Source organism: Asticcacaulis biprosthecium C19, from assembly GCF_000204015.1.
In the GTDB taxonomy this organism is placed as follows: Bacteria; Pseudomonadota; Alphaproteobacteria; order Caulobacterales; family Caulobacteraceae; genus Asticcacaulis; species Asticcacaulis biprosthecius.
Genome location: NZ_GL883080.1, coordinates 636,054 through 685,281 on the forward strand (window position 1 = coordinate 636,054; position 49,228 = coordinate 685,281).

40 protein-coding genes and 1 pseudogene (1 of these 41 running past the window's edge) are annotated in these 49,228 nt (G+C 59.7%); 30 read left to right on the plus strand and 11 right to left on the minus strand.

Going from position 1 to position 49,228, the window contains the following annotated elements:
- From ABI_RS21380 to ABI_RS25800, 3 genes are all read right to left on the minus strand, one after another.
- Nucleotides 1-382 carry the start of an MFS transporter gene (locus ABI_RS21380; protein WP_245531417.1) on the minus strand. The gene continues 776 nt to the left of window position 1, outside the view, so only the first 382 of its 1,158 coding nucleotides appear in the window; the start codon lies at nucleotides 380-382; the stop codon falls past the left edge of the window.
- Between the two features lie 250 nt (nucleotides 383-632).
- Nucleotides 633-2,915, minus strand: a complete 2,283-nt coding sequence (locus tag ABI_RS21385; protein WP_006275160.1) for a TonB-dependent receptor — start codon at nucleotides 2,913-2,915, stop codon at nucleotides 633-635.
- Nucleotides 2,908-3,156 (minus strand): hypothetical protein, encoded by a 249-nt coding sequence (locus ABI_RS25800; protein WP_169313750.1) that lies wholly within the window; start codon nucleotides 3,154-3,156, stop codon nucleotides 2,908-2,910. The genes ABI_RS21385 and ABI_RS25800 overlap by 8 nt, the downstream gene beginning before the upstream one ends.
- 29 nt (nucleotides 3,157-3,185) lie before the next feature.
- Between ABI_RS25800 and ABI_RS21390 the strand changes: the two genes are divergently transcribed.
- The 11 genes and pseudogenes from ABI_RS21390 (at nucleotide 3,186) to ABI_RS21445 (ending at nucleotide 16,836) form a co-directional block, all read left to right on the plus strand.
- A complete protein-coding gene (locus tag ABI_RS21390; protein ID WP_006275162.1) occupies nucleotides 3,186-4,103 on the plus strand; it encodes a LysR family transcriptional regulator in 918 nt (305 codons plus the stop codon).
- Nucleotides 4,104-4,212: 109 nt separating this feature from the next.
- Nucleotides 4,213-5,328: an FAD-dependent oxidoreductase gene (locus ABI_RS21395; RefSeq protein WP_006275163.1), complete on the plus strand. Its 1,116-nt coding sequence runs from the start codon at nucleotides 4,213-4,215 to the stop codon at nucleotides 5,326-5,328.
- Between the two features lie 28 nt (nucleotides 5,329-5,356).
- Entirely contained in the window at nucleotides 5,357-6,517 is a 1,161-nt protein-coding gene (locus ABI_RS21400) for an alpha/beta hydrolase family protein (protein ID WP_006275164.1), read from the plus strand.
- Nucleotides 6,514-7,482, plus strand: coding sequence for a fumarylacetoacetate hydrolase family protein (locus tag ABI_RS21405; RefSeq protein ID WP_006275165.1), 969 nt, complete (start codon nucleotides 6,514-6,516; stop codon nucleotides 7,480-7,482). Before ABI_RS21400 ends, ABI_RS21405 begins: the two co-directional genes overlap by 4 nt.
- A complete protein-coding gene (locus tag ABI_RS21410; protein ID WP_006275166.1) occupies nucleotides 7,479-8,015 on the plus strand; it encodes a cupin domain-containing protein in 537 nt (178 codons plus the stop codon). The genes ABI_RS21405 and ABI_RS21410 overlap by 4 nt, the downstream gene beginning before the upstream one ends.
- 10 nt (nucleotides 8,016-8,025) lie before the next feature.
- The gene (locus tag ABI_RS21415; protein WP_006275167.1) at nucleotides 8,026-8,958 is read left to right on the plus strand and encodes a VOC family protein; all 933 of its coding nucleotides are present in this window, start codon (nucleotides 8,026-8,028) and stop codon (nucleotides 8,956-8,958) included.
- Entirely contained in the window at nucleotides 8,951-10,012 is a 1,062-nt protein-coding gene (locus ABI_RS23985; RefSeq protein WP_050808384.1) for a Rieske 2Fe-2S domain-containing protein, read from the plus strand. Before ABI_RS21415 ends, ABI_RS23985 begins: the two co-directional genes overlap by 8 nt.
- A gap of 50 nt (nucleotides 10,013-10,062) precedes the next feature.
- Entirely contained in the window at nucleotides 10,063-11,358 is a 1,296-nt protein-coding gene (locus tag ABI_RS21425) for a glycoside hydrolase family 1 protein (RefSeq protein WP_245531418.1), read from the plus strand.
- A 232-nt stretch (nucleotides 11,359-11,590) separates the two neighbouring features.
- A complete protein-coding gene (locus ABI_RS21430) occupies nucleotides 11,591-13,912 on the plus strand; it encodes a TonB-dependent receptor (RefSeq protein WP_040309825.1) in 2,322 nt (773 codons plus the stop codon).
- Nucleotides 13,913-14,253: 341 nt separating this feature from the next.
- A pseudogene (locus ABI_RS26355) lies at nucleotides 14,254-14,784 on the plus strand (DUF3237 domain-containing protein).
- A 336-nt stretch (nucleotides 14,785-15,120) separates the two neighbouring features.
- Nucleotides 15,121-16,836, plus strand: coding sequence for a tannase/feruloyl esterase family alpha/beta hydrolase (locus ABI_RS21445; protein WP_006275173.1), 1,716 nt, complete (start codon nucleotides 15,121-15,123; stop codon nucleotides 16,834-16,836).
- A gap of 209 nt (nucleotides 16,837-17,045) precedes the next feature.
- On the opposite strand, the gene ABI_RS21450 is transcribed toward ABI_RS21445, so the two are convergent.
- Nucleotides 17,046-17,693 (minus strand): OmpW/AlkL family protein, encoded by a 648-nt coding sequence (locus ABI_RS21450; protein WP_006275174.1) that lies wholly within the window; start codon nucleotides 17,691-17,693, stop codon nucleotides 17,046-17,048.
- Between the two features lie 471 nt (nucleotides 17,694-18,164).
- Between ABI_RS21450 and hemN the strand changes: the two genes are divergently transcribed.
- The 14 genes from hemN (at nucleotide 18,165) to ABI_RS21520 (ending at nucleotide 34,256) form a co-directional block, all read left to right on the plus strand.
- On the plus strand, nucleotides 18,165-19,541 hold the full coding sequence (hemN, locus tag ABI_RS21455) for an oxygen-independent coproporphyrinogen III oxidase (protein ID WP_006275175.1): 1,377 nt from the start codon (nucleotides 18,165-18,167) through the stop codon (nucleotides 19,539-19,541).
- A 60-nt stretch (nucleotides 19,542-19,601) separates the two neighbouring features.
- Nucleotides 19,602-22,244: a PAS domain S-box protein gene (locus ABI_RS21460; protein WP_157139044.1), complete on the plus strand. Its 2,643-nt coding sequence runs from the start codon at nucleotides 19,602-19,604 to the stop codon at nucleotides 22,242-22,244.
- Nucleotides 22,245-22,272: 28 nt separating this feature from the next.
- A complete protein-coding gene (locus ABI_RS21465; protein WP_006275177.1) occupies nucleotides 22,273-23,178 on the plus strand; it encodes an ATP-binding response regulator in 906 nt (301 codons plus the stop codon).
- Nucleotides 23,179-23,395: 217 nt separating this feature from the next.
- Nucleotides 23,396-23,590, plus strand: a complete 195-nt coding sequence (locus ABI_RS21470) for an STAS domain-containing protein (protein ID WP_006275178.1) — start codon at nucleotides 23,396-23,398, stop codon at nucleotides 23,588-23,590.
- A 96-nt stretch (nucleotides 23,591-23,686) separates the two neighbouring features.
- Entirely contained in the window at nucleotides 23,687-24,052 is a 366-nt protein-coding gene (locus tag ABI_RS21475) for a response regulator (protein WP_040309826.1), read from the plus strand.
- 6 nt (nucleotides 24,053-24,058) lie between these two features.
- Entirely contained in the window at nucleotides 24,059-26,053 is a 1,995-nt protein-coding gene (locus tag ABI_RS21480) for a chemotaxis protein CheA (RefSeq protein WP_006275180.1), read from the plus strand.
- On the plus strand, nucleotides 26,050-26,571 hold the full coding sequence (locus ABI_RS21485) for a chemotaxis protein CheW (protein WP_006275181.1): 522 nt from the start codon (nucleotides 26,050-26,052) through the stop codon (nucleotides 26,569-26,571). The genes ABI_RS21480 and ABI_RS21485 overlap by 4 nt, the downstream gene beginning before the upstream one ends.
- A gap of 24 nt (nucleotides 26,572-26,595) precedes the next feature.
- Nucleotides 26,596-29,283, plus strand: coding sequence for a methyl-accepting chemotaxis protein (locus tag ABI_RS21490; RefSeq protein ID WP_050808385.1), 2,688 nt, complete (start codon nucleotides 26,596-26,598; stop codon nucleotides 29,281-29,283).
- Nucleotides 29,284-29,360: 77 nt separating this feature from the next.
- Complete coding sequence (locus tag ABI_RS21495) at nucleotides 29,361-30,218, plus strand: CheR family methyltransferase (protein ID WP_006275182.1); 858 nt, start codon at nucleotides 29,361-29,363, stop codon at nucleotides 30,216-30,218.
- Between the two features lies 1 nt (nucleotide 30,219).
- Nucleotides 30,220-30,828 carry a chemoreceptor glutamine deamidase CheD gene (locus ABI_RS21500; protein ID WP_157139045.1) on the plus strand — a complete coding sequence of 203 codons (609 nt, stop codon included), beginning with the start codon at nucleotides 30,220-30,222 and terminating at the stop codon, nucleotides 30,826-30,828.
- A gap of 8 nt (nucleotides 30,829-30,836) precedes the next feature.
- The gene (locus ABI_RS21505) at nucleotides 30,837-31,883 is read left to right on the plus strand and encodes a protein-glutamate methylesterase/protein-glutamine glutaminase (RefSeq protein WP_006275185.1); all 1,047 of its coding nucleotides are present in this window, start codon (nucleotides 30,837-30,839) and stop codon (nucleotides 31,881-31,883) included.
- Between the two features lie 4 nt (nucleotides 31,884-31,887).
- Entirely contained in the window at nucleotides 31,888-33,021 is a 1,134-nt protein-coding gene (locus ABI_RS21510) for a methyl-accepting chemotaxis protein (RefSeq protein ID WP_157139046.1), read from the plus strand.
- A gap of 129 nt (nucleotides 33,022-33,150) precedes the next feature.
- On the plus strand, nucleotides 33,151-33,453 hold the full coding sequence (locus ABI_RS21515; protein WP_006275187.1) for an STAS domain-containing protein: 303 nt from the start codon (nucleotides 33,151-33,153) through the stop codon (nucleotides 33,451-33,453).
- Nucleotides 33,454-33,455: 2 nt separating this feature from the next.
- A complete protein-coding gene (locus ABI_RS21520) occupies nucleotides 33,456-34,256 on the plus strand; it encodes a PP2C family protein-serine/threonine phosphatase (RefSeq protein ID WP_083811596.1) in 801 nt (266 codons plus the stop codon).
- Between the two features lie 186 nt (nucleotides 34,257-34,442).
- Here the strand turns inward: ABI_RS21520 and ABI_RS21525 are convergent, their stop codons facing one another.
- From ABI_RS21525 to ABI_RS21540, 4 genes are all read right to left on the minus strand, one after another.
- On the minus strand, nucleotides 34,443-34,790 hold the full coding sequence (locus ABI_RS21525) for a hypothetical protein (protein WP_006275188.1): 348 nt from the start codon (nucleotides 34,788-34,790) through the stop codon (nucleotides 34,443-34,445).
- A 92-nt stretch (nucleotides 34,791-34,882) separates the two neighbouring features.
- Nucleotides 34,883-35,425, minus strand: coding sequence for a hemerythrin domain-containing protein (locus tag ABI_RS23995; RefSeq protein WP_050808386.1), 543 nt, complete (start codon nucleotides 35,423-35,425; stop codon nucleotides 34,883-34,885).
- Nucleotides 35,426-35,765: 340 nt separating this feature from the next.
- Nucleotides 35,766-36,599, minus strand: coding sequence for a cyclic nucleotide-binding domain-containing protein (locus tag ABI_RS21535; protein ID WP_245531426.1), 834 nt, complete (start codon nucleotides 36,597-36,599; stop codon nucleotides 35,766-35,768).
- A gap of 227 nt (nucleotides 36,600-36,826) precedes the next feature.
- Nucleotides 36,827-37,120, minus strand: a complete 294-nt coding sequence (locus ABI_RS21540; RefSeq protein ID WP_040309828.1) for a hypothetical protein — start codon at nucleotides 37,118-37,120, stop codon at nucleotides 36,827-36,829.
- A 302-nt stretch (nucleotides 37,121-37,422) separates the two neighbouring features.
- Here ABI_RS21540 and ABI_RS21545 point away from each other — a divergent pair, with 302 nt between their 5' ends.
- The gene (locus ABI_RS21545) at nucleotides 37,423-38,004 is read left to right on the plus strand and encodes an NAD(P)H-dependent oxidoreductase (RefSeq protein ID WP_006275192.1); all 582 of its coding nucleotides are present in this window, start codon (nucleotides 37,423-37,425) and stop codon (nucleotides 38,002-38,004) included.
- A 267-nt stretch (nucleotides 38,005-38,271) separates the two neighbouring features.
- Here ABI_RS21545 and ABI_RS21550 read toward each other — a convergent pair whose 3' ends face one another.
- On the minus strand, nucleotides 38,272-39,843 hold the full coding sequence (locus ABI_RS21550; protein WP_006275194.1) for an ATP-binding cassette domain-containing protein: 1,572 nt from the start codon (nucleotides 39,841-39,843) through the stop codon (nucleotides 38,272-38,274).
- Nucleotides 39,840-41,426 carry a thiol reductant ABC exporter subunit CydD gene (gene cydD, locus ABI_RS21555; protein WP_006275195.1) on the minus strand — a complete coding sequence of 529 codons (1,587 nt, stop codon included), beginning with the start codon at nucleotides 41,424-41,426 and terminating at the stop codon, nucleotides 39,840-39,842. The genes ABI_RS21550 and cydD overlap by 4 nt, the downstream gene beginning before the upstream one ends.
- A 230-nt stretch (nucleotides 41,427-41,656) precedes the next feature.
- On the opposite strand from cydD, the gene ABI_RS21560 reads away from it, so the two are divergent.
- The 4 genes from ABI_RS21560 to ABI_RS21575 all read left to right on the plus strand — a co-directional run bounded on the left by ABI_RS21560 (nucleotide 41,657) and on the right by ABI_RS21575 (nucleotide 47,213).
- On the plus strand, nucleotides 41,657-43,228 hold the full coding sequence (locus ABI_RS21560) for a cytochrome ubiquinol oxidase subunit I (protein ID WP_006275196.1): 1,572 nt from the start codon (nucleotides 41,657-41,659) through the stop codon (nucleotides 43,226-43,228).
- A 19-nt stretch (nucleotides 43,229-43,247) separates the two neighbouring features.
- The gene (cydB, locus tag ABI_RS21565; RefSeq protein ID WP_006275197.1) at nucleotides 43,248-44,408 is read left to right on the plus strand and encodes a cytochrome d ubiquinol oxidase subunit II; all 1,161 of its coding nucleotides are present in this window, start codon (nucleotides 43,248-43,250) and stop codon (nucleotides 44,406-44,408) included.
- An 11-nt stretch (nucleotides 44,409-44,419) separates the two neighbouring features.
- Nucleotides 44,420-44,548, plus strand: a complete 129-nt coding sequence (cydX, locus tag ABI_RS21570; RefSeq protein WP_006275198.1) for a cytochrome bd-I oxidase subunit CydX — start codon at nucleotides 44,420-44,422, stop codon at nucleotides 44,546-44,548.
- Nucleotides 44,549-44,846: 298 nt separating this feature from the next.
- Complete coding sequence (locus ABI_RS21575) at nucleotides 44,847-47,213, plus strand: TonB-dependent receptor (RefSeq protein WP_006275199.1); 2,367 nt, start codon at nucleotides 44,847-44,849, stop codon at nucleotides 47,211-47,213.
- Nucleotides 47,214-47,254: 41 nt separating this feature from the next.
- Here ABI_RS21575 and ABI_RS21580 read toward each other — a convergent pair whose 3' ends face one another.
- Nucleotides 47,255-49,192 (minus strand): NPCBM/NEW2 domain-containing protein, encoded by a 1,938-nt coding sequence (locus tag ABI_RS21580; protein WP_040309829.1) that lies wholly within the window; start codon nucleotides 49,190-49,192, stop codon nucleotides 47,255-47,257.
- Nucleotides 49,193-49,228 lie beyond the last annotated feature (36 nt).

Consider the following 49,228-nt stretch of genomic DNA (forward strand, 5'->3'; position numbering starts at 1 on the left):
CGAGCCAATGCTGACGCCTGGCGCCTTTGAAATAGTCGCCAATCAGGGTCGTCGACGCCGTCATGAAGCCGGATTCGGCGAGGCCGACGCCAACCCGTGTTGCGATGATGTGGTTGAGGTCATTAAGGAAAAATGGTGCGAGCCCGCAAACCAGATACAGCACGAGAGACAGGATCAACACGGTCTTTCGGCCGGTCGTCTCGACGATCCGGCCGGCGAACGGCGCGGTGACCGCGACCACCAGGGCGGGCACGCTCAGGGCCAGGATCACCTTGGTCGCAGCCTGCGGGTCATCCGGGAACGCAGCTATGATCATCGGCAAGATTGGCGAAATCAACAACGTCGCAGCGACTGACAAGGTTGAAAGCAGGCAAAGCAGCAAGCCTTGCGCCGCCGTGCCCGTTTTGGGATTTGACATGTGAGATCCAATCCAGATCGTTTGTGGATGACATCGGTGGGATTGCCTGGATCGCGTCCCGATTTAAGGCTGCCCGGTGGCGGCCGGCGCGGAGTTCGCGCCGGGGCAGAGGCTAGAGCGAGATGCGTTTTGGCAGAATCACAAGCCCGCTCTAGATCTTTGTTTTGACGCGCAAATTACCCGAAAAGTGCTGCACACTTTGTCGGATTGCGCTCTAGAATTCCCGGTTGAACCGGAAACCGTAGGTACGTGGCGGCGTGGTGACATTCTGAATCGCGTTTACCGACGCGTAGAACTGGGTCGACGTCACGATGCGTTTGTCTTCGAGATTACGCACCCAGGCGTTTACCGACCAGGTGCGATCGCTATCGCCGTAGCTGATCTGAAGGTTGGAGACCCAGTTGGCGGGGACGATCTCCGAATCGAGATACTCGAAGCCGACAAACCGTTCGCTTTTATATTGGGTGTCGACCGAGGCGACGACTTCGTGTTCGCCCATCGGAAACGTTTGCTGGGCGCCGAGGTTCAGCGTCCATTTGGGAGATTGGTAGGTTTGCTTTCCGGAACAATCGATAAGGAATTGCGCCGGGTTCGCGGGGTCCACAGTGTAGGGGCACCCTACGACCGGCGGCAGCCCGGCATTGGGTTGCGTAAAGGTGAAATCCTCATACGTCGCGTCCAGATACTGGACGCTGGCCGACAGGAGCGTATGCGTCGCCGGAAGGTACCGGGCATCGATCTCGATACCTTTGTTGGTTGAGCGGCCAAGGTTCTCCGTGAAAACCCCCTGATTTCCGTTGGCATCCAAACCGGTATGGTTGACCTGCTGGTCGCGGTATTTCCAGATGAAGCCCTCGAGATTGAGCTGCAGTTTGTTTCCAAACAGACGATTTTTGGAACCAACTGTATAGGCATCGATAAATTCGGGCAGGTATTGTTCATGCCCGGCGGACAGAGAGAAGCCGCCGGAACGATATCCCGTTTCGAAACTCGCATAAAACAAGGATCTGGGAGCGATGTCGTATTCGACACCCAGGCGATATGTGATCTTGTCGTTCTTCTGCTGTGCGTGAACGGGTGTGCTGGCGCGGATCAAAAGGCCACCCGTTGCGCCGATCGGCCGTGCCTGGTTTTCCGGTGGAATGATGAAGGGCGCTGGCAATTCATTGAAGCCGTAGGTAACCGGCAACAGAGGGACCAAAGGGCAGGAGGGAACGCCGAAGCCATTCCTGACAAGACAGCGGACGAGAAATACATCCGCCTGACCGTCGAAAGTCTTTTTGTCGTTTGTATAGCGGACTCCGCCGACGGCCCTGAATCTGTCCGTCAGGTTTAGCGTCGTGCGAGCGAAGACGGCGTAAGACTCGGTTTTCGACACCAGGTCTTGATAGGCACTCAAGGCCTGTTGAGAGAAGTTGTAGTGGCCGGAAACCGTCTCGTTAAAATAGTATGCGCCCAGGATATAGTCCAGCTTGCCGATGCGCTTCCCGTTGAAGCGGGCCTCCAGGCTGGTCTGCTTGTCCTTTTCATCGATCAGTCCGATAAAGCCCGGAACAGCGAAGCGATTGTCGAGATTGGATTCACGCGCCGCCGGTATGATGGTCAGGGTGCCGGCGCCGGTTGTCCACTCGACATGGGCGCTAATGCCTTTGAAGTCATTCTTTTGATAGACGTTGTCGTCCAACGGATTCAGCGTGCGGCCGGAAAGGCCTGCGAACAAGGTTTGGCGGTAGGCCTGCGCCTCGGGGCTGAGCAGACCGACGGCGTTGTCTATGCCGGACGGCACGAAGCCGTATTTGCCCGTCTGGAAATTGAGGGCATAGTGGCCGCCGTAGCTGGATCCGGGGCCGACGCCGCCGGTTTTGGAATAGTCGGCATTTAAACGGATACTGAAATCGGACGATGGCCGGTACAACCACTGAACCCGGGCCGCCGCCGTGTCTTCGTCGGATTGTCCATCCGACAAATATCCATCGTGTTTTACGTAGTTCCCGGCAACGCGAAGGGCCATGGTATTGCCGATCGGGAGATTGACGGCGCCTTGCATATTTACCGCGCCGAAATTGCCCAGACTGGCAACCAACTGTCCGGATTCCTGATGCAGTTTGGGTCGCGCCGGCAAGACATTGATGGCCCCCGCCGTGGCGTTGCGTCCGTACAACGTGCCCTGTGGCCCCTTGAGCACTTCAAGACGCTCCAAATCATAGAACATGCCGGAGGTCGAGGTGGGGCGGCCGAGATAGACATCGTCGTAGTTGAACGCGATCGCGGGGTCAGAATAGCCGTTGACCGTGAAGTTACCCACGCCGCGCAGAAAGAAGATCGTGTTGGCGCCACCGCCGGCCTGGACATTAAGGGCCGGTACCACGCTGCTGATATTGGCCGCGTTGGAGACATCATGCTTGACCAGGACAGCCGACGTAATGACGTCGACGGCAATTCCGGCCTTCTGCAGGCTTTCTGTTTTGCGTTGGGCGGTAATAACGATCTCACCCAAACCCGTTTCCGATGAAGTTTCGGTTTGGGGTGATTCCTGCGCGGATCCGCAGACGGGCCATACGAGAAGTGCGAGCGCCGAACTGGCGAGCCATAGCGTTTTCATGTTTCCATCCCTGCGTTTTGGCCTTTGTTTTGGCCTGTGTTTTGGCCGCCGCATGTTTTTTTCTGCGGTCATTTCCAGGAACAATGAAACACGGACCTTGCCAAAAGAAAAATCTATTATATTGATCAATATTCATATGAAAAATCTATACAACGGGAGGTGGCGATGCGGTTTAAAGGTCTCGATCTGAACCTGATCATGGCTCTGGACGTTCTGCTGGAGGAGGGGAGTGTGTCGAATTCCGCCCGCCGCCTCAACATGACCCAGCCGGCGATGAGCGCCGCCCTGAACCGGCTTCGTGAATATTTCAACGACGAGATTCTGATTTCAAACGGGCGTCGCATGATGGCGACGGCTTATGCCCAGAGTCTGGCGGGCAGGGTCAAAGCCATCCTGGCCGATGTCCAGCTTCTGATCTCGACCTCGTCGGTCTTTGACCCTAAGACGTCCGATCGTACATTTCGCATTGCAGCCTCTGATTACATAACAGCTGTGCTCATCACGCCGCTCGCCGAACGTTTGGCCTCCACGGCGCCCGGTGTTCGTCTCAACCTGCGCTTCCCCAGTGAACACTCGCAGGTCCAATTGGACAATGGCGACCTCGATCTCGTTATCACACCCGAAGAATATATCTCGGCGGACCATCCTTCGGAGCTCGTACTGGAAGAAGATCATGTTCTGGCGGGTTGGTCGGGCAATCCGTATTTTCAGGCTGCGATCGACGTCGAAACCTTCTTTGGACTTAGCCATGTCGCGGTATCGATCGGTAGCCGCCAGGAAGGTTCATTTGCGGAAAGACGAATGGAAGCCTTTAGTCGTAAACGCAATATCGAGATCACCGCGCCGTCCTTTACGACCGTTCCGTGGCTGCTGATCAACACCAACCGGGTCGCCATTATGCACAAACGCCTGGCAGACACGGTGAGGGATCATATGCCACTCAGTGTCGCTCCGTTGCCCTTTGCTTTCCCGGCCATGCGGGAGATGATGCAGTACCACCGGGCAACGGGTCTGGATGGTGGACTGATATGGCTTCGCCAGCAGATTGCCGCCATCGCCCATATAAATAGAATTGATGATTAGGCATAAAAACAATCATTTTTACAAATTTACGGGGCCGCTTTAATCTCTCTGTGAAATGGCCAGAAAACTGGCCCGCCGCGTGTTCGGCGCGTGAGACAGGGAGTGCGCGATGCAGACGGCATCCATCCTCATCATTGGTGGGGGTATCGGGGGGCTGACCACAGCCATCGCCCTGCGACGAAAGGGTTTTGACGTCGAGGTTGTCGAGAAGGACCCAAACTGGGCCGTCTATGGCGTCGGCATCATCCAGCAAGCCAATGTCATTCGCGCCATGAACGAGCTTGGAATTCTCGATGACTACATTCATGCGGGTTACGGCTTCGACTATGTCGATATTTTTATCCCCTCGGGTCAGCAAGTCGCTCATATCCCGACGCCCAAGCTGGTCGAAGGCTATCCCAGCAATGTCGGAATCGGCCGTCCAGCGCTTCATAAGGTGCTTGGCGACCGAACGAAGGCGTCAGGTGCGCGGGTCAAGCTTGGCGTTACGGCATCGCGCATGGAGGACGACGGCAGGGGCGTAACAGCCTGGTTCTCTGACGGCTCGAAAGGGCGCTATGACTTGGTTGTTGGCGCCGACGGCGTTAATTCGGCCGTGCGTCAGGTCCTGTTCCCGAAAGCCGCGATGCCGGAATTCACTGGCCAAGGCGTCTGGCGTTACAATTTTCCGCGCGACCCCTCGATCACCAATCTGACGGCCTATGAAGGCCCGACGGGCATTGGCTTTTGTCCCCTGTCGGAAACCCTTATGTACATGTACGTCACGACCCGTGAGCCGGGGAATCCCTTCTACGAGAAGCACACTTTGGCGGCGTCCATGCGCGCCAAATTGCAAAACGTGCCCCCCTTCATCGGCCGTCTGCGTGAGCAAATCACGGACAACGACTCCGTCGTCTATCGGCCGTTGCACTGGTTGTTCCTCGACGGCGACTGGCATGTTGGCAACATCTGCGTCCTGGGAGACGCGGCGCATGCCACCACGCCGCATCTTGGGCAGGGCGCCGGCATGGCCATCGAGGACGGAATTGTCCTGGCGGATGAACTGGTCCTGGCCCGTACGCCGCAGGAGGCGTTCAGGGCGATGCACAAGCGTCGCTTCAGTCGGTGCAAATATATCGTCGACCGCTCCAAGGCGATCGGCGACGGCCAGATCGGCAAGGGGCCGCTTCTCGATAACGCCCTGGAGTCCCGCAATATGCACGACGTCGTCGCTGCACCCCTCTGAGTTGCCCTTCTGGCATGAAAGTAGTCTGATGCTGTTTGAGTATTTCGACAAAAATTACGTCTGGAACCTGTCCCTGGCTATCGCCATGGCGTCGGGGGCGGAAATCGGCGAGTTGATGGACATGTGCGCGCCCCTTAAAGCGGCCGCGGCGAACGGGACGGATGCGGGTACGGCCGAATTTATGACCGAGTGGGTCAAGGTCGCTGACAAGTTGGCGGAACTGGCGCGTGAGGACGAAGCTTTGGGGCGACACTTTTCAGCTTCAAAGAAATGGCAGCGCAGCGCGCTTTACCTCCTGACGGCGGAGCGGATGCAGGGCCATGGTCATCCGGGACGAGAGGCCACATACACCAAGGCGTTGACCGCCTTTGACCAGGGGATGAAACTTGGCCGGGAAAATTGCCAGCGCTTCGAAATTCCTTACAAAGGCACCTTCATCCCGGCGCTCTATACGCAGGCCCAAGGGGTAGACGGCCCGGCGCCTTGCGTCGTTTACGTCAACGGCCTCGATAGCTGCAAAGAGCTGCTCTACTGGTCATGGCTGCCTGGCGCCCTGGCACGGCGTGGCGTTTCTACTCTGTGTGTCGATCAGCCGGGCACCGGCGAGACCATCCGACGCAACGGCCTGTTTGCCGATCCCCACAGCGAAAACTGGGCCACCCCGGTCTATGAGTGGCTGGCCGCGAGAACGGATATCGATCCAAGGCGGATCGGCATTACCGGGATTTCTTTAGGTGGCCACTATGCGCCGCGGGCCGTTGCGTTCGAACCGAGGTTTGCCGCCGGCGCGGTTTGGGGCGCCAACCATAATTGGGCGGAAGTCCAGCAGAAACGTCTGCGCCGCGAGGGCGAAAATCCCGTTCCCCACTATTGGGCGCACGTCATGTGGGTGTTCGGTGCCAGCGACATGGACGACTTCTTCGCCAAGGCAGCGGACATGAACCTGAACGGCATACTCGACCGGGTGAAGGTGCCGTTCCTGGTGACCCATGGCATCAAAGACCGTCAAATCGGTGTCGAATACTCCTATCAAACCTATGACCAGCTCGTGAACAGTCCCAAACGCGAGTTGAAGGTGTTTACAGACCGCGAAGGCGGTGTCGAGCATGTCGGCGCCGACAATATGAGCTTTGGCCGTGATTACATCGCGGATTGGTTCGCCGAAGTCCTGGGCGGTAAGACATCATGAAGCTCGCAACCTTGAAGAACGGTGGTCCGGACGGCAGGCTTCACGTCGTATCGCAGGATCTTAGGCGTGCGGTCCGCGCCGACGATATTGCCGCGACGCTGCAAGAGGCTCTTGATCATTGGGATCATATAGCTCCGAAGCTGCGGCACCTGTCGGATGCGCTGAATGCCGGCGCGGTCTCTGACAGTATTGCGTTTAACGAAGAAGCCGCGATGGCGCCGTTACCCCGCGCCTGGCAGTGGCTGGATGGTTCGGCCTTCGCAAATCATGGCCATCTGATGCAGAAGGCGTTCAATCTGCCGCCGATCGAAACCGCCATGCCGCTGATGTATCAGGGCATGTCGCATCGCTTCCTGGGGGCGGCTGAAGACGTCTGCCTCCCGAGTGTCGATGACGGGATAGATTTCGAAGGCGAGTTCGGCATCGTGACGGACTTCGTCCCGATGGGCACGAAGGCCGAAAACGCACTGCGCCACGTCAAACTCTGTCTTGTCATCAATGACTGGTCATTGCGCGCTATTGCGCCTGTCGAAATGAAAACAGGTTTTGGCTGGATTCAGGCCAAGCCGGCCTGTGCGCTTTCACCCGTCGCAGTCACCCCCGATGTGTTGGGAGAGGCCTGGCGCGATGGCCGTATCTTGACCTCGATGGTGGTCAATCTCAATGGAAAGCCGTTCGGCACTGTCCCTGCCAACGAAATGGGCTTCGGCTTCCACGAACTTATCGCGCACGCGGCCCGCTCTCGCGACCTGCCGGCAGGGACGATCATAGGGTCGGGCACGGTCTCCTCAAGCCGATATGCCGAAGTCGGGTCGGCCTGCATTGCCGAGCGACGCGCCATCGAAACGATCGCGGACGGAAAGCCCTCAACACCGTTCATGCGCCGCGGTGATCGCGTCTGCCTGCACGCCTTGGACCCAAAGATGTTCGGTCGTATCGACCAGAAGGTTTTGGTGCCGGCATGATTTTCAATCTGTTCTCCTCCAGAAAAAAGTCCTCGTCCATGATCAAGAAACACCGCCGTATTGTTACCGGGCATGACGCACGCGGCCGGGCGGTCGTTGAACGTGATGAGCTGATTGAAGGCTATGTCACGCCGACCAAGGATGCGGTGCTGACGTCGTTGTGGGCGACGGACAGCTTTCCCTGCGACAACACCGATCGTCGCGACGGCCGCGATCTTATTACCGGTCTCGTCTGTCCGTCAGGTTCCGTACTGCGTATCGTCGATATGCTGCCACATAGCCGCTCTCCCTTTCACCGCACCACGTCGCTGGACTACGCCATCGTTGTATCGGGCGAAGTCGATATGGAACTGGACGACGGTCTGATGGTGTCAATGAAGGCCGGCGACGTCGCCATGCAGCGCGGAACCATTCATGCCTGGGTCAATCGCAGCGAGGCCCCGTGTTCCATCGTCTTTGTTCTTTTGGGCGCGCACCCGGTGGTGATCGATGGTCAACCCCTCGAACCCACCCCCATGCACGGCATCACGTAGAAAGAGTTTCATGTTCAATATCGTTGGTCTTGAGGAATTGGTCTTTGGTGTCGAGGACATCAAGGGATGCACGCAGTATCTCGTCGACTATGGCCTGACCCCCGTCGTTCTAAGCGAAGTGGGGGGGCGCTTCGAGGCGGCAGATGGTACGGCGGTCATCATCTGGCGCTCGGACCACCCGATGCTGCCCGAACCGATGACGGGCCATCCATCCATCCGGGAAAGCGTCTATGGCGTCGATAACCTGGCGACGCTTGACGCCATAGCTGCCGAGGTCGGCAAGGACCGCGACGTCAGGCGCGGCGCCGATGGCTCTGTGCATTTCCGCGATGAGGAGGGCTTTGCGCTCGGTTTCAAGGTGACGCGCCGTCGGGCGATCGCATCCGCTGTCCGGGCCGCACCTTTGGATCAGGCGGGTGTCCTCCAGGGGATGGCGGTTGTTCCACAGACCCTGTCCCATGTGGTCTATTTCGTGCGCGACTACGCCCGCCAGGAAAGGTTCTACCAGGAACGTCTCGGCTTTATTACCACCGACACCTTTACCGGGGTCGGCCCCTTCATGCGTGCCGCCGGATCGGCGGATCACCATCAGGTCTTTTTCATACAAACCCCGCCCTTCCTCAACGGGGTCGAACACTTCACCTTCCATTTCCAGTCCGGCACGCATGTCATGTTGGCCGGCACGCATTTCGCCAACAAGGGATATCAGTCCTTCTGGGGACCCGGACGGCACATATTCGGCTCGAACTGGTTTTGGTATTTCAACAGCCCCTTCGGCTGCAAAGTCGAATTCGATGCCGAGATGGACCAGCATGACGACAACTGGGTGGCGCGCCACGCGCCAATGACCGCTGACAATGCGCAACTGTTCCTCTTCAGTCAGGCCGAAAAGTTCGTGCCGGGTGGCCCGCCGCCGGGGGGAGCCAAAGCGACCCATGTCTAAGGTGCCGAGCGTCCTTTGCCATCTGGAAGATCTGCCCGTGGGAACGACCCGCGGGTTCGATCCATTGAGGGCAGGGGTCGATACGGTTTTTGCCATTCGCGACGACGCGGGTGTGCGCGTATTCCGGAACATTTGCCCGCATGAGGGAACGCCGCTGGGATGGCGCAAGGATCAGTTTCTGACACCCGACGGAAGTACAATCATGTGCTTCGCTCATGCCGCCCGCTTTGACCGGGTGACCGGGGTTTGCTTTGCCGGCCCCTGTCTTGGAGACCGTCTGGAATTGCTCCCGACCGAAGTCGATGATCTTGGGCGCCTGCTTCTGGTCGACACGGCAACCGTCGTCGCTTCGCCGCGACCTGCGAAATCGAGCCCTTCGCGGCCCAAGCCTGATGCTGTCCATTCCGTTGTCGTCTCGCATATCTACCAGGAAACACCAACGATCCGCGCGCTGCGCATTGAACCACTTCGCGGCGAGAAACTCCCGAAGTTTACCGCCGGCGCCCATATCGATGTCTTTCTACCGGACAACTTAAAGCGCAGTTACTCCATTGCGAGCAGCCCGCTGGCAACAGATCATTACCTTCTGGGCGTAGGTCTGACGCCAGACTCCAATGGGGGATCTCGGGCTGTCCATGGCTTGGCCCGTGGCGATCGGCTGACAATCAGTGGACCTCGCAACGCCTTTCCCCTTGAGGCGCGCGCCAGGCGCTATGTGCTTGTTGCGGCCGGGATCGGGATCACCCCTCTGCTGAGCATGGCAGCGCAACTGCACGCGTCCGAGCAAACATTCGTACTTCACTACTGCACCCGGTCGCGGCGTGACACGGCGTTTATAAATCTCATCCATCAGTCCAGCTTTTGCGACAAGGTTGTCTTCCACTTCAGCGAAGACGGCCCCACTGGACGTCTGAAACCGGCAACTATCCTGGCGGGTTTCGCTCCGCGATCTCACCTTTATACCTGTGGGCCGAGGCCGTTCATGCAGGCGGTGCTGCGCACGGCTGATGAACTGGGGTGGCCGGCAGATAGTCTGCACTATGAATCGTTTTAGCCCTGCTTCACCTGAGGATATCCACAATGACATCTGTATCGCGCCGGAAAATGCTGGTCACAGCGTCCGTCGGCCTTGCGGCCGTATCGAGCCAGGCGCATTCCATGGGCCGAACCAGTACGTTCAAGTTTCCCAAGGATTTCTGGTGGGGTGCGGCGACGGCCGGCCATCAGGTCGAGGGCAACAACACAAACTCGGACAGTTGGTTCGTTGAACACCTTGAGCGTTCTCCGTACGCCGAGTCTTCCGGAGATGCCTGCGACTTCTACAACCGGTTTGAACAGGACATCGCCCTGCTGGCCAAACTCGGATTGAACACGTTCCGCTTTTCACTTGAATGGTCCCGCATTGAGCCGGCAAAAGGTGAGTTCTCCGAGGTGCAACTCAACCACTACCGGAAGGTCGCAGCGACCTGCCGCGAGCATGGTGTCCGGCCGATGGTGACCTTTAACCATTTTACCGCGCCCTTGTGGTTCGCCAAACTGGGTGGCTGGGAAAACCCCGACGCGCCCGTGCTATTTGAGCGCTATTGTGCCCGCGCCGTCAGAGCTGTCGGCGACCTGGCTGCCGCCGCTGCGACCTTTAACGAACCCAATATCAATGCGCTCCTGCGCTGGATCGGCTTGCCGCCCTTCGTGACGGACGGCATGCGACAAGGGCTGGAGGCAGCCGCCAAAGCCGCTAATGTGCCGGTATTCTCTTCAATACCCCTTGCTGAACCGGAGCGCATCGAAGCGCAAATGCTAAAAGCCCATGGACTGGCCTTTGCGGCGATCAAGGCCGGCGCGCCCAATCTGCCAGTCGGTGTTACCTTGGCGATTTCCGACGATCAGGCCGTCGGCGATTCCGTCCAGCGTGACCGCAAACGCGCGGCGCTCTATACATCCTGGCTGGAAGCCGCCAAACAGCACGGAGACTTTTTGGGCGTCCAGACCTATGGCCGCACGCGCTTGGATGCCAATGGCATCATGCCGGTTCCGGAAGGTGCGGAATTGACGCAAATGGGCGAGGAGTTCTATCCTCAGGCTCTGGAACAGACGATCCGTTATGCCTATGCAGCCACCGGCAAGCCCATCTATGTTACCGAAAATGGCGTGGCCACGGACGACGACAGCCGCCGCATTGCCTACATAGACATTGCCCTCGCGGGTGTCAGGAACTGCCTGCGAGACGGGATTCCGGTCAAGGGCTATATCCACTGGTCGCTACTGGACAATTTCGAGTGGACGTTCGGATACGCGAAGCATTTTGGCCTCGTAGCCGTCGATCGGGCGACTCAGGTTCGAACGGTTAAAGGTAGCGCTCTTCACTTTGCAAGGATTGCCCGGAGGAATGCGATTGGATGACAGTCCCTCAATTTGGTGAGTCGTTTTGCGTCCTTAATGCATTGAAAAGTATCAAAAAAAGTTAACGTTTTTACTCGGGCCTCTTTCGAGGGCATCCGGCAACGTATAACGGCTCTTGATGGAAAGATATAAAATATATCAATTTTGTGGATCGATATAGCCACGTTATGATGATTCCAGACACCCACTCCCGATCACAAGAGGGGAGGGGCCATCTCAGGGAAAACATGGCATGATATCTCGAATTTCCAGGTTAGCGTTGTTCACGTCGGCGCTCGCAATCTCGACCTCCGCCTTCGCTCAGGACGCACCGGCTCCGGCCCCGGAGCCAGAAATCGATGCAACGGAGATCATCGTGACGGCCCAGCGCCGTCCGGAACGGTTGCAAACTGTGCCTGTCAGCGTAACGCCCGTCAGCGGGAACTCACTGCGCGATAAGGCATTGAGCAACCTGACGCAGTTGCAACTGGCAGCCCCCAGTTTGGCCGCCGGCGGTGACGGCAACTTCTCGGTCCGCGGCGTGGGTACGCTTTCGTTCTCTCAGAGCCTGGAGTCGAGCGTCGCACTTGCCGTCGACGAGGTAAACCTTACCAATGCCGGCCTTGCGGTCGATTTTTACGACATTGCGCAGGTTGAAGTGCTCAACGGGCCGCAGGGGCTCCTGTTCGGCAAGAACGCTTCGGCGGGTCTTCTGAACGTCACGACGAATCGGCCGAAAATCGGCGTCTTCGGCGGCACGATCGAGGTCGAAGGCGACTATCGGCCCACGGCTGCGGATCGCAGCACAGGCGTCATCACGCGTGGCAGCCTGAATATTCCCTTGACCGGCACGTCGGCCTTGCGGATCAGCGGACTCTACAGCGATCAAGATCCGATCATGGACTATCAAGGTAGCCATGCCGGCACCGCGCAGTTGGGCGCACGTCGCGCCGCCTTGCGGGGCAGATACCTGTGGCAGGCCAGCGACAAGTTCTCGTTGAACGCCATCGTCGATTACAGCGAGGACCGTGGCGTCGGCGGCTTTTTCGACACCACCTTCCGCGAGCTTGGCGCGGGGACTACGCAGACCGGGGCCCTCGCAGGCGATGGCATCACGGCCGGCCCGGAAAACATTGAAATCGGAGGGGATGCACCCTACTACCGCAATGTACGCCGGACGGGCGCGCAGCTTAAGCTTAGCTACGTGCTAGAGAATGGCTTGGAGATCTCCGACATTATCGCCTTCAAAGGATTGAAGCGAAACCAGCAGTTGGACACGGACTACACGGGTCTCAATGGCGCGAACGTAAATCACAACACGACGTCGTACGGGCAGTATTCGAATGAACTGCGCGTGGCGCTGCCGAGCGGCGATCGCCTGAGCGGGCAGGCGGGTATCTACCTGTTCCACAGCGACTTGGCCACCGACGCGCAGATTGCCGGCAACAACTACCTGCCGCCCTTCGTTTACAGCGGATTCCCGTTTTGCGTCGGCGCGACCGCCGTCCCGGGCGCTTTCCCGCCGACCTGTTCCGTTTCGAACGAAGCCTTCCTCGGCAACGACCACAAGGTGGACCAGGTCGCCGACGCCTTGGCTGTGTTCGGTCAGTTTACGTACAAGGCGACAGAGAAGCTGCAGCTTATCGCCGGCGCCCGCTTTACCAATGACAAGATTGCCATCGATCTCGTGCAAAACCAGCACAAGTATTTCGTTACCCTGGGCATCCCTTACGCCGGATCGCAAAGCTACTCCGTTGACAATCTGAGCTGGAAGGTGGGGGCGCAATACAATTTCAACCGCCAGGCCATGACCTATCTAACGGTCGGTCAGGGCTACAAAGGCCCTGGTTTCAACGACAATGCCGTTTCCCCGACCGGGTCGTTGGTGGTTCGTCCGGAAATCAACGACACGGTTGAGGCCGGCGTTAAGTCGACCTGGTTTAACCGCAAGCTGACCTTCAACGCCTCGGTCTTCTCGCAAAAGTTTTCGGACTACCAGGTTCAGTCGCTTGACCTGACCACATCCTCGTTCATCACGCAGAACGCGGCGGTCGTCAAAAGCCAGGGCGCCGAGGTAACCCTGATCGGTAAGCCGATCGAAGGGCTGACCCTGAGCGCAAATCTCTCTTTCCTGGACGCCAAGTTCGAGGACTTCCCAGGAGCGCAGTGTTATCCGACGCAGGGCTGCCTTACCTTCAACGCCAAGGGTCTGACCCTGCCCGGATCGCCGAAATTCGCCAGTACGACCGAGGCCAGCTACACCTTTGCTCTGCGCGATGGTATTGACGCCTTTGTAGGGGCGTCGCTCTACCACCGGGACGCGGTCTATTATTCCATCTTCCAGGCGCCAGGAACCTATTATGGCGCGGTGGATATCGTGGGCCTGAACGCTGGCATTGATACGGCCAAAGGCTGGCGCCTTGCGATTTTCTGCAAGAACTGCACGGATGTCCGCATGCCGGTCGTGATCGCCGTCGACAACGCCGACGCGTTTGCAGGGGTCACGTCCTACACCCAGAACTTCGGCTACAACTCCTTCCGAACTGTCGGCGTGCAAATCAGCCGCGACTTCTAGTGCCCAAGGCGGTCTGCGACAGACCTTTAACGTCGCAGACCGCCCTTCACGCGAATTCGTATTCCGAAGGGTAAAATAATGCACAAGGTTCGCACGTCAAACCACGCCGTCTTCACCGGCTTGTCGGTGTCTCTGTTCGCCGCGCTCATGGCCTATACGCTCGCGTCGTCGCAATCCTCATTTGAAGCCCATGCTGCCACTCTGGGCATGGGGTGTACGCGGGTCATATACGACTTTCTCCCGATAGGCCCAATTCGGCCCTGAACGCCATGGAGATGGTCTTCCGTCGCGCTTGATCGAGCTTTGGTTTGCGCATCCCGAACCACATATAAGGAGTTCCTATGGTCCCTCTAACACGCATCGCACTGACGGTTCTTTGCGCGACATGCCTGACAACGGCACCACATTCGCGTGCCGAAACGCCACCCGCACCCGTTCTCTCACTCGTCTTTGAGGAAGTTGTCACATTGGGGGAGCCTGTGACACCCGGCAACACACCCCTGGGCGGACGCAACATGATACCCATCACAGGCGGAAGCTTCGAGGGGCCAGGCGACGGTACTGGTATCAAGGGCACCATTATCCCGGGAGGATGGGACTGGCAGTTGGCGCGCGCGGATGGCTGCCTCTCTATATAGGCCGACTACATGCTGAAAACGGACGATGGCGTCGTTATCAATGTGATCAACCAGGGCGTCGCATGCAGACCTTCAGATGGCGCGTCGACCGTGCCAATCTTTACGTCGCCGGTCTTCGAGGCACCCTTGGGAAAATATCAATGGCTTGGACAAGGCAGTTTCATTGGCACGCTTGAACCCGCGGATTCTGCCGCCGGTCCTGCCGTGCGCATCCGCTTTTACCGTGCCGGATAGAGGGGCTCGTGGCGCACGAACGCGTATCTTCTACCGCCAATGCCCGCGAAAATCGCCTCGCCCCAGGGTGACGTCCCATTGCGTAGGCGTAATCCGATTATCCAGGGAGCGGCGCGACAGCGACTTTCCATGTTCGGGAAGGTGAATCTGGTTCGCCCGCCGATCACTGACGTCGACAGGTCGACAATCGCGACGAACTTGAAAACCCTTCTTACAGCGCGTCGTGATGGGTGGGAGCGATCTCATTTGTGACCTGTAAGCTGGCTAGCACCGGGAATGCTCGTGACAGTCGCGAATAGGTATGCAACATATCAAAAAAAGAGGAGGCTTCAGGCCATGAAAACGTGGGTCGTCAGTATCTTTGCCATCACGACACTTCTGGCCGCGCCGGCCGCTTTGGCGAAGAGCCCGGACCTGGAAGCCCGATGCGGCGCCCTGGCCGGGGAGACTCTGAGCTTCAATGGCGACCAGGCACGCATCGTGTCTGCGACCCATAAGACCGAAGGCGCGCCCTTCACGATAAGCAGCTTTGCCGGCGAGGTGCGCATGAACCTGCCGGCGCATTGTGACGTCTTTGGGATCATGCACGAACGCACCGGTCAGTTCGGACAGACCTATGCTATTCGCTTTCATATGCGCCTGCCGATAAAGTGGAACAATCGCATGGTGTTTCAGGGCGGCGGCGGCAGCAACGGTGTCGTCGGCGATGCGCTCGGGCCTCTGGCGACCTCGGGGCCCACGGCCATCGAACGGGGCTTTGCTGTAATCAGCCAGGATTCCGGCCACGACAATGCGACCAATTCCGACCCGGCGCGCAACGGCGAACTGGCGTTCGGCTTCGATCCCCAGGCCCGGAACGATTACGGCCATACCTCGCTCAAGGCCTCGGCCGACGCCGCCAAGGCGCTGATCAAGACCTTCTACGGCAAAGGTCCGCGCTATAGCTATTTTGTCGGCTGTTCCAAGGGCGGACAGGAGGGCATGACCTTCGCCCAGTACTACCCCGAAATGTTCGACGGTATCGTCGCCTCGGCACCCGGTTTCTCGTTGCCCCGCGCTGCGGTCGCCGAAGCCTGGGACGTTGACGCCTTCGCCTCCCTCGTCGCCGACGAGGCTGGCCACGTCAACCTGCAGGATCTGCCCAAGGCGTTTTCGAATGCCGATTTCAAACTGGTACATGCTGCCATCGTCAAGGCCTGTGACGAAGGCGACGGCATTGCCGACGGCATGGTGCTGAATGTCCTGGCCTGTCGCGACGAAGATGTGGTCTCACAACTGAGCGCCGTTCAATGTGCGGGCGCCAAGACCGCCACCTGCCTTGCCGGGGCGCAGATCTCCGTGCTTCGGCGCGTCATGGGAGGTGCTAGCAACAGCAACGGCCGGCAGCTTTACGCTGGCTGGTTCTGGCCGTCGGGTGTCGCCAGCGACGCCTGGCGGATGTGGAAGATCGGCTCCGAAGACGGCCGTATTCCTGCACTCAACGTCCTTTTGGGCGGTGCTTCCCTGGCCTCGGTTTTCACGACACCGCCGACGGCGCTGGGCGACCCGCAAAGCCGCCTCGACTATATGCTGGCGTTCGATTTTGATCGCGATGCCGGCAGGATCTATACCGCCAGTCCTCCCTTCCAGCACTCCGCCTGGGCCAGCATCGCCTCGCGGTCGACCGACCTGTCGGCCTTCCGTGCCCGCGGCGGCCGGCTGATCGTGCCGCATGGCGATTCCGATCCCGTCTTTTCCCTGAAAGACACACTGGACTGGTTCGACGAAGTCGACGATCGCAATGGCGGCCGGGCGGGTGACTTCGTGCGGGTGTTTGCCATCCCCGGCATGTGCCACTGTGGCGGCGGCCCCGCCACTGATCAGTACGACATGTTCACCGCTTTGGTGGCCTGGGTCGAGAACGGCAAGGCGCCGGATTCGGTCGTCGCCACCGCCGGCCCCGGAACGCCTTGGCCGGGCCGCCAGCGCCCGTTGTGCGCCTATCCGCAAACCGCCCACTATCGTGGCGGTGATGTCGAAAAAGCTGACAGCTTCTCCTGTCAGGCCGGTTGACGGAAAAAGAAAAACCTCCTGCCAGAAGCGATTTTTTCGCTCCGGCAGGAGGGCCTGCAAACGGCGCCGCGCGCTGGCGCGGCGCCGTCCACACATTTCCAGTTTTTTAGAAGCGGGATGAGTTTTGATGGAATCAAAACCCCGCTCTAAGTTTTTGTTTTGTCGCGCAATTTATCCGAAAAGTGCTGCACACTTTATCGGATTGCGCTCTAGAAGCGGTAGCCCAGGCCGATCGAGACGACCGAGGGATCCAGCGTGACATCGGAGGACAGTGCGCCACTATTGATCTTGGCGTCCGTGCTGTAGAATACCTTCTTGTAGTCGATATTCAGCACCAGATTGTCCTTTAGCTTGACGTTGGCGCCGGCCTGAACCGCCGTGCCAAGGCTGCTCTTGAGGCGAACCTTGAAGCCGTTCAGGTCCTTGCCGCCGTACCAACTCATATAGTTGATGCCCGCGCCGAGATAGGGGCTCACCTTTCCACCGGTGTTAAAATGGTACTGCGCGGTGATCACCGGCGGCAGCACCCAGGTTTCATGGACTTCGACATTCGTGCCGGTACCGACCGCCTTGATGGTGTGCTTCGACGTCCCGAGAATAGCTTCGACGGCCACATGATCTGTGACGAAGTAGGTAAAGCCGAGGGTAGGGACGGTGCTGTCGCTGACCGCAACGTCCAGTCCGCTGTCCGCGCCGGCTGCCGTGACGATCGCGCCCGATGCGTCCGGTGCCACCGTTGTCGCCCGTGCCGTCACCTGCCAGGTCCCTTTCAGTCCCGCGTCCTGTGCTGTGGCGGCACCACAGACTCCCGCCAGAGCCATAATCCCTATAAACATTGTGGTTTTTTTGGCATCCATCATGGCTTTCTCCTTTGCAGCCGTTAACGGCCCCGCTGATAGACTCGCGTGGTTCGGGTTTCACCTGTACAACATGTCGCGCGTCAGGTTGACGCAGTCATTGCGAGTACATGGGTGTAAAAAATAAGTAAAAGTACGTATGATTGGTCGAGATGCTTTCGATTTTTGATGTTTTTATGCATCTTTTGGCGACATTTTTACAGACATTTGATCTGGATCAATTTGGTTCAGGTCTGAACCCGCCGCTAGTGATCGGAATCGGGTGTCGTTCTGCTGCCTTGTTGGGTAGTTGGCCGCGGCCGTTGCAGCATGTGCGATGCCACGGGAGTGACGGAAATATCGTGGTTTTGATCTAAGACAAGGCGGAGCACGATGGATTGCGTATGGCAGGAGCAGGGGTGGCCAGCCTCAATCACGCGTTTATCTGGCTGCCTATCGTGATTCCGTCCGAACCCGGAAAGGACAGCTGAGATGCCATCTACCGAACGATCCTGGCAGGACCATGACCATCTGCAATGGCTGAGCAAGGAGGCGCCACGTTACACGAGCTATCCTTCCGCTCATCATTTCGAGCGCGTCTCCCCCGCGACCTATTCCGGCTGGCTGCAGTCTCTCACACCGGATCAAAGCGTCGGCCTGTACGTTCATGTGCCGTTTTGCGAACAGATGTGCTGGTTCTGCGGTTGCAATACCCAGATCACCCGGCGTTATGATCCGGTCGAGGCCTATGTCGACAACCTGCTGACCGAAATCCGTCTCCTGGCCGGTGTCCTTGGGTTCCGGCCGCGCGTTCACGCCCTGCATTTCGGCGGTGGCTCGCCCGGCATGCTGACACCGGAAAGTCTCACACGGCTGATGACGGCCTTATTCGAAACCTTTGATATCCGTGATAACGCGGAGATATCGATCGAACTGGACCCGCGCCGCGTCACTCGGGAGAAGGTCCTGGCCTATGCGCTTTTGGGCTTCAACCGCGTCAGTCTGGGCGTGCAGGACACGCAGGCTCAGGTTCAGGCGGCGATCAACCGGATTCAGCCGATGGACCAAGTCAAAAAGACTTGCGATCTGCTGCGCGCCCACGATATCTCCGAAATCGGCATCGACCTGATCTATGGCTTGCCGCACCAGACGGCTAACAGTCTTGAACACACCCTGGAGGACGTGGCGAAACTGGCCCCTAACCGGATCAGTGCCTTTTCCTATGCCCATGTCCCGTGGGTGAAGAAGCACCAGCGCCTGATCGACGCGACGACCCTGCCCGACACGGGTGAGAAGGCGCTGCAATACCTCCAGATTGACACCCAGTTGCAGGCCATGGGGTATGCCGGCGTCGGCATCGACCACTTCGCACGTGCAGACGATGGTCTGGCCCGGGCGGTTCGCGACGGCACGCTGCGGCGCAATTTCATGGGTTATACGGATCTGCCCAACGATCGTCTCATTGGGCTGGGCGCGTCCTCCATCAGTAATCTAGACCAGGGTCTGGCGCAAAACATTGCCCAGGCCACCAGCTACCAGAGTTCGGTGACCACTGGCGTGCTGCCGACCGTCCGCGGCTGGACCTACCACGGTGACGATCGCGTTCGCGGTGAAATCATAAGCCAGCTGATGTGCTTTTTCCGCGCCGATGTGGGCGAAATACTCACCCGCCATGGTTATCCCTTTGGCCATCTCGATGAGGAAATCGAAGCCTTGGGCGAGTATGTCGAGGCCGGACTTGTTTCGGTCGACAAACGTGTCGTCACCTTCGACAATCCGTTGAAAATGCTCGTTCGTCCAGTGGCCTGTACCTTCGACCGTTACGCCCGGCGTGAGAATGGGCCACAGCGCTACTCAAGAGTGGCATGACCGGTCATGAAATCTTAAGCTGCCCCTGCAATCCTTTGCAGAATTAAACGGGGGTTACCTGTGAAGTGGCGCTTTAAGGATGTGAAATCGTGGCTGGACCCCCTCGCCATTGGCGTCGGCGCAACCATCTTTGCAGGTTCCGTCGTTGCGGGCGGATTTATCTATCAACGCACGGTCGAGCAACTCGATAGCATCGTTGACGGGCGTTTACGCAATCTGGCGGTCATGGCAGCGGACATGACCAATGCCGAACAGCACGCGACCATGGTCCGTCCCGAACAAAAGACCGGCCCGGAATATCAACACCTGATCGCCCCCTACCTGAGCATTCTTCGGGCAAATGACGACCTCATCTATGTTTATACCGTCGTCCCGTGCAGTGGTGGGGCCTGCATCGTTCTCGATGCTGCATTGCCGCGTCAGGGCGAGGCGGTCGTGCCATCGGACGTCATGCAGGTGTACGAACAACCCTCCCCAGCTCTGGTCAAGGCGCTACGATCCGGGCAGGCCGTTGTCGAGAGTGAGCCCTATACCGATGAATACGGCACCTTCCTGAGCGCCTACGCGCCGATGTATCGCAACGGCGCCCAGATCGGCATTGTCGGTGTCGATATGAGTATTCGCCAATATCAGGCAAAGGTCGCGCAAATCCGCGGCGCCCTCGGAGTGGGCTTGCTTCTTGCCGCGGCGTTCGCACTGGGCTTCGCGGCGCTCATCACCGCTCTGCGGCGTCGAAACGCCGACCTCCAGGGAAAATACCGTTCGATCATCACGCACATATCCGTCGTGATTTTCGAATGCCGCCTGGACGATAACCTGACCGTCCAGTTCATCAACAGCTATATCGAAACCCTGACGGGTTATCCGTCATCGGATTTTGTCAGGGGCAAGGTCCGGCACTTCGCCGATCTTATCCCGGAAACGGAACGGCCTGCGGTGCTGCAGGGCGTCAGGCGCCAACTCGACACAGCGGATCGTTTTGAAATCGAATTCCGTCTTCAGCCGCGAACCGTGGCTGGTGGTGGTTCTCGGCGGCCTGTCTGGGTTCGCGTCAACGGTCACGTCAAAGCTAGAGAAACCGATGGTGCCATCACCATCGAGGGTTTCATGCAGGACATTACCCTGCGCAAGGCCACGGAGGCCAAGGTAGCGGAAAGTGAAAAGCAGTTCCGCGCTCTTGCCGACAGCACGCCGAACCTGTTGTGGATTACTGATCTCGACGGCGATTGTGTCTTCTTCAACCGCACCTGGCTGGATTTTCGCGGCCAGGCGTTGAACGATGAAACGGATGCGGGGTGGCTGGCCCATGTCCATCATGAAGATGTCGCCGCCTGTACCGAAAAGTTCTCAGAGGGCGTCGCGCAGCAAGCGGCGTTTCAGTGCTGGTTCCGCCTGAGACGCGCCGATGGCGATTACCGCTGGATGCTGGCCAACGCCACGCCGCGCCTGAACAGTGCCGGACGCTGTGAAGGCTTCATCCTGGCGGCCACCGACATCACGGATCGCAAGGCGTTCGAGACACGTCTGAAGCGGACAGCCCAGCATTTAGAACTCTTCTTCCGCCATACGCCGGCGGCCATTGCGGTTTTCAACATCGAACTGCGCCACCTGATGGTTTCGGAGCGCTGGCGCAGTGATTTTGGCCTGTACGATAGTGATCCGATCGGGCGCACCCTGTATCAGGTAGCGCCGGCCCAGGCAGAATACTGGCATGATGAGCATCGCCGCTGTCTCTCGGGTGAGATCGTCACCAATTCCGGCGCTTTGGTGCCCATGCCGGGCGGGGGCGAGGAGTGGATCAGCTACGCCTTTCACCCCTGGTACGAGGACGACATGGTGATGGGGATCATCATGTTTACCGAGGTCATCACCGAGCGTAAGCGGCTTGAGGGGGAATTGACACAGCATCGCGACAACCTTCAGTCGCTTGTTGAGGCCCAAACCTCGGACCTGCGCCAGGCCAAGGAACAGGCAGAAGCCTCGGTTCGGGCCAAGTCGGAATTCCTCTCGAACATGTCGCATGAGTTGCGCACGCCGATGCACGCTATCCTGAACTATGCCGCCATGGGGGAGAAGCGCCTGACGGGTCTGCCGTCGGGCGATGGTGTCGACAAGCTGACCAAGTACCTGGGCAATATCCGGACGGCCGGCACGCGACTTTTGGGACTTCTCAACAACTTGCTGGATCTGGCCAAGCTGGAATCCGGCAAGATGACCTTCGACCTGGCCCCGACGGATTTGCGCGGGGTCGTGGAACAAAGCTGCATGGAACTCGATTCCCTGGTCAAGGCGCGGCAACTCCATCTGGACGTCGAATGGAACGCGGCTGACACCGTTATCACAGTTGATCGGGGCCGCTTGATCCAGGTCATGGTCAATCTTCTGTCCAATGCGATCAAGTTTTCCCCAGAAGGCGGAAATGTCTCCGTCGCCGTTGAGGAGGACCGCTATGGGCTCATCTGCACCGTGAGCGACGATGGTCCGGGCGTTCCTGAAGGTGAACTGGAACACATTTTCGAAACCTTCGTGCAGTCGAGCGAGACCCGATCGGGTGCCGGCGGTACCGGACTGGGCCTGTCGATCTGTCGTCAGATCGTCGGTGCGCACGGCGGCAGAATCTGGGCCGAAAATCTTCATCCCAAAGGCGCGCGCCTGGCCTTTACCCTGCCCAGAGAAAGGACCGCGATCGCCCTGGCTGGATAGCGGGGTGGCAACGCGGAGTCAGAACGACATGAATGATCAAACTCGTCCCAAAATTCTGGCCGTGGATGATGAAGACTTCAATCTGGATATTCTGGGAGAAATCCTGGACGAAGCCGGATATCAGCCCGTCCTGGCCGTTGACGGGCGCGAGGCCCTTGCCCTGTTGGAACTTCATCCCGACATTGAGGTCATCGTCCTTGACCGAATGATGCCAAACATGGACGGCATGGCCTGCCTGGCGGCCTTGAAGTCTGATGCCCGCTGGCGCGACCTGCCCGTTATTATGCAGACGGCTGCGGCTTCGCACGATCAGGTCCGGCAGGGTATCGAGGCGGGGGTGTTCTACTATCTCACCAAGCCCTACGCAGCGGACATTCTCCTCAGCCTCGTGCGCTCCGCCCTCGACGATGCTCGTCGCCGCGCCGACCTCCTGGGCGATGTCCGCCGGCAGCGCACAGTCCTCGGACTGATGCAGCACGGCATTTTTCGCTTTCGCACCCTGGAAGAGGCCCGCAATCTCTCGGTATTCATCGCCAACTGTTTCCCCGACCCCGAACGTGTCGTTTACGGCCTCAGCGAGTTGATGATCAATGCCGTCGAACACGGAAATCTTGGCATCACCTATGCCGAAAAGACCCGGCTCCTGCTGGAAGGGGACTGGGAAAACGAGGTGGTGCGCCGATTGAACGCTCCAGATAAAATCGATTGCTACGCCTGGTTGACGCTCGACGCGGGGCCCGGCGCCATCAGCGTGACACTTCAGGATTCAGGCGCAGGCTTTGCCTATCAATCCTATCTCGAACTCAGCCCAGAGCGTGCAACGGATCCGCACGGACGTGGCATTGCTACGGCCAGGTTGATGTCGTTCGACGAACTGACCTACGAAGGTAACGGCAATAGGGTGCGGTGTATCGTTGGCCTGACAAACCACTGACGGCCGCCTTAAGGTTAACGAGAGTAAATTGAATAGAAAAAGTACGCAAAAACAAGCCTAAAATTGATATATGTCAATTACGAAGTCGATTTGTGGCAATTTTGGCTAATAATTTTAACGATAAATAACGTGACTCATTAAACCGACGGAAACCAATCTTCTATACTAATGAAATGGATTGCAGCGCTGAAGTAATCGGCGCGACGGAGTTCGTTTCATGTTCGTTGTCTCCCTGCCGGGTGTCGTGGACACCGCCGCCGTCGACAGTCTGAAAGACTGCCTGATCGCGCAGCTACAAAGCAAAGCCTCGTGCCGCCTTGACGGCGGCTCTGTCGAGCGTATCGGCACGGCGGGACTGCAACTCCTGTGGTCAGCGAAGCAAAGTTTTTGGCGATGGTGGACTGGAATTTGACCTGTCGCCGCGCTCCCCGGCTCTTTGTCAGGCCCTGGCTGTTGCCGGCCTCGACGGACCCAGTCATTTCAACATCACCCCGGAAGCTCAATAACAATGGCAAGACGCGTACTGGCTGTCGACGATTCCAAGACTATGCGGGACATGGTCAATTTTACTCTGCGCAATGCGGGCTTTGAGGTTTTTGAAGCTGAGGACGGAGTCAAGGCTCTCGCCCTCGCAAAGACCCAGTCCGTCGATGTCGTGCTGACGGATATCAATATGCCGAACATGGACGGGGTTACCCTGGTCAAGGAGCTGCGCGCCCTGCCGCAATTTCGTTCGACACCCATTCTGGTCCTGACGACCGAAGGCAATGAAGACAAGAAGATGGCCGGTCGCGCCGCCGGGGCGACGGGTTGGATTGTCAAGCCCTTTGCTCCCGACAAGCTGATTGCCGTTGTGAACAAGGTTTGCCCGTAAAACCGTATGTCGACCGAAGCCCGCAACGATTACGCTCAGTTTCGCCAGACCTTCTTCGCCGAGAGCGCGGAGATGCTGGCAGATATGGACGAACGCCTGGAAGCCCTGAAGACGGGTCGCCTCGACCGTGAGGAACTGGACGCTGTTTTTCGCGCCGTTCATTCGATCAAGGCCGGCGCGGGCATGTTCGACTACCGCAGCCTGGTCGACTTTGCCCATGGCTTCGAAGCCCTGCTGGATCGCCTTCGCGACGGCCGCATGTCCGTCAACGCCACGGTTGGTGGGCTGATTATCCGTGCCGCTGACATCCTGGCGGAACTGGTCGCGGCTGCTCAGGCCGAGCGGGCGGCGCCATCCGGCATGGGGGCTGACGTTATGGTCGCCATCAACGGATTGTTAGGGGAGGGGGCGACGCCGGTCACTCCTGCCATCGCTCCCGTCGAAATTCGTGACGACACTCACCGCGTAGAGATACGGTTCACGCCCCATGCCGATTTGATGCGCAAGGCGAACGAGCCCTTGCTGCTCATCCGCGAATTGTCGGGCCTGGGACACCTCAAGACCGTCTGTGACTCTAGTCGTGTTCCAGAGTTGGAGTCGATCAACAGCGACGACTGCTACCTGTCGTGGACCTTCGAACTTGAGACCACCGCTGGTGATGACGCGATCCGCGAGGTCTTCGAGTTCGTCGAGGATGACGCCGAGATCGCCATTGTTCGCGCCTTGGCTGAGGCACAGGATGAAGGCTTTGGTCTGTGGCTGGATACTGAGGTTGCAGACGTCGCACCTGGCCCCGTCGCGCTCACCAGCGATGAGCCGGGTGGCAAGCGCCCGCCGGCACAGACCTCAATCCGTGTCGACCTGTCGCGTGTAGACCGTCTGGTCAATATGGTGGGCGAACTGGTGATCTCTCAGGCCATGCTGCGTCAGGAACTAGCGACGCACAACCTGCCCGTCGTCGACGGGCTGGAATCGCTCGACGTCCTGACCCGCGAACTGCAGGACTGCGTCATGGCTATTCGCATGCAGCCGGTGCGTTCCGTCTTTGCCCGCATGCCACGTCTGGTCCGTGACGTAGCGGCCCGTCTCGACAAGCAGGTTCGCCTGGTCATGGTTGGTGAGCAGACAGAACTCGACAAGACAGTGCTCGAAGAACTGTCGGATCCCCTGACCCACATGATCCGCAACAGCGTCGATCATGGCATCGAGGCGCCTGCCATCAGGATCGCAGCCGGCAAACCGGCTGAGGGAGCCCTGACCCTTTCTGCCAGCCATGTCGGCAGCAATATCCTGATCCAGATCGAGGACGACGGCGCCGGGATCGACCGTGCACGTCTGGTCGCCAAGGCTGTCGAAAAGGGCATTGTCGCGCCGGGCGCGGTCCTCAGCGACGACGAAATCCTCGATCTGATCTTTGCCCCCGGTTTTTCAACGGCCGAGACGGTTTCCGATGTGTCCGGTCGTGGCGTTGGTATGGACGTTGTTCGGCGCAATATCCAAAAGATCGGCGGCCGCATCCAGGTCAGTTCCATTGCCGGCAAGGGCACGCGCTTTACCCTGATCATCCCCCTGACTCTGGCGGTACTGGACGGCATGCTGATTTCGGTCGGCACCGAACGTTACATCCTGCCCCTGACCTCGATCATCGAAAGCTTCCGCCCGGCAGCGGCGCAGGTTCGCCAACTGTCGGGCGGCGGCCGCATCGTCAACGTCCGCGGCGAATTTGTCCCGCTTCTGGGCCTTGGCCGTGTGTTTGGCGTCAGTGACGCTATCTGCGATCCGGTCCACGGACTGGTCGTCCTGACCGAAACCGCAACCGGCGGACGGTTGGGGTTGGTCGTCGACGGTCTTATCGGCCAGCAGCAGGTGGTCATTAAATCCCTGCAGACCAATTTCACCGCCGTACCGGGCATATCCGGCGGAACCATTCTGGGTGATGGCCGCGTTGCCCTCATTCTCGACATTGAACAACTGGCCAGCCTTGAGGAGACCGCTGCATGAGCGAACTTCTGCGAACCTACGAAGACACCCTGAGCGCCATCGGGCGAGGTACCGATGGTAACGGGTTGCGTCAGTTCATCAGCTTCCGCGTCGGGGCGGAGGACTACGCCATCGACATTCTGGCGGTCCGCGAGATCAAGGGCTGGACCCAGACGACGGTCCTGCCGAACCAGCCCGACTATGTCCGCGGCGTGCTGAACCTGCGCGGCGCCATCGTTCCGGTGTTCGACCTGCGCAGCCGCTTTGGCCAGGGCGCGACCGAAGCCACGGCCAAGCATGTCGTGGTGATCGTCGCGGTTGGAGAGCGGCTGATCGGTCTTTTGGTCGATCAAGTCAGCGACATACTCAGCGTTTCGCCCGACAGCATCGGCGCGGTCCCGGAAACCTCCCTGCGCGGCGACCACCGCTACCTGGCCGGCATCATCACCCAGGGAGACGCCCTCGTGGTGCTGCTCTCACTCGACACCCTTTTCGACACGATGCCGGGCGAACAGCCGGCACACGAAACCGCCGCCTGACAACGGCACCAGAGGAAGAAATCCATGCTTTCGTTGAACAATATAAAGCTTCGCGGCAAACTGGCCCTGATCGTTGGCACCCTCAGCGTGCCTCTTGTCATCATGTCGGGCCTGTTTATCAATACCAATCTTCAGGATATCGGCTTCGCTGAAAAGGAAAAGGTCGGCACGGCCTATCTGCGCCCGGTGTGGCAGTCCTTGTCGTCGCTCTATGCCGCCGTCGAAGATGGCCAGGCCCCGCAAGCCCACCTCAAGGGCGTTGACCTGGCTGAATCCGCCGCCTTGGCCCAAAAACTTGGCATCGAGCCGGTCTACCAGGACACCCGCAAGGCCTTGGACGCCATCGGCTTTCCAGCACGTCCGATCGAATCGGCGCAGGCGGCGTCCGGCGCCGTTACGGCCTTATCGAACCTCGTAACGGAAACGGGTAATCTGAGCAATCTTACGCTCGATCCCGACCTCGACACCTACTACCTGCAAAACATCATAACCGTGAACCTGCCCTCCGTGGGCGGACAAAACAACGATGTCTATCAGACGATTCTGGCGCAGGTCGACCAACCGACAACGTTGAAGTTTGCTGTTGAATTGGGAAGCGAACTTGGATCATTGGGCGAAGCCCGAGATGCAACCTCGACCTCGGTACAAAGTGCCTTGAAGGGAACCAAGGACCAGGCTTTGGCCGGCCGCATCAACCCCGCATTGGCAACCTTTACCGCAGCAAGCGACGCCTATGCCAATCAGGGCAAGGCCTTGCTGGAGCGTGTCGAGGCGGGCGGACGTGTCACGCGGGCCGATATTGAGGCGCTCCTGCCGCTTCACGAGGCGCTCGAAGCCTCAGCCGACACGCTGTGGACGACCTCGGCCGATGAACTCGACCGCCTGCTCCAGGCTCGTATCGATGGCCTTTGGCTGAACATGTTGACCCTGCTGGGAATCGCCGGCGCTATCGCCGCCGCAGCCCTGGGGCTTGCCGTCTATATCGCCCTCGAAATTTCCGGCACCCTGGGCCGTATGAGCAACGTCATGACACGCCTCGCCAGTGACGACTTCGATGTGACCGTGGTTGGGGCCCAGCGCCGCGACGAAATCGGCGCCATGGCCAAGAGCGTGGAAATCTTCAAGCAAAATGGCATGTCCAGCAAACGCGTCGCCGCAGAAAACCTGCGCATCAAGGTGGCGCTCGACAATTGCTCGACCAATGTCATGATGGCCGATCCCGAAGGCAAGATTATTTATCTGAACACATCCGTGCGTGCGATGATGACGAATGCGGAAAGTGACATGCGCGCCGCTTTGCCGAACTTCGACGCGTCGAAGCTGGATGGCGCAAACATCGATGTCTTCCATAAAAATCCAGCCCATCAGCGTGGTATGCTGGAGCGGCTGACGGCGACTTTCAAAACCCAGATCAAGGTTGGCACGCGTCAGTTCGACCTGATCGCCAGTCCTGTTATTGATGACGCCGGTCAGCGCCTCGGCTCGGTCGTCGAATGGAAGGACATTACGGCTGAAAAGCACATCGAGAGCGAAGTCGATCGCGTCGTCCAGGCCGCCGTCGCTGGTGACTTTAGTGAACGCCTGGAACTTGAAGGCAAGACTGGCTTTATGCGCAACCTGGCCGAGGCGATGAATCGCCTGTGCGAAAACACGGCCGAAAGCCTGAACGAGGTTTCGATCCATCTTGGCTATCTTGCCGAAGGTGACCTGACCCGCCGTATCGAGCATTCTTACAGCGGCCTGTTCGAAGACCTGAAGAACAAGCTGAACGAAACGTCCGACAAGCTCTGCGTCATCGTCGAGCAGGTCACGGCCGGTGCCGGAGAGATCAAGGTCGCCACCGCCGAAATCACTGCCGGTACCAACGATCTGTCGCAACGTACCGAACAGCAGGCCTCCAGCCTTCAGGAAACGGCCTCGTCGATGGAGGAGATAGCCTCCACCATCAAGCAGAACGCCGACAATGCGCAACAGGCCAGCAAGCTGGCGGGCACGGCTTCCAGTGTCGCCGGCAAGGGCGGTGAGGTTGTATCTCAGGCGGTTCAGGCGATGTCGCGTATCGAAGCCTCGTCGCAGAAGATCTCGGATATTATCGGCGTCATCGACGAAATTGCTTTCCAGACCAATCTACTAGCGCTGAATGCCGCCGTCGAAGCCGCGCGGGCAGGGGATGCCGGCAAGGGGTTTGCCGTTGTCGCCGCCGAGGTTCGCTCTCTGGCCCAGCGTTCGTCGGGTGCCGCCAAGGACATCAAGACGCTGATTGCCGCCTCTGGCTCGGAGGTCAAGGACGGTGTCAAACTGGTCAACGATGCCGGTGGCGCGCTCAGCGAAATCGTCGGCTCTATCCGTCAGGTGGCGGAAATCATCTCGGAAATCGCAGCGGCCTCCAAGGAGCAGTCGGTCGGCGTCGAAGAAATCAACACCGCCGTATCGCAGATGGACGAGATGACCCAGCAAAACTCGGCTCTGGTCGAACAAAATGCGGCCTCGTCGCGCATGCTTCAGGACCAGGCAGAGAACATGCACAGCCGCATGGCCTATTTCAGCCTGCCGAGATCCGCAAACTTGCGTGAAGCCGTCCGTCCGGTCGAGGTCGCCCGTACTTCGGCTCCGGCGTCGCGCAAAGCGCCTGTTCGTCGGGTTGCCGGCGGTGCTGCGCGGCTTCAGGATGACCTTCGCTCGGCTATGGACGCCGACTGGGCTGAATTCTGATCGCGTAAACCTGTCCCTTCTGTCTGCCGGGGCGCAAGCTCCGGCGGACAAGCGCTTAAAGATGAGTAGTGTGGCCCATGGCATTGGCGAAAAAATCCGTTATCCGCGATCTGGATACCGTCGAATTCGATTTTACGCGCAAGGACTTCGACGTGCTGGCCGCCCTGGTTCATCAGCATACGGGGATCGTGCTGGGGCCGAACAAACAGTTCATGGTCTATTCGCGCCTGACGCGACGGTTGCGTGAGCGCGGTCTGGTGCGCTTCGACGACTATATCGACCTGCTGACCTCTGCGGACGGCGAGGATGAATTTCGCGCCTTTATCAACGCGATGACCACCAACCTGACCCGGTTCTTTCGCGAAAAGCATCATTTCGAGTACCTGGCCGCGAATATCCTCCCCCAACTCAAGGTTTCCCGCGCCGATCGCCGCCTGCGCATCTGGTCCGCTGGCTGTTCGTCCGGCGAGGAACCCTATTCCATCGCCATGACCCTGCAGGAGCATTTTCCGGAGCTGTCGCGCTGGGACGCTCGCATCCTGGCCACGGACATTGACACCAATATGGTGGCAAAGGGGGCTGCAGGAACCTATCCCCTCGATGCTTTCGACGGCGTCGATTCCGATCTGCGCCAGCGTTACTTTACCGAGGCGGCCGGTACCTTGCGAGCGAAGGACAATTTGCGCAATCTGATCGCCTTCAAGCCTCTGAACCTGCTGCAGCCCTGGCCGGTCAAGGGGCCCTTCGACGTCATCTTTTGTCGTAACGTCATGATCTATTTTGACAACCCGACCAAGACGGAACTGGTGCGGCGGTTTGCCTCCATGCTGCGTCCCGGAGGATGGCTGATGGTAGGCCATTCGGAAACCCTTCTCGACCAGCAGCCCCTGTTTTCGCTGTGCGGCCGGACTATCTACCGCAAGGTCGGGGGATAGCATGCCCGTACCCATGGAACGCCACATCGCACGAACGCGGATAAGGGATGAACGCCTGGGTCAGCATAATGTCCGCGTTCAGCCAGGCGAATACTTCGTCACCTCTGATGCGGGTATCATGATTATTACCGTGCTGGGATCCTGCGTCGCCGCCTGTGTCCGCAACCCCTACACCGGTTTCGGGGGTATGAATCATTTCATGCTGCCGCAAAGCGAGGAGGGCGACTGGAACGGCGTCTCCTCACACATGCGCTATGGTAACCACGCTATGGAAAACCTGATCAACGAGGTGATGAAGTCGGGTTGCCGTCGTTCCGAAATGGAGATCAAACTGTTTGGCGGTGCCAACATGTACGTCGGCGGCAGCGAGATCGGCGCCAAAAACGCCCAGTTTGTCACCGGCTACCTTAAAGCCGAGGGGCTTAGGGCTTCTGCCAGCGATCTCGGTGGCAGCCACGGCCGCCGCATCCACTACTGGCCATCGACCGGCAAGGTCAAACGCCTCCTGCTGACCGGCGGCGAAGACAGCCGCGTCGCTACGGCCGAAACCACGTATCGTTCCCGCCTCACGACCGCACCGGTCGAGGGCGACATCGAACTTTTCGGATAGGCGGCGATATGAACCCACCCATTCGTGTCCTTATTGTCGATGACTCCGCCCTGATGCGCCAGCTTCTAACGGCAGTTCTGAGTGAGGACCCTCAGATTCACGTCGTCGACACAGCCGCCGATCCACTGATTGCGCGCGAAAAAATAAAGAAGCACAATCCCGACGTCATTACGCTGGATGTCGAAATGCCGCGCATGAACGGCCTTGAGTTCCTGTCGCGATTGATGGCGCTGCGCCCGACCCCGGTCGTTATGATTTCCTCGCTGACCGCGTCGGGTGCCGATGCGGCGCTCAAGGCGCTGGACATCGGGGCGGTGGATGTGGTCGGCAAGCCATCGGGCTTCATGTCAGACGGCATGGCGGCGCTCGGGGAAGAGATTCGCACCAAGGTCCGAACCGCAGCAGCCAGCCGGGTCGGGGCGCACCGGGTTCCAACGGCGGTCCGGCGCTCAGGTTCTCGACTGATCGGCGACAAGGTGATCGCGATTGGGGCTTCCACCGGCGGGATTCCCGCCCTGACGACTCTACTTACGGCCTTACCGGCCGACATGCCGCCCATCGTCATCGTCCAGCACATGCCGGCCAGTTTTACACCCAGATTTTCGCAGCGGCTGGACGAAGCCTGCGGCCTGAAGGTTAGTGAAGGCCAGGACGGGCAGCGCCTGCGATCTGGCGAAGTATGTATCGCGCCCGGCGGCCGCATGACACGGGTTCGAGCGGATCGGCAGGGGCTGTTCTTGGCCATTTCTGACGAGGACCGCGTCAACGGGTTCTGCCCATCGGTCGACGTTCTGTTCAATTCGGTTGCCGAAACCTGTGGCGATCGTGCGATCGGTGTCATCTTAACCGGCATGGGCCGCGATGGCGCCGAAGGCCTGCTTGAGCTTCGCCGGCGCGGTGCGCGGACCCTGGGCCAGGACGCAGCCAGTTGCGTTGTCTACGGCATGCCGCGCGTGGCTGCCGAACTGGGCGCCGTCGAGCGTCAAATGTCACCTGCCCACATTGCCCAGGCGCTTGTCGACCTGTGTTCCCACGTCTCAGTTCAAACCGGTTGAAATCATGGCCCTGATGTCCTTTCTCAAGCGGCGCGAGCCCGAAGCCCCCCCTCCCGAGGCCGCGTTAACTGTAGAGCCGGTCGTGCCCGAAGTGCCGGCGGATCTGCTCCAGGCCCAGGCCTATCTGTGTGACATCCTGGGGCTGAATGACGTCCAGGCGCGCATCCTCGACGTCGTGATCCACGAGATTTCCGAGGTGCGGTCGGATATCGACGTTAATTTTCAGGATCTCTCCCAGAGGTTCACCCATCTGGCGCGCGTTTCGCAGGACCAGACGCGTATGGTTCAGGATCTGGCCGGAAATGCCGACACGGTTCAGGTGGCCGACGAAACCCTGGCGGTCCACGATGTCGTCAACACCATGGGACGGGCGCTTTCGGACTTTGTCGAAAAGATCGTCTTCATGTCGTCCCGCAGCGTCAATATGGTTTACACACTCGACGACGTCCTGGGCGAAATCAGCGCGGTGGAACGCAGCATCAAATCCATCGACAATATCAATGCCCAGACTAATATGCTGGCCATTAACGCCAAGATCGAAGCCGTTCATGCTGGTGACGCGGGGACTGGGTTCGGCGTGGTTGCCGATGAGATCCGCGAACTGGCCAAGAACGTGAACGCCCTGTCGTCCGACCTGAAGAAGCGGATATCTACCATTTCGGAAGGTCTCCACAAAGGCTATGACCTGCTGCGCGAAATCGCCGAGGTCGATACCTCCGGCCAAAACCTCCTCGTGCACAAGAGCATGACCAATATGATGCGGGCGCTGGTCGACCAGAGTGTCAGCATGAAAACCATGCTGGAAGCCAGCGCTGAGGCGACGCAGACGATTACCCAGGATATCTCCGCTGCCATTGTGCGCATGCAGTTCCAGGACCGCGCGACCCAAAGACTTGAAACCGCCGTCAAGGGGCTGGGTACCCTGACCGCTGCCCTGCGCCGCGTCGACGACGAGGTCCAGCTTAACCTGAACCTTGCGCATACGGCCGGTCTGGGGGGCGAACTCAGCGCCGCCGTGCTGCAGCAATGCACCTTGGGCAGCGTCCATGACAAGCTGGAAACTTCGCTGCGTAGCGGGCCAGGGCCTGTCGTTTTCAAGACCACGCAACTGCGCGACGACGACATAGAATTGTTCTGAGTGTACGAGCGATTACATGCGGTAACCGGTTCCAGTCACGGCGAGTTAACGCCTTTTTGATACGATAACTTACGCCTCGCTCAGGCGTTGCAATCGATTGCCGTTAGTGCGGTCTGTCAGGAAAAAATCATGCGGGTCGACCTTCATCAGACGGAAAATCACCTTGTCGCCAAGCTGTCCGGACGGATGAGCTTTTCCGATCATGGTCAGTTCCGCAAGGTCCTCGATGGCATCCGTGCCGACGGCATCAAGACCTGCGTCCTGGACGTCGCGACGCTGGAAGCCATTGATTCCTCCGGGTTGGGCATGCTGATGCTGGCCATCGAGGACGCACGCAAAGGGGGCTGGAGCCTGACAGTGGCAAATGCCGCAGGTCCGGTGAAGCAATTGCTGCAATTGTCGCGCCTCGACAAAATGCTGAAGGTGGCCTGATCATGGCCGGAGCGGCCGTCGTCACATTTCCACTTTCTCGCCGCCGATCGCCAGGAAAGGGATTGCCTGTGATCAACTCCGGAGCTGAGATCGGGCTGTTTGCCGGTCTTTTACCCGACGAACGTCTCATCGCAAGCTGCGAAGCGATCTATCGCGTGGACCTGTCGGCGGTCTTCCTGTCGCCGCCTCCGATGAGCGGTGATCTTTGGGGCCTATTGCCGATCGATAGCGACAAGCTGGCCGTGTTTTGCGCCGACGTGTGCGGCCACGGGCCGGAGGTCGCGCCCCACGCCCGAAAAGTTCATGAAATTCTCCATGCGCCGGACCTGGAGCGGACGCGGCCTCAGCGCGTGCTGGCTCAGGTCAATACGGGCCTGCACGGATATCTGCCGCCCGGACGGTTCGCCGCCATGTTCTATGCCGTGATCGATACCGCCAGGGACCGCATGGATTACGCCTGTTCGACTTTCATGCCCCCCTTGTGGCGTCAGAGCGGAGACTCGGCTTACGAATTGCTGGAAGGTGCGGGGCTTCCGCTGGGATTTCAGCCTAGAGCGCGTTACGAGAACCATAGCCGCCGTTTCGAACGTGGTGCTGGCCTCGTCATGTATAGCGACGCCTTGGTCGAAACGCCAATGCCGCCCCAGGCCGTGTTTGATACGGACAGCCTGTGCCATGCGGTCAACCAGTTTGGATCTGGCGCAGACTCGGCGACCATCAACGCACGCCTGATTGATGCCCTGGACCTGGAAGTAAACCCGTTGGAGGATGACCTGACTCTGGTCACACTTCTAAGGCGTTAAAACGATCGGATTTCGCCACTATCCTAAGGGCGTGTCGGAGCGCGTCATGTAGGCATATAACCGGTAGCGCGCGCATCGGCAGGATCGAACACGGCGTGCACCTGGTTCTCGGTGTGCACCGTTAATGCATCGGCTTCAGTGCCATGAAGCGACTTTGTTTAAACCATGAATGAGTGCGTTGGACTTTCACGCTTCCGCGGTGCTGAGTTGCATGCTTCGCAGATGTATAACGTGGACCTCACCCAGGCGGCCATCGCGCAAACAGACGCCACCAAGGGTTATGTCGGGCTTTTCGGCGCTGAATTTGGATGACTTTGGCGGAAGCGTGAGCACGACGTCGACATCGCCAGCCTCACGCCAAATCGCCATCTGACGCGACGCGACCTGCGCCTTGTTGGGGATGACGACCAGGTCAGCCAAACGATGACCGGCGTCCGCGAAACGGCAGGCCAGTTCGACGCCACGTGCGTCATCCTGCTCATCCGCTTCGCAGATGTGCAGTATGGCGATGCGCAGGTTCAGCGTCTCTGCCATCACGCGGCCACAGCGCGTTCAACCAGGAAACGCGGGTAGAGAAGGTTGTTCTCCAGGTGGATGTGAAAGCGCAATTCGCTGTCAAGGTGTCGTCACGTGGCGCACAGCAAATTCCAGTCGGTATTGGCGTCGTCTGGGACCGTGTAGCCGCGCGTCATCGCCGAGAGACTGTCGAGTTCCTCGGCGAAGCCGTCATGTTCAATCATCATTCGCAGCACTGGAAATTTTTGGCTCGAGCGGAGGCCGTACACGAGTGACGGAAACACCTCGTCGCGTTCTTTGGCCTGATGGATCTCGATATCTTCCGCCAGCGCGTTGAGATGGTGGCTGAAACCCTGGGGACAGGCGGGATGTGCCGCGAATTCCAGTTCGACCCGCCGGGCCAGCCTTGTGGCGACGAACAGGCGATTAAGGTGGATGGCATGATATCGCCGCTGGATATACGCTGTCAGGTCTCGCACCGAAGAAGGGATTTTCTCCTGCCTTCGAGGAAGAATTGCCAGCGCAGCGACCAGTTGCTCGAGGTCGCAACCGGAACGGGCCGCAGCTTGACTCAGTTGCAGGTTTCCGATGCGATAATAGTCGATACCGTGGCTTTGGAACAGGGCTTCTCCGCCCGAAAGGTCGCTCGCCAAATCTCGAACCAGCGCGTCTCACAAATACATACCAAGCTCCCGCGGCCCCCATCAGAACGTATTACTACACGCAGTGAGAGAGTTTTGCCTTGATCGGGATCAATTGCCAACCGGGATCCCGGCGGCTTAGGTTTGATAATCGTCAAGTTGAGGGGTTGCGTATCTCAAGTTTTAATTGATCTGCGTCAACACTTATCATTCGGCTTTGGTTATTCTGAGGATGTTCGACGCGGCGGTCCTCACCCCTCTACCACGCAGCGGCGAACAACACGGCCGGCCGCGCGTAACTGGGCTGGGTATGCGGCGGCTGCCTCGGGTAGCCGCCGTTTCTTATGCCGTTTCAGTCGAAGATGACCTTGCTGGCCTTGTCATTGGGGGGCCACAGTTCACGTTCCGCCTTGCCACCTAGGTGGTCCAGTGGTGGCATGTGATTATCGATATAGGGTGACGGCTTGGCCATGCGTCGAAGGGCGCCGAGTATCGTCAGGCGAACCTCATTTCCCTGTACCTCTACACCGTAGTCGCTGAGCGCCGCAAAGGCGCGCGACAGGTTTTCCGGAGTCATCCCCAAAAGGGACGCGAGGATTCGTTTTTCATGTAGCAGTCGCAGAGTCGTGACGCCGCCTTGCTGGACCTGCAGTTGGAGAAGATAGTTGGCTAGGCGCTCGCTGGCGCTGCGGAGCTTCATATTCTTGACCTGACGAACCATGGCACGGTTCCAACCCGCAAGCTCTTCGGCAACGGCCAACGAAAATGCACCGTCCGCTCGCAGGGCGTTGCGAAATTTGTCTGCCGAAAGCATCAGGATTTCCGAACGCTCCAGGGTTCTGGCCGACATCAGCGCCGGCGCGTCCAGAACAACGGATGACAGGATGAATAGAGACAAGGGCCGAATAACGGATACCGTCGTTTCCTTGTCGTTCCACGAGCCTTGCATCTCGACGACGCCATCCAACAGAACATAGAGAAAGTCCACCGTGTCGCCTTCAAACAGAAGCGTCGTCCCGGCGGGAAATTTCTGCATGAAACCGGCAGAGGTGAGCTCAGCGAAATGTGGTTCGGACATGCTCGAGAACAGTCTCAGGTTGCGAACCCGATCGAGGTCGCTATCCCTCATGTTCTCTCCAGTACTGGAAACGTCGAATTTTTTGAGCGTGATCCTATCTTGGGCCACTGTCAAGTTTACAGGAGTCGGCCAGGTGGATGCAGATCAAACATCTAGAAAAAATTGCATAACCATTTGCCGTTTGACATGAGTCTTTTTGACATTTGACATTAGGCAAGGATCGCGGGGCTGATGGAGGGCGTCATGGATGTTAGAATACGCGTCGACGGTTCATTTGAATGGGAAGCGACCTGTTACCGCGCGGCGAAAAAACCGATCCTGACGGGGGTCGTCCTCTAGACGTCATGGCCAAGGCCTGCAACCGTCTCAAACAAATGTGCGTGCTGACAGCCGAAGTCGCTTCCGAGCAAAATCCCGAACTTGTCGAACTCAGCAGATTGGTCGCGGTTTTGCGTCGCGACTGGGCTCTGCAACTTGCCGATGAGCAGGAGGATATCCTGCCCATTCTGCAACTGCGGAAACGGCCGGGTGATGAACTCAGCGCCGCATTTCGCGAAGTGAGGGCAAATCACGCCATGATTCGGCCGCAGCTGGAGCATTGCGCGGCCGAACTCGAACGTCTTCGCCAAGGTGACCTCACGGCCTTAGCTACATCTGGCATCGCTGACGCCACTGTGACGGTAGTCGCCTCTTTGCATCGGCACCTCTGCATGACGACGGCGATTATTCTGCCGATAGCCCGATTGCGGTTAACCGAAGCGGATGTCGCGGCCTTACGAGACGGTCTCCTGGCGCGAAGGGGACCGAGAACCCTGGACGCGCCTGCATCCCTTTGACTCGCGTCAAGGCGGTTTGTTTCAGACCGGGTAGATTGTGGGACGGGCACAGCCGGTCTTTTGATCCGCCCAGTACATCCGCGTGAGAGGTTCCTGTGACTGAACGCATCCTGATCATCAACGGCAATCCGGCCCGCAATCGCCGCAGCTTCAGCGAGGTGCTGGCCTGCGCCTACAACGAGGGCGCGCTCTCGTCGGGACACGAGGTCCGGATGGTCAAACTGGCCGACCTCGACTTCGACCCCATCCTGCACGAAGGCTATCACGCGGTTCAAGTGGTCGAGCCGGACCTCGCCGATGTCCAGGCGTCCATTCAGTGGGCGTCGCATATCGTGTTCGTCTACCCGATGTGGCAGTTCAACGTTCCGGCTCTGGTCAAAGGGTTTTGCGAACGCGCCTTCACACCGGGATTCGCCTACCGCACCGATGCCAAGAACCCTCTGGACGCACCGCTGCTTAAGGGAAGGTCCGTCCGCCTGATCCAGACCATGGGTATGCCGGGCGCCGTCTACTGGCTGGCCTTCCGTGCCCATGGCGGCAAGGCTTTCAAGAACCTGTTCGGGTTTTGCGGATTTAAGCCGGTGCGCCTGAGTACCTTGGGACTCGTCGAGGAGGGGCCCGAAACGCGGCAAAATCACATTGCCGGGGTCGAAAATCTTGGTCGAAAAGGTGCATAATCCTGGCGGGCGCGTGGAAATCACTGATCGCGAAACCAAAGAAACAAATTTCGGCGCCGGGGACGATGGTTGCCAGAGGACCGCAACTGGCGGCAAGTCGGTCAGGGTTGGTCGCGGCCTGTAAAGTGACTGCGCCTTGCCGGACTGGGGAAAAGCTGGTCGAAGGTGCGGCGTCAAACATGGCTGTCTCTCTCTCTCTCATCGAACAAGAGCCAAGCATGACAGGTTCGCTCGCGGCGCGAAATCCGGTCTTATCCGTACGGGAGTCTACGTCGTCACTACATGCGATCTGGCGTTTCTTACCGCATCGGTAGCAAGCGTCTGGTTGGTAAGACGGCGCGGCGGTGCGCGGTGGCTGATCAAGATCAGGCCCTGCCCAGTTCGGCATAGCCTCTCTTCCAAGCGCTGGATAATATAGGCCTCTGTCGCGGCATCGAGCCCCTCCGTGGGCTCGTCAAGCAGCAGGACCGGTGCGTCCCGCAAATAGGCCCGAGTGAGCGCGAGGCGTTTGCGTTCACCGCCCGAAAGCGTGACGCCACCATCGCCGACCCAGGTGTCCAGACCTCGCGGCAAGGCCTCGACACGGTCAGCCAGCCCGGCGTCCCTTAAGGCCGACCACAGGCTCTCTTCCGTATCACATCCCGCCATTGTGAGGTTTTGGCGCAGCGTCCCGCTGACAAGCGTGGCGTCCTGAGGCTGCCAGGCGAAAGCTGCCTGACCACCGCCCGCCAGGCCCTCGACATGGCGCAAACCCAGCAGCCCTTCGGCCATAGCCGTCTTTCCGCTGCCCGAGGCGCCGGCGATCCGTAGTCGCAGATCCCCGCCAAGTCGGTAGGTTACCCCACGCCAGGAGAAACCATCACTGTCATGCCTGTCGGGTTGAGCCTCGTCCTGGTCACAGAGGTCGCGCAGACGGTCCCGCGATGCAGCCGCCTCCCGCCTTTGTCCCAGATATCGAACCACCGCATTGAGGCTTTCGAAACCCATCGTGCCGGCCAGCAGGGCCATGGCTAGGCCGGCGATGTCGCCGTTGCGTCCTGCCCAGGCCATGATAGGCAGGCACAGTCCTGTCAGCACAAAGATTCCGGCCGCGGCAAGGGTATCGCGGGAAATGCCCACCCGACGCGTCTCTGCCAGTTCGTCTTCCAATGCCGCCATCTGGTTTAGCCAGCCATGTCGAGGATCCGAGGTGCGGATATCGGGCAGCGTGTCGAGAAGGTTCTGGAAGCGTTGCTTGATCCGGCTACGGCCTTCGGTTTCCGGCGGGGCAGGGGGCAAGGCCTCATGCAGCCACCACACACCGGCCAGCCCAACGATCAGAGACAGGAGAAGGACACATGCCGAAGCGATGTTCGCCATCGCGGCCAGCGCCACGGCCGTGGCAATGCCAGCCAGTGCGCCCGGCCCGGCGCTACGCATCACCATCGCGACTTCCAGGGTCGTCACATCCTGTATCAATCGGCTTGACGTGTCTCCTCGGGCCAGGCGAAGCGAGATTTCTGGCGGAAGTGCCAGAATCCGTCCGAACAGGCTGGGCCGCAGCTCAGCCATCGCGCGCAGGGCCACATCGTGCCCCACCAGACGCTCGCCATAGCGCAGCAGAGTTCGAGCGATCGCCAGAGTGCGGATCAGGGCGCTGGGAAGCAGATAGTTGAATCCGCGCGCGGCGACGGGGCCCGCCGCACCGGCGCCGGCAGCGGCTACGAGAAACCATCCGGAAAGCCCCAGAAGTGCCACGGCGGCGACGGAAACCCCGGCCGCAAACAACGCCGCCAGCCAGAAGCCGTCACGGCGGCGCGCCTCAAGGGCGGCTAGAGTGGCATCGAAATTTCCCTTCATAGCGCAACCACCTGGTCTGCCAGAGCCATGACACGTTCGGCGTGGCTGGTGAGAATGACCGTGCGGCCACGGAACAGTTCCGGCAACAGGGCCAGCACGGCTGTTTCGGAATCAATGTCGAGGTCGGCGGTGGGTTCGTCCAGCAGAAGGATGTGTGCAGGCCGCAACAGGGCACGCGCGAGCCCGATGCGCCGGCGCTCACCGCCGGATATACCTGAGCCGCGGTCATCCAGGACCGTGTTTAGACCGTCCGGTCGCGACGCAATCGCCGGTGCCAGTCCGGTCCGGCGGATCGCGCTCTGCAGCATTTCGTCCGTCGCTTCGCGATTACCCAGGCGCAGATTGTCGGCCAGCGTTCCGGCGATCAGGGGCGGGGACTGCGACACATATGCGATCTGGTCGGCGACGTCGTGGTCGCGGCCCACCGCCATGCCGTTGACGCGGATGTTTTCACCTTCTGCAGCCAGAATTCGCCGCAACAGTGTCGACTTCCCCGATCCCGTGGGCCCCGTCAGGCAGGTGACGGAGCCGGGTTGGCAGCAGAAACGGACAGGGCCGATCTTGTGGTCAGGATCGTCGGCAAAGCCGATGGTGACATTGTCGTAGTCAATTCTTGGCGCGGCGGACAGACGCGGCGCCGCGACGATGGCAGGCGCGATCTCAATGGCCATCAGGCGTTCCGCCGCGGCCATGGCGGACTGGCGATCGTGGTAAGCGGCGGCGAGACGACGCATCGGGGCGTAGACTTCCGGGCACAGTGCCAGAACGAAGAACGCCGTCTCCAGACGCAAATCTTCAAGCGGAGGGAAGGGCAGGTCCCCCAAGAGGTAAAAGCCGCAATAGACAGCGATCAGGGCAACGGCCAGGGCGCTGAAGAATTCCAGTACGGCAGAGGTCACGAAGGCGATACGCAAAACGCGCAGGGTGCTGTCGGCAACCTGTACGGCGGCGTCCCCGACGGCCTTGATCTGTCTGGGGCCATCGCCAAAGGCCAGGATGACGGGCAGGGCGCGAATGCGGTCGAGAAGCAGATTGGAGAGACGCGACAGAGCGTCCAACTGCCGCCTGGACTCGTCGGCGCTGCTCAGACCCAGAACCGCCATCATCGCCACGAACGGGATCAGGGTCAATCCCAGGATCAGCGCGCAAACCCAACTCTGGAAAGCGATGACGATCAAAACCGTCACCGGCAGAAGCCTGGCCTGCATGTCGGCCTGGTGGAAGCGGGCATAGTAGCCTTCTAGCGCTTCGCTATCCTCGAACAGAGCGTTGAGGCGCCGGCGTTGGCCCAGAGCATCAATGCGACCTTCCAAAGCGCGCGCGGTGATACTTAGCCGCAGATCTCGCGCGACGCGTCGGGCGACGCGGAGATTCAGCGTCTGCGCTGCCCAGCCGAGGCCGGCGCGGAGGATGAGCGATACCACGACAACGGCTGCCGGTAGTGCCAGGCTTGCCAGGGTGCGCGGTCCCGCCCACAGATCGGTAACGAGGTGGCTGAGCCCCCAGGCGAAACCAATGACGGTGGAAGCCTCAGCAAGCGCCAGCAGTGTGCCGCGGCGCATTGCCGTGGTTTCGCCGCTCATCCAGGAACGCAACTGGCGTCGGATATCTGTTGCAGAAAATCGTGTTCCGGCAAGCTGTGTCATGGGTTTCAAGTAGCACACAATCGCGACAATGACGCAGGGGACAACAGGAAGAACCTGTTGCGGTGCAAAAAGTCCTTGATCCAGGTCAAGGCCGTCCCGTGTTTGATCCCTATGGTGATCGGTGCCTGTTTGTTAACCCCCTATTTTCAAGGCACGGGAGCCCAAAAATGGATCTCAGTACCGTCGACCTGTCGCGGCTGCAGTTCGCACTGACCGCAATGTATCACTTCCTGTTCGTACCCCTGACCCTGGGGCTCAGCTTCATGCTGGTGATTATGGAAAGCGTCTATGTTCTCACGCGCAAGGAGATATGGCGAACCATCACCCGGTTTTGGGGCACCCTGTTCGCCATCAATTTCGTTCTCGGCGTTGCGACCGGACTGACGATGGAATTTCAGTTCGGCACCAACTGGTCGTACTATTCGCACTATGTCGGTGACATTTTCGGAGCGCCCCTGGCCATCGAAGGCCTGATGGCCTTCTTCCTCGAAGCGACCTTCGTCGGCCTCATGTTCTTCGGCTGGGATAGGCTGAGCAAACCGGCCCACCTGATGGTGACCTTCCTGGTGGCGCTGGGTACCAACCTCTCGGCCTTGTGGATCCTGATCGCCAATGGCTGGATGCAGAACCCAGTCGGCGCCGAATTCAATCCGCAGACCATGCGCATGGAGGTCAGCGATTTCATGGCCGTGTTGTTCAACCCGGTCGCTCAGGCAAAATTCGTGCACACCGTCAGCGCCGGCTATGTCCTGGCAGCGGTTTTCGTTCTGGCGGTCTCGGCGATCTATCTGATCCGCGGCAAGTGGGTCAGTGTCGCCAAGCGTTCCATGGCGGTCGCGGCGGCGTTTGGGTTGGCATCATCGCTTTCCGTCGTCGTCCTGGGTGACGAGTCGGGTTATGCCCTGACCGACAACCAGAGAATGAAGCTGGCCGCCCTGGAATCCATGTGGCACACAGAAGACGCGCCGGCCGGAATATCGCTGTTCGGCATCCCCAATGTCGCCGAACAGCGCACTGACTATGACGTGAAGGTGCCCTATGTCCTGGGTCTGATTGCGACCCGTAGTCTCGACAAGCCTGTCATTGGCATACTTGACCTGGTCGAAAAGGCCGAGGGCCGTATCCGCTCCGGCATAATTGCCTACGATGCCGTCGAAACCCTGAAGCTGAACCCCGATGATTTCGATGCCCGCGGCCGGTTCGAAGTGCACAAGGCCGACCTTGGCTATGGTTACCTGCTGAAGAAGTATGTTGCCGATCCGCGGACAGCGGACGAGGCAACCATCGCCCGCGCTGCCATGGACACCGTCCCCAACGTCCCGCTGATGTTCTGGGCGTTCCGCCTGATGGCCGGCCTGGGTTTCGCCTTTATCGCCCTGTTCGCGCTCGCCTTCTTCATGGTGACTTACGACAAGGTGCGCCAGAAGTGGTTCCTTGTTCTGTGTATCGCCGCCCTGCCTTTCCCCTGGATTGCGATCGAGGGCGGCTGGCTTCTGGCTGAGATAGGCCGTCAGCCATGGGCCGTAGAAGGTGTTTTGCCCACCTTCATGGGTGCATCGAGCCTCACCAAAACTCAGATCTGGATCACCATTGTTGGATTTACCCTGCTGTATGGCGGCCTGGCGTTCATTGAGATCAAGTTGATGATCCGGGCTATCCGGAAGGGGCCTTATCACTCGGTCTTCGGTCGCTTGAATGACGAACCCGTCGACGTCCCCACTGCGGCACCGGCTGAGTAATCTAGAGAAAGACAGACTCATGGAACCGATTATTGACTACCCGACCCTCAGGGTCATCTGGTGGGGTCTTCTGGGCGTCCTGCTCATCGGCCTGGCCATCATGGACGGCTACGCCATGGGCGCTATGTCGCTCCTGCCGTTCGCCGGCAAGACAGACGGTGAGCGCCGCGCCCTTATCAACAGTGTCGCGCCGACCTGGGAAGGCAATCAGGTTTGGCTGATCCTGGGCGGCGGGGCCATCTTCGCGGCCTGGCCCTTCGTCTACGCCGTCAGCTTTTCCGGCTTCTACCTTGCCATGTTCCTCGTGCTGGCAGCGCTGATCCTGCGTCCCGTTGCGTTCAAGTACCGGTCAAAGAAGCCCGGCACCACTTGGCGGCGTAATTGGGACTGGGCGCTGTTTGCCGGTGGATTTATTCCCGCCCTGGTCTTTGGCGTTGCCGTCGGTAACGTCCTGTCCGGCGCGCCCTTCCATCTGGATAGTGACCTGCGCACAACCTACGACGGAGGCACCTTCATGAGCCTCCTGAGACTGTTTACGCCGTTCACCCTGCTGTGCGGACTGACATCGGTTGCCATGCTGGTTATGCAGGGCGCCGCCTTCCTGGCCATGAAACTGGAAAAGGGCACCGCCTACGACCGTGTCATGACCTACGGATCGGTGGCCGCGCTTCTGACGATCGTCCTGTTCGCAATCGGCTATGTTTTCGTTCGCTTCAGCGGCCTTGGCTTCCAGGTCGTCGCCGAGGTCCTGCCGTCGGGAGCCTCCAATCCGACCCGCGCCGAAGTCGTTCCAGCGGCGGGCGCATGGCTCAACAATTTCGGCAAGCATCCGTGGATGTGGGCGGGTCCGGCCCTGGGCTTCGCCGGCGCTGCCCTGGCGGCGCTCAGCCTGCGCCTGAGATTGGCCTTCCCGGCATTCCTGGCCTCGTCCCTCAGCCTGGCCGGCATCGTCTCGACGGTGGGGCTCAGCATGTTCCCCATCATTTTGCCCAGCTCGGTGGACAGCCGTTCCAGCCTCCTGGTGTGGACCGCCTCCAGCTCGCACATGACGCTCGGAATCATGCTTCTCGTCACCGTGGTCTTCCTGCCGATCGTCCTGCTCTACACCGCCTGGGTCTATAAGGTGCTATTCGGTCGGGTGGGAGTCGCCACGGTCAGCTCATCTCCCGACTATTACTAGGAGTATCTCAGATGTGGTATTTTGCCTGGATTTTGGGTGTCGGCCTGGCCGTCGCTGTCGGCGTCCTGAACGGTATCTGGTATGAGTTCCATACGACGGATGATCCGGACGCTAAGGATGATCAACAGCAGCGCTCGTGAGGCTTATGCCGGACCGCAATGACCGAGAGGCATTGCGGTCTGGTGACCGCCCTTTTTGGCGTTCCTGTGTGCCTCACCAGCAGGCGCGGATAGTGTCGCACGTCGGCGCAATCCCTTAGTGTGCAACGTAACGCTGATGCGAATGCGGTAACCCGTGCACCTTATGCGTGTGTCGCGTCAGCAACACTTCAGATTTACGTTATCCCCCCGTTTGACGAAGCCTTCATGACCTAATAGGTATGTAAGCTACTAAATAATGCGCATAATTAATATGCGATATAAAAAACGGGAGTTAACGATGAAATTTCATGGCAATCGCCGTGCGCTGGCGCACGGGATTTACAAGGCAGGCTTTGCAGCAATGGCGGCGTCTTGCCTGCCGTTTCTTTGCACCGAAGCTTTCGCCCAGACGCAAGCCGCGGCGCAGGCGGCCGAACCTGACAGCGAGGTGGTGGTCGTTACGGCACGCCGCCGCATGGAAGCGCTCCAGGACACACCCATCGCCATTACCGCGCTAAGCGCCAAGGCGCTGGAACGCCAGCAGATCCAGACGACGACGGACCTGGGCAAGGTGACGCCCAATCTGCAGTTCGCGACCTACGGCACTTTGACCGGCAACAATTCGGCCGCCCAGGTCTTCATCCGCGGCATCGGCCAGACCGATGCCACCGGCGCGGTCGACCCTGGCGTCGGCCTCTATATCGACGACGTCTACATGGGGCGCTCGGTCGGTGGCGCCATGGAGTTCCGCGACATCGCCAATGTCCAGATCGTCCGTGGGCCCCAGGGCACGCTGTTCGGGCGTAATACCATCGGCGGTGCGGTGCTGCTGTCGACCAACAAGCCCGGCGCCGGCAATACGGTCCGCGCCGGTATCGGCGACGACAATCTGAAGGAGGCCTTTGTTGCCTTCGATGTGCCGATCTCGGAAACGCTGCAAGGGCGCGTGGCGCTGGGACGTCGCATGCGCGATGGATATGTCCACCGCGTGTCGGACGGGCTGGACCTGGGCGATGTCAATACCTCCAACGCCCAGGGCACCTTGCGATGGGAGCCGTCCGCTGACCTGACCTTCACCCTCCGCGGCGACTACGCCAAGGCCGACGAGCACGGATCGCCGTTTGTCTTCCTGCAGATCAACGAACGTCAGACCTTCCCGGCGGCGGCCAGCCGTGCCGCCGGCTGCCCTGGCGCCACCTTCCCGCCGCCCTTCGTACCGGCAACGGCGGACCCGCGGTGCGCCAACGACGCCCAGTACAAGGGACCGTTCACCAATGGCGGCACGGCGCCGGCCTTCAGTACGCTGGAGAATTCCGGGCTGTCTCTTGTGGCCGAATGGAAGGTCAACGACGTCCTGTCGTTCAAGTCCATCTCGTCAGCGCGAACCCTCGAGTGGTCGGGCGCGCGCGATGCCGACAACACGCCCTTGCTGATCCTGCAGACCAACTATAGCAGCAAGAGCGAGCAGAAGAGCCAGGAGTTTCAGGCCCAGATCAAGACCGGCCAACTGGATGGGGTCATCGGCGCGTACTACTTCAAGGAGGACACCTTCGACCGTGTGCTGGTCGGCTTGGGCAATCCCGGGACGTCTTATGACACCCAGAGGGTGCAACTGGAAACCGAGGCGACGGCGTTTTTCACGCACTGGAGCTATAAATTCTCTGACAAGCTGAGTGCGTCGGCGGGTCTGCGCTACACGGACGAAAGCAAGAGCCTGCAGGGCGTCATGTTCAATGTCGCGCCCGCGACGGCGGCGGAACCGGCGCCTCCTACGGCCCTTTGTCCCTTCGGCGGTCCGCCGCCGACCCAGACCGGTTGCCTGTTCATCGGTACGGGCCAGAATGCGCGCAACTTCACGGCAACGACGGGCTCGGCCAGCCTGCAGTACCGTTGGAATCCGGCGCTGATGACCTATGTCAGTTGGTCGCAGGGCTTCAAGAGCGGCGGCTTCAACGAGCGCTACAACAATGCGCCTCCGGGCAATAAGCCGATCTCGTTTGCGCCGGAATCGGCGGAGACGGTCGAGGCCGGCTTCAAGGCGAACCCGGTGAAGGGGCTACGCGTCAATGGCGCTGCCTTCAGCACCAAGTACACCGATATGCAGATGACCTACCGCCTGGGGGTGGTGCCTTTGTTGTTCAACGCCGGTGAGGCGACGGTCAGCGGTATCGAACTGGAAGCCGAATACGTCCCTGTATCCGACCTCTTCCTGAACGCCAGCCTCGGCTATCTGAAAACAGGTTTCGACACCATCACCAATCCGCCGTCCTTCGGCGCGGTGACACCGACCTCGGTGGCCACTCTGGATAGCCGTCTGCCGTTTGCGCCGGAACTGCAAGGACATGTGGGGGCTGCCTACACCTTCCATCCGGGCGACGGATGGCGTCTGACGCCGCGTGTCAATATCAGCTACACGGACCAGCAGTACTTCGACGCCGGCAATACAGTGTCGATTGCCCAGAACAAGTCGGTAACGATCGTCAACGCTTCGATCGTTTTCGAACCCGATGACCGCAAGTGGAACATCACCCTGTCCGGCAACAACCTGACCAACCGCCTGTATCCGCTGGCCGGCACATCGTCGGAAAGCACGTCGGCAGGCTATGCTGAGGTCATCTATGCCCGGCCGCGCAACATCAACCTGACCTACTCGCTAAACTTCTGAACCTGCGCCGCGCCGGACCGAAGGGGCCGGCGCGGCGGCATTCAGTTCGACAGAGCGGCATTGCCCCAGGTGACGACGGTGCGTTCAGCGTTACCCGGTGCGGTACTGCGGGCAACAAGTTCCAGGAGTTTGTAGCCAGCAACATCCGCCGACAAGGTTTCTGGCGCCGATCCGAAACCTAAGGCGGACGACTGCGCCAGCAGCTTTCCATCGCCGTAGACGTAGAAGGTTACGGGCGTAGCGGTATCGAGTGTCGAGTCGTCCACGCCGACGCTGGCGGTGATGCGCCGTTCGTCTTTAAGCCTGACCTCCAGGCGCGAATTGGCAAGGATGCCGATGCCGCTGGCGAAAGGCTTGCCCCCAATCTGGAGGCTTCGGCCAAAGGGCGTCGCATCGGCCTGGGCGCCGCCCCAGCCGGCGTACATCGGCAGGTCGCCACGGCCGCGGCTGCCGGCCCAGGGACTGACCGCGCGGTGAATGAACGGATCGGCCTGGGGCGTCACCACGCCGTCAACCGCCGGATTTACCCGCCCCGGAATTTCGGAGAGATAGATGCCGCCTTTTAGGGTTCGTGTCCCGTGGGCGTCGAAGATCAGGGTCTGGCGCGGTTCGACGCGCAATTTGACCTCGCCCTTGAAGGCCGGCAAGGCCGCCTTCGTCCACAGATCCACCAGGTGGACGTCGTCCGCCGCCATATATTTCAGATGATCGGCGGTGAGGATCACGTCCTGCGGCGCGGTACCGCGGTTAAAGATGGCGACCGCCTTGCGCGCCGGGTCATCGCCACGGCTTTTGACGAAGATCTGTACGTCGTCGGTCTCATAGGCCAGAACGGCCTGGTGGCCGGAAGGATCCTGGTTGAGGGCGATCAGATCGCTGTTGCCAAAGATCTCCATCAGTTCCGGCGGGGCCTTGCGCAGGTCATAGCCGATGATCAACGGCGCGCTGATCATGGCCCACAGCGCAAAGTGAGACTTGGCCTCGGTCAGGTGGTTTTCATCGAAGTCGCCATGACCGACGAACAGCATGTCGGGATCGTTCCAGCTACCCGGATGGGCATACAGGGCCCGCGTCGCGGCGCTGTCGAAATTGGTCAGCATCCGCCCCCAACTCGGCGTGATATCATCGCTCGTCCGCGACAGGTTGCCGACGTTCTTGGCCCAGGATCGCACATCCGCCGACCCCCAGGCGCAAATGGAGAAGACGTAGTCGCCGTCGGGGTTGTAGTGCTTCAGGTGATCGGCGACCTCGGTGTAGAGCGCCTTGATTTCGGTGACATCTGTGCGGTTGACCGACTGGAAATCGATCAGCGGCACCAGCGCCTGGTACTGGCCGTCCTTGACCTTTGCGCTGTCGGGCGCGAAGGCCCTGACGCCGCAACCATCGACCTTGATGAAGTCGAAGCCCCAATCCTCGAAATAGAGCTTCAAATCCTTCTCGGCATGGCCATACAGCCCGACCTCGCGCTCGGCAAGGGTGCCTTCTGGCAGGTTCGGCGTGCCAGGGCCGCCATAGGCTTGGGAGCAGGAATTGCGGCCGAGGTCGGAATAGATGCCGGCCTTGAGCCCCATGCGGTGGATCTGGTCGGTAAAGGGTCGGAAGCTGGACTCGTCGGGTCCACCGGTTGCCGCGGACGGAAAGATCGCCGTGCGTACCTGCATGCGGCCGTCGCTCTGGCGGCGCTTCAGCCACCAGCCATCGTCGATGTTGATATAGAGATAGCCCTTGGCGGCCAGGCCGCTGGCCACGATCGTATTGGCGGAATCGAGGACGCGCGCCTCGGTCACATCCGTGCCGAAAGCGTTCCAGGAGCTCCAGCCCATGGGCGGGGTGGCGGCGCGACCTGCCGTATAGGCGCTCCAGCGGCCCGTCGGCGCCAGGGGATCTGAGCCGGCAGAGGCGGATGCGGCGGGCAGGGCTGCCCAGAGAAGAGATAGGGCGAAAAGGCCGCAAGTGGCCAAACGTAAGGTGCGCTTCATTCCAGGCCTTTTGGGTGACGGAGAGTCGTTCTCGTC

Bases quoted from the DNA above. Each gene is read 5' to 3' on its own strand.
- ABI_RS25800 (WP_169313750.1), bottom strand. From the start codon at position 3,156: ATGAATATTGATCAATATAATAGATTTTTCTTTTGGCAAGGTCCGTGT.
- ABI_RS21390 (WP_006275162.1), top strand. From the start codon at position 3,186: ATGCGGTTTAAAGGTCTCGATCTGAACCTGATCATGGCTCTGGACGTT.
- ABI_RS21395 (WP_006275163.1), top strand. From the start codon at position 4,213: ATGCAGACGGCATCCATCCTCATCATTGGTGGGGGTATCGGGGGGCTG.
- ABI_RS21400 (WP_006275164.1), top strand. From the start codon at position 5,357: ATGCTGTTTGAGTATTTCGACAAAAATTACGTCTGGAACCTGTCCCTG.
- ABI_RS21405 (WP_006275165.1), top strand. From the start codon at position 6,514: ATGAAGCTCGCAACCTTGAAGAACGGTGGTCCGGACGGCAGGCTTCAC.
- ABI_RS21410 (WP_006275166.1), top strand. From the start codon at position 7,479: ATGATTTTCAATCTGTTCTCCTCCAGAAAAAAGTCCTCGTCCATGATC.
- ABI_RS21415 (WP_006275167.1), top strand. From the start codon at position 8,026: ATGTTCAATATCGTTGGTCTTGAGGAATTGGTCTTTGGTGTCGAGGAC.
- ABI_RS23985 (WP_050808384.1), top strand. From the start codon at position 8,951: ATGTCTAAGGTGCCGAGCGTCCTTTGCCATCTGGAAGATCTGCCCGTG.
- ABI_RS21425 (WP_245531418.1), top strand. From the start codon at position 10,063: ATGCTGGTCACAGCGTCCGTCGGCCTTGCGGCCGTATCGAGCCAGGCG.
- ABI_RS21430 (WP_040309825.1), top strand. From the start codon at position 11,591: ATGATATCTCGAATTTCCAGGTTAGCGTTGTTCACGTCGGCGCTCGCA.
- ABI_RS21445 (WP_006275173.1), top strand. From the start codon at position 15,121: ATGAAAACGTGGGTCGTCAGTATCTTTGCCATCACGACACTTCTGGCC.
- ABI_RS21450 (WP_006275174.1), bottom strand. From the start codon at position 17,693: ATGGATGCCAAAAAAACCACAATGTTTATAGGGATTATGGCTCTGGCG.
- hemN (WP_006275175.1), top strand. From the start codon at position 18,165: ATGCCATCTACCGAACGATCCTGGCAGGACCATGACCATCTGCAATGG.
- ABI_RS21465 (WP_006275177.1), top strand. From the start codon at position 22,273: ATGAATGATCAAACTCGTCCCAAAATTCTGGCCGTGGATGATGAAGAC.
- ABI_RS21470 (WP_006275178.1), top strand. From the start codon at position 23,396: ATGTTCGTTGTCTCCCTGCCGGGTGTCGTGGACACCGCCGCCGTCGAC.
- ABI_RS21475 (WP_040309826.1), top strand. From the start codon at position 23,687: ATGGCAAGACGCGTACTGGCTGTCGACGATTCCAAGACTATGCGGGAC.
- ABI_RS21480 (WP_006275180.1), top strand. From the start codon at position 24,059: ATGTCGACCGAAGCCCGCAACGATTACGCTCAGTTTCGCCAGACCTTC.
- ABI_RS21485 (WP_006275181.1), top strand. From the start codon at position 26,050: ATGAGCGAACTTCTGCGAACCTACGAAGACACCCTGAGCGCCATCGGG.
- ABI_RS21490 (WP_050808385.1), top strand. From the start codon at position 26,596: ATGCTTTCGTTGAACAATATAAAGCTTCGCGGCAAACTGGCCCTGATC.
- ABI_RS21495 (WP_006275182.1), top strand. From the start codon at position 29,361: ATGGCATTGGCGAAAAAATCCGTTATCCGCGATCTGGATACCGTCGAA.
- ABI_RS21500 (WP_157139045.1), top strand. From the start codon at position 30,220: ATGCCCGTACCCATGGAACGCCACATCGCACGAACGCGGATAAGGGAT.
- ABI_RS21505 (WP_006275185.1), top strand. From the start codon at position 30,837: ATGAACCCACCCATTCGTGTCCTTATTGTCGATGACTCCGCCCTGATG.
- ABI_RS21510 (WP_157139046.1), top strand. From the start codon at position 31,888: ATGGCCCTGATGTCCTTTCTCAAGCGGCGCGAGCCCGAAGCCCCCCCT.
- ABI_RS21515 (WP_006275187.1), top strand. From the start codon at position 33,151: ATGCGGGTCGACCTTCATCAGACGGAAAATCACCTTGTCGCCAAGCTG.
- ABI_RS21520 (WP_083811596.1), top strand. From the start codon at position 33,456: ATGGCCGGAGCGGCCGTCGTCACATTTCCACTTTCTCGCCGCCGATCG.
- ABI_RS21525 (WP_006275188.1), bottom strand. From the start codon at position 34,790: ATGGCAGAGACGCTGAACCTGCGCATCGCCATACTGCACATCTGCGAA.
- ABI_RS21550 (WP_006275194.1), bottom strand. From the start codon at position 39,843: ATGAAGGGAAATTTCGATGCCACTCTAGCCGCCCTTGAGGCGCGCCGC.
- cydD (WP_006275195.1), bottom strand. From the start codon at position 41,426: ATGAGCGGCGAAACCACGGCAATGCGCCGCGGCACACTGCTGGCGCTT.
- ABI_RS21560 (WP_006275196.1), top strand. From the start codon at position 41,657: ATGGATCTCAGTACCGTCGACCTGTCGCGGCTGCAGTTCGCACTGACC.
- cydB (WP_006275197.1), top strand. From the start codon at position 43,248: ATGGAACCGATTATTGACTACCCGACCCTCAGGGTCATCTGGTGGGGT.
- cydX (WP_006275198.1), top strand. From the start codon at position 44,420: ATGTGGTATTTTGCCTGGATTTTGGGTGTCGGCCTGGCCGTCGCTGTC.
- ABI_RS21575 (WP_006275199.1), top strand. From the start codon at position 44,847: ATGAAATTTCATGGCAATCGCCGTGCGCTGGCGCACGGGATTTACAAG.
- ABI_RS21580 (WP_040309829.1), bottom strand. From the start codon at position 49,192: ATGAAGCGCACCTTACGTTTGGCCACTTGCGGCCTTTTCGCCCTATCT.